The following is a 57671-nucleotide window of genomic DNA, read 5'->3' on the forward strand; positions in this document are numbered from 1 at the left end:
CTGAATCCGAGAGAGTTGTCAATTTGGAAAAATTGTCATCTAAGACTGAATACCATCCATTTTGATCTTCGAGTCCGATTTTATATTGGCCTTCCCAAACCCTATAAATAGTCAACTTCCGTTCTTTCAATTTCTCTTCGTTTCCTTCCAACTCTTTAAGCTGCTTTTGATAGTATTCGTTTTCTAAATCATCTGTGACGAGAATTAGAACTCTATTCTCCCAACGGTGATTAGATAGATTCTGCGCGTTAATAGAGCTGTATAAAGTCATTGAAAATGTAATGCAGAGTAGTAGGAATGCAGGATTCATTTTGGATAGTCAAGTTACTTTTTAACTAACTGAGTAATGATTTATATAGTTCTTTCTGTTTAGTTTTTTTTCGAACGAAGTGAGAAATCTATAAATAAGTAGGGTCTTTGCGAGGAGCCTAAAAACGGTGTGTTGCTCTAATAATAGAATCGACGAAGCACGAACTCCGCACGAGGCTTCGGCAGGCGGGCAATCTCTATGAATAAGGCGAGATTGCTTCAGGGCTAGCTATCGCCGAGTCCTTCGCAATGACGAAGCATTCGGGACAGAAATAACAAAAGAACAACCAATTAGAATCGTATCTATCAGATTAATAGTGCTACTTCTGCTCTAATTCCAAAGGCTTCCACCACTGTTCATTAGTGATGGTAGAATCAGCATTAATGGTTTCACCCAGTTTCGGGGTTACTAATACCACCTCTTTTTCTCTGGCATATTGCACCGCAAGATTAATAGGTTCGAACCAATCGTGATAGGAAAGTGAGAAAGTACCCCAGTGAATGGGGAACATTATTTTCGAATTGAGATCTCTGGCTGCCTCAACAGAGCGCTCGGTAGGCATATGTATATCTTGCCAGCCCAAATCTTCCCCGTAATCTCCAACTTTGATAAAGCTGATATCCATTGGCCCAAACTTCTCATGAACTTCTTTAAAGTGAGGTCCATACCCGGTATCGCCACTATGATAAATCTGATGCTCAGGGCTTTCAATAACCCAGGATGTCCATAAGGTCGAATTGTCCATCCATTTACGTCCCGAATAGTGTCGAGCTGGAATACAATGAATAATAAAATCGTCAATACTCACACTTTCCCACCAGTCCATTTCATATATCTGTTCTTCTGATATTCCCCAGGTCATGAGATGAGCTTTTATACCAATACCCACAAAAAATAAAGTTCCGTTATCTGCTAAATGTATAGCCGTATTCATATCGAGGTGATCAAAGTGATCATGAGAAATAGTTACTATATCAATAGCAGGTAATTCTTCCACGCTTATTGGGGGAGGGTTATAACGTTCAGGGGCAATCATCTTTACCAGAAAAGCCTTATTCGACAGCATTGGATCAGTCATAATCCGTTTGCCGTCCATTTCAACATAAACAGTGGCGTGGCCAAACCAAGTTGCGTTAATACCAGAGCTGACTGTATCACTAATTTGAGGAATTTCTATTGGGAATGGACTTGCCGGAATCCGTATCTGATCACCTCTCATTTCTCTTATGTTAGTCATTAGATCATTGGGAAGTGCTTCGGGATTATTTTCAAAATGATCATTATAGTACTGAGGAGAGGCTTCTGCTTTAGCTAAACTCGATTCATCCATATCTCCTCCAAATTCCGGGTTTTGCCAAACAACCAATAACGTGATAAAGAGCAAGGCTACCAGGCTGAGTAAAGCAATGGCCAGGATTTTTAGAATTTTGAGGGTTCTTTTCATTATTCAATTAGTTTATTATGCGCAAAATTCATCGAGCTTTTCCTGAGCTTCTTGAAAACCAAGTTCCAAAGCTTTTTTCCATGCTTCACATGCTGCATCTACCCTACCTTCAGCTTGATTAATCAACCCAGATACATGGTATGGGCGTCCATAATTTTGGTCAAGCTGTATTGCTTTTTCACTATCCGATTCTGCTTGCTTAAGTTTGCCTAATTGAAAATACGAGTAAGAACGATGCGCATATGGGTAAGGGTTTTTTGGATTTAGTTCAATAGCTTTATCTAAATCTTTAATGGCATCTTTATACATACCTAGTCCATTTTTTGAAAAACCTCTATTATTCCATGTATTACTGACCTTTGAGTCCAGCTCAATAGCTTTGTCAAAGTCTTCAATTGCTTCCTTAAATCTTTTTAGATCATTTTTACAGCCACCTCTATTACTCCATAAAATAGAGTTGCTCTGTTGTAGTCTTATTGCTTCATTTAAATCAATAATAGCTTCTTCAGATTTCCCAATCTTTTTTCTAGCAACCCCTCTATTGCTCCACGCATATGAGTTTTCGGGGTCCAGTTTAATAGCTTCATCTAAATCACTAATAGCCTGCTCAAGTTTGCCCCATTCCATTTTAGCGACCCCTCTATTGCTCCAGCCAATCGATTTTTTTGGATCTAACTTAATTGCTTTATTCAAATCTTCTATTGCTTCTTCATATTTCTCTAATTCAATTTTGGTGTAACCTCTATTGTTCCATGCTCTCCAGCTTGTTGGGTTCAGCTTAATAGCCTTAGAATAAGAGATAATTGCTTCATTGTACTCTTCTCTTTCATCTTCTGCTAGGCCTTTCCAAAACCAATCGTCTGCATTAAAGTCTTCTTCTCGTTTAGTTTCTTCAAGTGTTTCTTCAAAATCCAAAATCTTTAATTTGTCTTCAGGAGACGATTTACCAATCTTGTTATCAAGTCCACTTTTTTCAAGCACTGCTCTTCTAATTTCTAAAACTTCTTCTATTTCAGTTAATGCCTTACGTGAATCGGAAATTATTTCTCCGCTTCTCTTTTTGAAATCTTTTTCAAGCTTGGTTACTGCTTTATCGATTGGACGTTTAACTTTCTCTTCAACCTCACTTCGAATCCACTCTTCGGTAAGAATGGAATTTATTTTTTTAGATGTAATATTTTTTGCTTGCTTGTTGAAATATGTTTCGACTGAACTAACAAGTAGATTTTTGCCAAGAAAGGTCAAAAGAACAACTAAAAAAGAGCCTATTAGTGATATAGTTGTGATAAAATTTTCGATTTTATTTTCAATTATCATGAACTCCGACTCATGTTTTCGCGCTTTTCCTTCATATAGTTCTTTAAGAAAATTCTGATAATCTTCTATTTCTCTACTCAGATTTTCAACCTCTTTCTCAAGTAATACTATTCTTACTTCTTCTGCAGAAATTGTATTCTCTACTGATTGAGCATATAGAGAAGTACTAGAAAAAATAAGGGTGATTAGTAGTAGAGCTAACAGATGAAATGAAGGGAGGTGTTGAAGTTTCATAAAAATAGAATTAATAAAAACTTATTAAATCTAAATGGTTTAGCTCTAGAAAACAAAGAACCAAATTACTTTTGTATTGCTCTATCCAGGCGGTTTTTAAGTGCTGAGCTGACTGAATTGTCCGAATCTTCAATGGACTCAATCACAACCTTCCTAAACCCTTCCAAATCTGCTTGCCTAAACCGATCATATAACTCTCTGGCCATCTGTTCCAAATTGCCTCGGTAGTAGATAAGATTATCAGCCTTTAACTCACCTTCCTGAAGAAGGAAAAGGGTAGAGGGATCAGAAAGATCATCTTCTTCTGTCAACCAACGTACTTCGGCCTTTGGTTTATAGTGGGAGTATTTTTGACCAGGGCTTTTTGGGCGTTCCATATGGTGGAAAAAGGACTCTTCCACATCCATACCAAGCGCTTCTTCAATTTGTTTTCGACTGATGCTGCCGGGCCGCAGAATGGCCGGTCTTTCTCCTGTTAAGTCAATCACCGTTGATTCGAGGCCAATCTTAGTGGCTTCTCCATCAATAACAGGAAAGCCTTTTCCAAAATCCTGGCGAACATGTTCTGCTTTAGTAGGGCTTGGTTTTCCGGAAGTATTGGCGCTAGGGGCTACTAATGGCCCGGTTTGAGCGATTAATTCCAGAGCCATGGGATGGTCGGGCATTCTGATAGCTACAGTACCTAAACCAGCGGTGATTGCATCCAGCACCTTGGTTTTCTTTTTTAGAACCAACGAAAGAGGGCCAGGCCAAAAACTATCCATAAGGACTTTTGCGGTTTCAGTGATTTCCTCTACAAAATCATTTGCTTGTTCAACGCTGGAAACATGAACAATAAGGGGATTATCAGAAGGGCGGCCTTTTATCTCGAATACTCTAGCTATGGCTGAAGGATTCCATGCATCTGCACCTAGTCCGTATACCGTTTCTGTGGGGAAAGCAACGGGGTGTCCGGACTTAATAAGGGTTATGTATTTGGAGATATCAGCCATAAAGGGAGAATAACCTTTTTATAGGTCATCCTGAACTTGTTTCAGGATCTTTGTGAGGAAACTACATTATGAGCCATTTCATAAGATTTCGAAACAAAGGAAGATAATTTTGCGAGCATAGCGAAGCAATCTCACTGAGACCGCTTCGTTCCTCGCGGATGGTTTTATGTTAAGTCATTCTGAGCCCGCCTTCCGAAGTATGCGTACAGAGGACAGGCGTAAGTGAAGAATCAACACAGTGTTTAATTGTTCAGGGTTGTGTTGATTCTTCGGAAGTATCCTCAGAATGACTATAAACTATTATTCTGCCAGGCTCTTTAGAAAAGCAAGTGCTGCTTCATAATCGGGGATGTCCTGGATAGCAAAGCGAACGGTATCATTTTTCTGAATAACCTGGAATAGCTCTGGCTTAAGCTTCTCCATTTTCTCCAATGTCTTTTGAAAACGACCGCTTTGGAAATATTGGTCTCCTAATTCACTTCCGGTTTTAGGACAAACACACCACATTCTACCGGCTCTGATTGTCACTTTAATAAAGAAGTTTCTAGATGCAAAAAGCTTGATTTTGCTAGCTAAAATGAGTGTTTCTGCTTCTTTTGGGACAGGGCCAAAACGATCCTGAATTTCTTCCTTCCATTCTTCAATCTCTTTCTCTGACTTAGATTGAGAAAGCTTTCGATAAAGGTTCAGTCGTTCTACATTGTCGGCTACATATTCCTGTGGAAGGAGGGCCGATGCATCAAACTCAACCGTGGTTTCAGGTAAATCTACTTCTGCTTCAACTCCTTCAAATAAATCAGAGAACTCGGATTCCTTTAATTCGCGTACTGCATCATTCAGGATCTTGGTATATAAATCGAAACCTATATCATTGATAAATCCGCTTTGCTCTCCACCTAAAATATCTCCGGCTCCACGAATATCTAAATCACGCATTGCAATGTTGAATCCTGATCCTAAATCTGAAAATTCTTCCAGCGCAAGAAGGCGTTTCCTTGCTTCAGGGGTTAAGGTCTCAATAGGAGGGGTGATGAGATAGCAAAAAGCTTTACGGTTCGACCGTCCAACTCTACCTCTTAGCTGATGAAGTTCTGCTAGTCCAAAGTTGTTCGCATTGTTAATAATGATGGTATTAGCATTCGAAATATCTATTCCATTTTCTACGATGTTAGTCGATACCAATACATCAAACTTGTGCTGGTAAAAATCTCCAATGATCTTTTCCAGTTGAGGCCCACTCATCTGCCCATGCCCAAAGCGAACTCTTGTATCAGGAACCAGCCTTCGAATCATATCGGCTACTTCTTCAATATTTTTAACCCTGTTGTGAATGAAGAATACCTGACCGCCACGGCTCATTTCCTGTAGGATGGCATCACGAATTAGCTCTTCATTAAAGCTGTGAATCTCTGTATAAACCGGTTGGCGGTTTGGAGGAGGAGTATTGATTACACTTAGATCCCGTGCACCCATTAATGAAAACTGGAGAGTTCTTGGAATAGGGGTTGCGGTAAGGGTGAGTACGTCTACTGAAGCTCTGAATTCCTTCAATTTTTCTTTTGCAGATACCCCAAAACGTTGTTCTTCGTCAACAATGATAAGCCCAAGATCATGGAATTTCACATCCTTAGAAAGCAAGCGATGTGTACCAATCACAATATCCATATTGCCTTCTTTCAGCTCTTCAATCACTTTCGATTGTTCCGCTTTGGTTTTGAATCGGGAAAGAGCTTCAATCCTAACAGGGAATTCCTTCATCCTTTTTGTGAAGGTCTTGGCATGCTGCTCAGCGAGAATGGTGGTGGGAACTAATACTCCGACCTGTTTATTATCCATTACTGCTTTGAATGCAGCCCGGACGGCTACTTCAGTTTTTCCAAACCCAACATCGCCACATACTAAGCGATCCATAGGTTGAGAACTTTCCATATCTGTTTTTACCGCTTTAATGGCTTCATCCTGATCTGGTGTTTCTTCGTATTCAAATCGTGCTTCAAGCTCTGTTTGCCATCCCTGATCTCCTGAAAATGCATACGCTTTTTGCATTTTACGCTTTGCATAAAGCTGAATAAGCTCTCTGGCAATATCTTTTACTTTTTTCTTCGTTTGGGCTTTTTTCCGAGCCCATTCTCCAGATCCTAGTTTAGTTATCCTTGGAGCAGTGCCTTCTTTACCTGAATATTTTTGAAGCTTATGAAGACTGGAAACATTCACATAAAGGAGTGATTCTTCCTGATACCGAAGAACAACTACTTCCTGTTCTATCTCTTTTACTTTGATTTTTTTGAAGCCTGCAAACTTTCCTATCCCATAATCGACATGTACAACATAATCGCCTATGCTCAAATCTTTGAGTTCTTTGAAAGATATTCCCCCCGAGTATCTTCTCTTTCTAACCTTGGGTCGATGGTACCGGTTGAAAATCTGGTGATCCGTATAAAGAGCTAATTTTGATTCCGGATAGATAAAACCTTCGTGGAGTGACTCTACCACCAATTCGTAATTAAGGGTAGGGGTAGGTTCTCCAAGTAATTCTTCAAACCGTGTTTTCTGTCCATTGTTATCACACAGGATAATGGTTCGAACACCTTTTTCAGAATTCCCTTCAATGTTTTCCCTTAGCAGTTTGAAATTTCCATGAAAATCGGGTTGAGGCTTTAACTCAAATGAATGCGAAGGAATTTTTTCAGAAGAACTTGCCTGATTTCCTGTGATTACGGTATTAGAAAACTTTGTGAGTTCTTGTTCAAACTCTTCCTTAGAAACAAAAAGTTGATCCGGACTAGCTGCATCTTCTTTATTCAGATGTTCGAATCGTTCTTCCGCTTGCTGGAATTTTTCCTTAAGCGCAGCAAAAATTAGTGCAGGATTTTTAAGAATGACCAGTGTATCCTGACTAAAGTAGTGGAGCAAAGAAGTTTTCTCTGTATCTGGTAGATCAGAGAGGTTAGGGACAATCCTTGTCTGATTTAAAAAAGAAATCGAACGTTGAGAATCGGCATCAAACTCACGAATTGAGTCAATTTCATCTCCAAAAAATTCAAAACGTAGTGGATACTCACCCGAAAAAGGAAACACATCCAAAATTCCACCTCTAATTGCATACTCACCAGGCTGGTCTACGAATCGGACGGGTTGGTAGCCCTGATCCACAAGGTCAGTCCGCAATTTTTCAAGGTCAATTTCATCTCCTTTTGAAAGTAGTATGCTTACCGAATCCAATACAGAAGGAGGGGCCACTTTTTCAAATATACCTTCTGCTGAAGCAATAGAAATAGCTGCATTTCCTTCCTGTATTTCTTGCAACGCTTCCGACCGCTGCACTAATAATGAAGAATCTACAATTTGCTCATTATCGTATGGCTTTAGGTGTGTAGATGGAAAGTGAACAATCCCTTTTTCTATTAGAATGGAAAGATCTGATTTCAAGAAACGCTCGTCTTCGTCGGTATCAGTGATAAGGAGTAAGTTCTTATAACTTTTGCTTTGTTCTGCAATAAGAAAGGGCAAAAAAGAGCCTATACTGCCCTTAAGAGCCAATTTATTATTCTCTTTAATAGCAGTTGAGTAAGCTGCAACGGAAGGACTTTTTGAAATTAAGGAGCGTATGTTCTCCAGAGACATTGAATAGACTCTTAAAATTTAAAGGTGCAGAAGATACGGAAAGGAGATGTTATAGACAGAAGCTTTGTACTAATACTGGACTAGTGTTTTAAGCCATACCCGATCAATTAAAAAACCAATGAGAAGCAGCAGTATTGAAAGCTGCAGGTAGAGTGGATATTGGTCTTCGTAATCTGTGTAGATGATTTCTTCTACTTTAGATTTTTCAAGTTGATCGATTTCATCATAAATGTTAAAAAGCTGTTCAGTATCTGTAGCTCGATAGTATTTTCCTCCTGTAAGCTCCGCAACACTCGTGAGCATTTCTTCATCAATGTTCACTGGAATGTTCTGATAACGACGTCCAAAAATGGGATCCTGTACCGGGTATGGAGCAGTTCCCCTTGTGCCAGCTCCGATAGTGTAGATTTTAATTCCATAGGTCACCGCAAGGTCAGCTGCAGTTACCGGGTCGATTTCTCCGGCATTATTTTGACCATCGGTAAGTAGGATAATAATCTTGCTTTGGGTCTCACTGTCTTTGAGTCGGTTTATGGCAGTCGCAATACCCATTCCAATAGCTGTTCCATCTTCGATTACTCCCATTTCTACTTCTCCAATGAGTTGTTTTAGCAGACGGTAGTCAAGGGTAGGGGGGCAAACGGTAAAGCTCTTCATCGCAAAGGTAACCAGACCAATCCTATCCGAAATTCTTTTTTCTACAAATCCGGTAGCTACTTCCCTTGCTGCTTCGAATCGGTTTGGTTTTAAATCCTCTGCTCTCATCGAAGATGACATATCCAACACCATCACTATATCGATACCTTCCGCATTTCGCTCAACAGTAGTTAGCTTTAGCTGAGGGCGCGCCATAGCCAAAATGAGGAGGGTAACTCCACCCAGATAAAGAAGGAGGTTCAACCAATGGAGATGTGCTTTCCAGTTTCCGGTTATCCCATCAAAAATGGAGGTAGAAGAAAAGGTAAGAGAGGCTCTTTTCTTGGTAAAAAAACGATATAGATATACTCCCAGGAGTACAGGAAGTACCAATAATGCCCAAAACCATTCAGGATTAGCCCATTCCATTATTCAGCCTCCTGTGGTTGGTTTGCAAGATGTTGTTCAGATTCAAATAATGCTTTCTTTCTGGAGATCCTGGAAGCATCTACAGTTCGTGCTCTGTCCAAAAAGTCAACAGCATATTGATAACATGACCAGGCGTCGTCCAATGTTGGAGTAAATTTCGCAAACTTAACCATATCGGATCTGTTTAATACCTGTCGGGTACTTTTTATCATTTCATGATCAACACCAAAAGCATCCATGTATCGGAATAGCTCACGGGATGTGGACTCTAAAGCCGGAATGTTATATAGATCCTCAAAATATTGGCGGATGGAATCACTTAGCGTACTATAGAAATATTTATAATCTTTAGTAGCTGCTAAATCATACTCCTGTTTGAGTCTGGCTAATTCTTTTTCAAGTCCATCTAAAGGACTAAAGAATGGAACAAGTTCTATAACCTCAGGTTCTTCAATTTCTTCCTTCTTCTTAAAGAAGGTGTAATAAGCTGCAATTGCAGCAATTATCAACCCAAGTATGATGATTGCCCAGGCCCAGGGAAAACCAGAAAGGTCAAAAATAGGCTTCAATGGTTTTAGTTCCGCGTCTTCAGATGGCAGTACTGTTTTGAAGTAGAGTGAAATAGGGTTTGTATAAACTACACTTGTATCGGAAGCAGAAACCAGAATAACCGGAAACGGAGAAAGCGATATATCTCTGTCGGCAAAGAATTGAAGTTGATAAAGAACACTATCCGCAAAATCAGTGATTCTGTATTGTCTGCTGGAATTAAAATCAATGATCGGAGGGAAGCTGGTTGAATCAGGGAATATGATACGTTGATAGGATTGCTCGACCCTTAATGTAATTGATAGGTCAAAGAGTTCTCCGACGGTGAGTGAATCTTTTGATACCCTGGCTGTTGCTGATTGAGCTTGAACGAAATCAGGTATCAACCATCCGGAAATAAACACAATAAAGAAAACAAGAATCTTATGAGAATTCGCTCTAGCGGGCATCAAAATTGTTAAGGTTCGTCTTAAAAGTGTCAAAAATAGTAGATATTGGATAAAATGTGTGTACCAATTTGTGGCTTGAGATGTAAAAAATGGTTCCTATGAAAAGCTGGAGGAAATTCGTATCCTCATCCGCGTTAATCATCTATAGAAATATGCAGAAAAAAAGGGTTAGAAGATCATTGCAATGGGTTGGTATGCTTTGCATTCTTTCCAGTTGTACATTATTCGATGCCAAACCAGGATACGAAGAAGGTGTTCCTTCTGTAAGTCTAGATTCATTCGTTGAAATAAAGGAATCACCGATTTTGGATGAATACGGGTATCAGGTTAGTGGTGATGTAATACAGGAAAAAAGAGTCAGGAGAAATGAGAGTCTTTATCTAATCTTATCAGGACTTGATGTAACTGCTCAGGAAATAGATGAGGTGGTTCAAAAGTCAAAGGGTAAATTCAGAACCAACAGAATTCAACCCGGGCAACGATATATCACCTATGTAGATGATGAAAGTCAGGCATTGAACAGACTGATTCTTCACAATGATTTGTTGAATTACGTTGTATTTGATTTTGAAGGAGATATAGAGGTAAAAAAAGGGAAGAAAGAGATTACTACCAGAATTTCGGAAACATCGGGGGTAATCACTTCATCATTATATGAAGCTCTATTGGAAAATAATCAGGATCCACTATTGGGGAACAGGTTGAGTGAAATTTTTGGATGGCAAATCGATTTCTTCAGAGTATACAAAGACGATTCGTTCAAAGTGATATATGAACAACAACTTGTGGATGGCAGACCTTACGGAGTGGGTAAAATTTTAGCAGCAGAGTTTGTACATAAGAATGAATCATATGATGCTTTCTTCTATGAGAGCAATGATAGGGCTGGATATTTTAACAGCGAAGGTAAAGGCGTTCAGAAAGCTCTTTTAAAAGCCCCTTTTACCTACTCACAGAGAGTGAGTTCAAACTTCTCACATAGTCGTTTTCACCCGGTTTTAAAAAGAAGAATGCCTCACTATGGAGTCGATTATGCTGCACCTTTAGGTACCCCGGTTATAGCAGTAGGAGATGGTACTATTATAGAATCGAGGTACAGAGGTCCAAATGGAAATATTGTAAAGATTAAGCATAACAGTACGTACACAACAGCTTATTTACATTTAAACGGTTTTGGGCCTGGGATAAAATCAGGGGTAAAAGTAAAACAAGGTCAGGTAATAGGGTATGTGGGTAGAACCGGAAGAGTAACCGGAGTTCACCTTGATTACCGTGTTTATAAAAATGATCAGCCGGTAAATCCTTTGACTTTGGAACTGCCTCCATCTAAGGCGATTGAAGAGTCGGAAATGGGTAAATTTGATCTTACTATCGAGAAGTATAAGTTCCAATTAAATCAGATTGGAAAGCCTATGTTGGCTTCTAGCGATTTTACTTATTAAAAGCTTTTTTCTCTTAGTCATCCTGAGGCTACCGCCGAAGGATCTAATTGAGTTGTAAGTTCGCTTTATGATTTCTAAGAGTCTTTTACCCGTCTAGATTCTTCGCAGGTATGCTCAGAATGACCCTTTTCTAGTACATGGTGTAGTAAAGAGTTAATAACCCCTAGTACCTATTCATTCTTCGCTGGAAGAAATTCATTAATGGGCGAACGTAAGACTTATTTGTACTTACATTAACCGCATCTACCTTCATTTTGAGAAGAGCTTCATCTAGTTTCGCCTTGTGAGCTCTTTTCTTTTTTGCGTATTGAGTTCTTACCGATTTGTTGGAGGTGTCGATAAGGATTTCTCTGTCCGATTCCGCATCTCTAAAAGGTACTAATCCGATATTTGGTAGCTCATCCTCAAACGGATCGTTAATAATGATACTTACCAAATCATGTTTTTGATTAGTGATCCGTAACTGCTTTTCATAGTCCTCATCCTGAAAATCCGAAGCTAATACAACGATGGCTCGTCGGTCTAACAACCGATTTACATAGCCAAGTGCCTCAGCTATATCCGTACCCCGACCCTTTGGTCGCGTAGTATAAAGTTCTCTAATCAAACGAAGAACGTGGGTTCTTCCTTTTTTAGGGGGAACTACCTTTTCAATGCCATCACTGAACAAAACTAGTCCCACTTTATCGCCATTTTTAATCGCGCTAAACGCAAGAACCGCAGAGATTTCAATCGCTACATCCATCTTCCTCTGGCTATGACTTCCGAACACTCCACTTGCCGAAATATCTACACAAAGCATGAGTGTTTGCTCTCTTTCTTCCTCGAAAATTTTGATGTAAGGATCGCCTGTTCGGGCGGTTACATTCCAGTCAATTTGGCGAATATCATCACCGTAATTGTAAGCTCTAACCTCCGAAAACGCCATTCCCCGGCCTTTAAAGGCAGATTGGTATTCACCGCCAAACAGAGTATTCACAAGACCCTTAGTCTGGATTTCGAGCTTGCGAATTTTCTTTAATACTTCTTTTGAAATCATAGCCAATTTTTTATGAAGGTAAGAGGATTCGAAAGATCAAGGAAGCAAAAAGTTTTTAAAATTACTTAACACTGTTTTTTCTTATAAATATTTACATAATAAAAAGAGTAATAAATTTTTATAAAATTCATTGAAATTATTTCTGTAGTAATTTTTCTTCATTAAGCTATTTATTGCTTTTAAATAACCTAGGAGCTTACTTTTATTAAGCTTCTCTAATATTAATCGAGCTTTTTGTAGGGTCTTTATTAGTCCAATCTAACCCGCTCTGGAGGGGGCATGTGGTATTTTCTTTATGTACAGAAAATGAATGCAACTTCAATCAAAAAATAGGTACCATGAAAACTAAGTTAATTCTCTTGGCATTGCTATGTCTGGGTTCAACTGTACAAGTTTTAGCTCAGCAGCAAAACGGAGTCTCATCAATTCTCCAAGTTTACAATATCACCACTAACGAAGCTGGTGAAGAAATAGCAACCGAAACTACTGAAGTAAGACCGGGTGATCTCATCGAATACCGGCTTACCTACACAAACAATTTGGGCAATAGCATATCGCAGCTCATGCCTGTACTTCCAATTCCGATAGGGATGGAGTACTTGCTTGAGACCGCAAGCCCAAGCTTAGAGGGAGCCAGCCTCTCCAATACTGGCAACACTTTCCAACGACTACCCTTAACTCGTCAAGTGCGACAACCTGACGGAACCACAGTGACTGAAGAGGTTCCGGGGCGCGAATACCGCCGACTACGCTGGTTGGTTCCGTCACTCGATGCGGGGGAACAAGTCATTCTTGTCGCCAGAGTTAAGGTGATAGATAACTAGTCTTATGGAAAATCAAACAAACAATAAATCAATAATTCTAAACCTAAACAGGATAGAATCCATGTATACACATAAAACACGACGAACAAGCAGCTTGGCTTCACGCCTCGCGGGGTTGTTTCTGGTTTTCGGCGTTTTACTAGGCGTTACATCCCTTGATGTATTCGCCCAGGTGCCTCCGGCAGCAACAGCTATCGGTAACCAGGCAAGTGCAACCTATGTTGATAACACTGGAACTGGACAATCGGTTACTTCTAACACTGTAGAAACCATTGTACAGCAAATTGCAGGTGTGACCATTAACGCGGGTATTTCCAAAACCGTGAGTCCTGGTGGTCAGGTAACTTTCCCACATACCATTACCAACACTGGTAACGGGACCGATAAATTCGACCTTACCACCCTGGAGGGTAGTGGGGATTTCGATTTCGATAATATCAGGATCTATCCGGATACCGACTTTGACGGGACACCGGATAACTTTACTGAGATATTCGAAACCCCAAATATTTCCTTCCCGGGAAACATTGGTGGTAATCCGTTTACCTACGGTATCGTAATTGTGGCGGATGTACCGGTTACTGCGAACGATGGAGACATCGAAACATTCCAGATTAAAGCTACCTCTGACTTCGATGCTACCCAGGCGGACTCAACTACAAATACGACTCAAGTAGATGAGGATGCGGTAGTTAATGTTCAGAAGAACCGAAGTGTACAGAATGTGGCAGTTGGAGATACCGTAACGTACACTTTTTCCTATGCGGAAAGTGGTGGTAACTCAGATGCAACTAATCTTGTAATTAAAGATCCGCTTCCAGCAGGCGTAAGCTATGTTGCTGGTTCAGGGGTATGGTCTGGTGCAGCTGGTATTCCGTTAACGGATGCAGGAACTGGCGAAACCGCTTCGGGTATTACCTACGAGTTCGATGATACTGGAACAGCAGATTCGGTAATCATCGCTATTGCTAGTATCAACTCGGGTGCATCTGGTACGATAAGCTTCAAAGTTACCGTAGATGCAGGTACTGAAGGGAATACCATTCTCAACACAGGATCATATTCTCATGACGATGCTCTAACTCCTACCACTACCAACGCTGCCGATATTATCGTTGACGAAAACTATGATATTGAGTCAGTAGGAGCTGATACAGTTAGCATTGGAGAAGTAGATCAGGGTGAAATTGTTAACTTTGTTAACAAATTCGTGAACCAGGGAACTGCAACGGATACCTACGATATCACGTTGTCAAACAACTCCTTTCCACCGAGTGCAACGCTTACCTTCTTTAAGGCGGATGCTAATGACGAACCCACTTCGCCATTTACAGTAGGCTCTGGTGGTATTTTCAATACAGGGCCAGTAGCGGTTGGTGATACTATTGTTGTAATTCTCCAGGTAAACTTGCCTTCAGGTGTAAGTGGAGGACCTTATTCGGTAGTAAAAACACTTACTTCACAGAATGATCCAAGTGAGAGTGATTTCCACGTGGACAAGTTAGACGGTATTAGAGTACCTACGGTTGATATCACCAACAATGGTGCTATTGGAACAGGAACAGGTGTTGGGCAAGGTCCTGAAACCAATCCGGTTACCACCATTACAACCAATCCAAACAACACGGTAACTTTCAGTCTTTGGATTACCAATACCAGTAACCAACAGGATACCTACAAGCTTGATTATGGTATCGATACTACTGCAGCTGGTGACATTGCGGTTACAGATGCTCTTCCAACTAACTGGACGGCTAACTTCCGCGATCCAAATAACGGTAATTCCATCATTACGGATGTAGGACCAATCGCATCTGGAGACTCGGCTGAAGTAAACCTTACCGTAAATATTCCCGCTGGTTTTGCACCAGGAGATAATGAGATTTATGTACGTGCTCTATCACAGACATCCGGTGCTATCGATGTTAAACATGAACGAGTAACAGTAAACACCGTCCGCAGTATTTCGCTTACTGCTTCGCAAACCGGTGTGGTTTCTCCTGGTGGTTCGGTGGATTACATCCATACGTTTACGGTGAATAGTAACGTAACAGAGAATGATGGTACAGATACTGACTTCCATATTGAGTTAGCTAACTCGGTTCCATCGGGTTGGGGTGCCGTAGTTTATTGGGATACTGATGAAGATGGTGCTGTAACTAGTGCCGATTCCCTTTTAACAAATGCAGCCAGCTCAGGCTCTGTTGACTTTCCAGCTGCTATTGGATCATTAAGCTTCGGTGATCAGGTACGATTTATCGTTATCGTAAATGCCAGTACTGCTCTTAATGATGGTGCTACAGTAACCACAACCATCACTATTTCTGATCAGGGTACTGTTGGCTTAGCTGATGCAGTAAACAATGACCAGACAGAAGTACAGCTTGGTGTGGTTGCTATCGAGAAATTCCAGGCGCCTGATGCAAATGGTTCTCCTGGAACCTACACGAAAAACCAATTCAATGTATTCCCCGGTGATACGGTATGGTACAGAATTGAAGTAGTGAATGATGGTTCTCAGCCAATTACCACCCTGGTAGTTCAGGATGTGGTGCCTTCCTATACCACAATCGCTTCCATTGCGACAGTAACTGAAAATGTAGGTCCAATCACAGGACTAGCCCTTGATGGAGCTAATCCAGGCGTTGGTGCGACAGGAACGGTAAAAGTGACGGCAACTTCACTTCAACCTACCCACAAGTTCACGATTGAATTTGCTGTGGTGGTCGATAACTAATTCTTAACCCAGACATGGAAGTGGGGTTGGTAGCCCTGCTTCTCTTTAAAAACAATTAGTGAATAGATTTTTCCTACATATCAGCTTCTTGATGTTCGCCTTCTTCGGCGTTGTGGGAGAGATCTATGCACAAGAGACTCCGCCTCCTGGTCAGGAAATCGTTAATCAGGTTTCGGCTACCTACTTGGAAGGAGGGGAGGAACAGGACGCTTACTCAAACGAAGTAATGGTTATCGTTGATGGGATCCTGGAGTTCAACTTTTGGCCAAACAACTCTATCGCTGAGTTTAGAGGCAGAAGCGTAGAGTTTAGCCATTATGTTCGGAATGATGGTACCGTTCCACTCACGATAGATATCAAAGGATATAATGATTCAGGAGATGATTTTGATATGCAGGATATTGCATGGACTAACACTTCTCTTGTTGGGCAAAGCAAAGCACTTGCGAATACCGATACCATTACAACCTCAGTAGTTCTTGAACCGGGTCAGGAATTTGAGACGAGCTATATCGGATGGATTAGTGTAGATGAAGACAGAGCAATTCAGACTTCGATTATGGTATTTGAGGCAACTGCCAGAGAAGCTGGGCTTACTATTATTAATAGAGATTCTATCACCATTCAGATTGGAGCAATCATAGACCTGGAAAAGGAACAGATCGGAGTGGAGGACATAGAGAGAGGAGATAACTTCCAGTATAGATTGAGGGGAGAGAATGTCGGTGATTTAACGGCACTACCTCGGGAAATCATTGTTGATGGAAGTACCACAGAAAAAGTAATACTTACTGATTCAATTCCTGCAAATCTAACTTTTGTTTCATTCACTGATGTTCCAGGTGGAACACCATATTACAAAATAAATGAAGGCGAAGACTTTGAATACACTACTACTCTGCCTGAGGATTTAACACAGGTACATGTTATTGGTATCGGTTATGATTCCTTAGAAGTAGGAGAAACTTTCGAAGCTTCTTTTGAAGTGATGATCAACGAGACTGCTTCCGATTCTATCATCAATATTGCAGAAGTATCTTTTGTTGATCCTGAAGGTGACATTACCGTTGCTGCTGCTTCGAACGATGTAATTCTTGAGCTTCCGGGAGTAACAGCCAGCATCGACTACTTTACGGATAATGATTTTGATGAGGAAACAGGAACTTCAGGAATCGGAGAACCTCTTCATATCCAGGCAACAGCTTCTGCATGTAACGAGAGAAGGGATGAGATAGAGATTGTTGATATCGAACTTAGATCTCAAGGTACAGGTGATCAGGAATTTTATGTAGGTGTTGAAACAGGACCAAACACAGCTGTGTTTAGAATCCAGGAAGAAATTCCTACAAGAGACGGTTCAATTCATCCGGTAATAAGAGACAACAAAATTAAAGAAACGATTGAAGATGATGTAATTGAGGCTATTCTTGCTTGTGCTGGTATTGAAGGTGGAATTGGAGCATCTGTTACTGCAGAAGTAATGGTTGATCCATTTGGTATCGTTTTCGACAGCGAAACAAACGCAGTTGTAGAAGGGGCCGAAGTAGTAATTATCGATGTAAATGGTACCAACAACGGAGGTAATCCCGGACAACCTGCGCTAGTGAGAACGGCCAATGGTAAAGAAGAAGCTCCTAGTAATTCAACCAGTGATGTTAACGGAAAATACAGGTTCCCATTCCTGCAACCGGGTGTTTATCGTCTCGAAGTTACCCCACCAACAGGCTATACTTTCAGTTCAATTGTACCTATTGATTCCTTACCAGCCGATCGGGTGTTAGATGAAAACGCTTCGTTCGGAATTGATTTTGAAATTACCGGAGACCCTGTTGGAATGGACTTTGATATTCCTCTTGACCCGCAGGCTTTAGGAGTACTATTAGCTACGAAAGCAGTAGATAGGTCGGTCGCTGAGATAGGTGACTTTATTAATTACACTATTACACTTAAGAGTCAGGCGGTTAATACCATTGAGAATCTAAGTGTGTTTGATAAGCTGCCATTTGGATTTGAGTACCAGCCAGGTTCTGCGAAGCTTGATGGAATTGAACTTACTGACCCGGATGGAGGAGTAGGTCCTGATTTAGAATTCATGATTGGAAGTATTGATCCGGGGCAGACCTTAAAACTTACCTATAGAGTGTATCTGGGGCCAGGTTCAGAGAGAAGTGAGGGAATTAACGTGGCGGTAGTACGAAGTGATGAGCTCGTTGTGAAAACCAGTAATGAAGCTAAAGTTAAGGTAGAAGTACGTGGGGGTGTATTCTCAGATGAAGCCTTAATTATAGGTAAGGTTTTCATGGATTGTGATGAAGACAACATGCAGGACGGTTCTGAGCTTGGAATCCCAGGGGTAAGGTTATACCTGGAAAATGGTAATTATGTGATTACTGATAGCAATGGTACGTACACCTTCTATGCAATCAATCCTAATAAGCACGTATTGAAGCTGGATAATTATTCCCTTCCTGTTGGAGCCAAAATGAAAGTGCTTGACAACAGACATGCTTTTGATCCAAGTAGTCGATTTGTTGATGTTAAGAAAGGAGAACTTCACCGTGCTGATTTTGCAGTATGTGAGTGTAGTGCTGAGATAACAGAAGAAATCAATCAGCGAAAAGCATTACTGGAAGAGAAACAAGGGGATGGTCTTTCTAAATCGCTTAAGCAAAACTTCTCATTGAATGATAGGGCAAGAGGTGGAGGAAACTCAAGCAAGGCAAGTGGTACTATTGGAAATGAGAGAGCAGTTACTATTGAAAGAGGAGCTGCTACACCGGGAGAGGAAGTAAACGTTCTTAATCCGGTTGGAACAGATACTCTAAATGTTTTATCGAAGTCTATTGAAGAGCTTATTCTGGATGCCGATCAAGAACTGGATATTATAAATATTGCGGACGGTGATACTCTGAAAAGTGAAAAAGTAACCATTTGGGCAAAAGGAAAGATGGGTGCTTTATTTGATCTGTTTGTAAATTGGGAAGTAATTGGGTCTAATAGAATAGGTCAGCGTTCTACATTAGCAGATAAAGGGATTCAGGTTTGGGAATATGTGAGTTTAGATCTCAAGCCAGGTATTAATACCATAGAACTGGTTGAAGGTGATCCTTTTGGAAATATTCGAGCTTCAAAGAGTATACAGATTCTTACTCCGGGCGAGCTTGCTAAGGTTGTGGTAACTGTACCACGGAATAATGTACAGGCTGATGGTACTTCTTTTGCTCTTGTTAATGTTCGACTGGAAGATGAATCAGGATTGACTATTGGCTCAAGAATGCCATTAACTCTCGATAATGAATTTGGTATTTGGAGAGTACCAGATTTAGATCAAAGCGAACCAGGTACACAGGTATTTGTTGAAAATGGAGAAGCTCAATTTGAGCTACGTTCTACTATTGAACCGAAATCAGTGAAGGTAAGAGCTTCGGTAGGTATTATATATGGAGAAGCGAAAGTAGAATTCCTGCCAGACTTACGCCCAATGATCGCTGCGGGTATTATTGAAGGTACTCTTCGATTCAGAGAACCTTTGAATATTACTAGCGCAGCTGATAATGACGGATTCGAAAGAGAGTTAAAAGAGCTTTCATACAGCATGAATAACTTTACTGCTGATGGTCGTTTTGCGTTCTTCTTAAAAGGTAAAGTCTCAGGTAAAACACTTCTTACTGCCGGATACGATTCCGAAAAACAAGAAGAACAGCGTTTATTCCGCGATATCCGTCCTGAGGAATTCTATCCGGTATATGGAGAATCATCAATTAAAGGTTTCGATGCTCAATCTTCAGGAAGGTTATACCTAAGACTCGATCGTGGGAAAACATATGTACTGTATGGAGATTTCATTACCCAACAAAATAACCCTGATGTTCAACTTGGAGGATATACCCGATCTCAAAACGGAGTTAGGACTCACATTGAAGAAGGAAGAGTTTCGGTTGATGCTTTTGGGGTAAGTGCAGTATCCGCTCGAAGAGTCAGGGAGTTCAGAGCGCAGGGTATTTCAAGATATGAGCTCCCCGATAATGATCTTATCGACAATAGTGAAATCATTGAGATCATTACATATGACAGAGAACAAGTTGTTGGGCTGGATACTTTAGGTGTACCAAATGACCCAAGCTTAATATTAAACAGGGAGCGTTTAACCAGATTTACCGACTATGTAATTGATCCATTTACGGGGACTATTACTTTCAGAAACCCAATCTTCAGCGTAGATAGTGATTTCAATCCAGTTTACATCCGGGCAACCTATGAGGTAGAAGATGATTCAGAGCGCTATTTAATAGGTGGGGTAAGCGGAGGTCTTGAAGTAACAAAAGGTCTTAACATTGGCGCAGGTGTTGTTCAGGATAACAATCCGAACAACGAGTTTACCATGGCTAATAGTAATCTGAAATTTGAACTCGGAGATAATACAAAAGTTATAGCCGAAGCAGTAAGAACTATTTCGGATCAATTCGGAACAGGTAATGCCGCCAGAGTTGAAGTTCAGCATAAAGGATCAGGTTATGAGATTCGAGGACAAGTAGGTCGTTCAGATGAAAACTTTAATAATAAAGGAGCTTCATTAGGTCAGTCCAGAACGGAGGCACGTGCCAGAGGGCGGGTTGATATCTCAAAGAGCACAAAATTAAATGCAGAATTCCTTCTAACCAGAAATGATACTACCGGAGACCAAACACTTGGATCTTTAGTTGGTTTAAGACAATCAATTGGTGGTTCGGTTAATGCAGAGCTTGGTATTAGGTATACAGAGCAAACCAATAGTTCTTCAGGTGATGTGACCAATACCAACTTAAGAAGTAAAGTAACTTCGAAGATTCCATTCGTTACTGGAGCATCTGCCTTTGGTGAGTATGAGCAGGATCTAAATGCAGCTGATAGAAAAACTATTGGATTGGGAGCTAATTATAAGATTAGAGATATAGGAAAGGCATATCTCAAACATGAGTTTGCTTCAACTGCAGCTGGAAGATATACCCTTCAAAGCAACGCTCAGAGAAATAATACGGTGTTTGGTATTGATGCCAGCTACATGAAGAATGGTAGAGTATTCAGTGAATACAGAATGAATGATGCCAACGATGGAAGATCAGGACAGGCTTCGATCGGGTTGAGAAATAAGTTCGTACTTCGTGAAGGTTTAGGGTTGAATGCTGGATTTGAAAGAATTTTCACGGTAATGGGCCCGAACAGAAATGACGGAACGGCGATTTCAACATCAGTGGAGTATACAGGAAGTGAGAACTGGAAGGGATCGGCCAGAGCAGAAGCACGCTTTGGAGTAAATAGCGATACCTACTTAAATACGCTTGGTTATGGTTTGAAAATCAATAATGATTGGACCTTCCTGGGTAGAAACATCATTTCGATAAGTACTCAAACAGGAAATTCAGGAATCAACAAACTCCAGGAGCGTTTCCAGGTTGGCGCGGCCTACCGCGATTCTCACACCAATATGTTTGATGCTTTATTTCGATATGAATTCAAGTATCAAAAGGATGAAACAGTAGCTTCCGGATTCTTTAGAACTGCTCATGTACTAACGAGCCATGCAAACTACCACCCAACTTCTGATCTGGTTCTTTCAGGAAGGGTAGGAGCTAAATACTCATTAGAAAATGATGATCAGTTGAGATCTGAGTCTTTCCTAGAACTAGTTTCAGGTAGGGCATTATATGACTTAAATGAAAGATGGGATGCTGGTATTAATGCAAGTATTCTTGCGAATAGTGATTTCACCACGAAAGACTACGGTTTAGGAATTGAAGTAGGGTATCTGGTTGCTACAAACCTTCGTCTGGCTACAGGCTTTAATTTTTTTGGTTACGAAGACCAGGATCTCGCAGAGAACAACTATACTCAACCGGGGGCTTATTTAGGTTTTGCTTACAAGTTTGACGAGCGAGTATTTAGAAATCTTGCTCCACGAAGAGGTTCAAACATCATTGATGAAAGCTTGTATTTGACATGTATTCCATGCGACAAGACAATGGATCTCAAAACAATGCCAATCGACATTCCTGGGCATGAGTTGACTCCGGTAATTCTTACTGCGGCTGACTTCGAGTACGAACCACTCAAGACCTATGTATTATTGCCACGTCAGATTCACTTCGATAATGATAAGTCGTACATCAATCAGGCAACTGCTCAAATGCTTGATAAAGTGGCCAAGTTCCTTATGGAGCAGGATGATTACAAGATCAATCTTTCTGGTTTCACCGACACCAAAGCTTCAAACGATTACAACCTGGCACTATCAGATCGCCGTTCAAAAGCTGCACGTGCTTACTTAATTGCTGCGGGTGTACAGGATAGAAAGCTGATCATTGATAAGTTTGGTGAGACAGAATCTACAGGTGAAAACATTGTAGAAATGGCTTTAGAGCGTAAGGTAGAACTCGACCTGAATGAGCTCAACAGCAGAGTTACCTTCGTTGATCAAATCGAAGATGTTCAGGTACAGCAAAAAGCAGCAAGAATTGGCGGATGGGATTACATCTTTAAGATGGAGCATAATGCAGTACCAGCCAACCTGAATTTAAACTCTAATTCATCTCAGTTGAGCTTCCTTAACAAGTACATCATAGAGCGAATAGCTATAGCTCTTGAAAGATATCCGACTGTTAACGTGACTATCGGGTTACCAAATGATCTGAGATTTACCGCTCTTCAAAATGCAATTATGGATGAGTTAACAAGAAGTGGTGCTGATATTTCTCGATTCATGTTTATCCGTGGAGTTGCTGGAGATAATAATACGGTACGCTTCAACTACACAGGTGCTGATAACCTGACTTTCCATACTCAAAAGGATGACATCAAATTTGCAAACAACCCTGAGGTTCCTGCTTTGATCGAAAGCATGTTGAGAATCCTCAAGTCCAGAGAAGATTATGAATTGATCCAGGATCTGTCTCAGAGTTATGTAGTACCGGATCGAGTGAACTTCACTCCACGTTCTACGGCACTTGATAATGAGACGCAGGCCGTACTTTCAAGAATTGGTTCTTACTTGCGAAATAACCCATCCGTATATCTTGAATTAATTGGAGATGGTAGCAGAACGGATGCGCAGAGAATGATTGCAATGCGCGATTATCTGGTGGATTGGGGCGTTGACGGTAATAGAATTACCTCAAGTCCCGGAACCATTGATACTGAAGGTAAATCAATCAGAATAGAATATAGAAATGCAGATTCCATCAACCTTAGAAACATCGAGTTTCTAAACAGACCGCGGGGGCAACAGTGATGGAAAAGGGATTAAAAATACTGGGTAAAACAATGAAACGTACACGCATATCACTGATTGGGTGTTTGATGCTCTTGGGATTATTCTCGACATCAGGATTCGCTCAACTGGCAGGGTACAATTACTATAAACCGATCACCATCAACTCAGCTCAGGTAGTTGGCTCACATACCGACTTCCCTGTACTGGTAAGTATTACCGATAGTGATTTAGCAAGCAAAGCCCGTTCAGATGGCTTTGACATCGTATTCACCACAAGCCCAGGAAGTACAACTATCCTGGATCATGAACTTGAGAGTTATAATTCGGCAGTAGGTGAACTGTTAGTTTGGGTGAAAGTGCCAACGGTATCAACAGCAGGGGAGACCATATATATGTGGTATGGAAATTCCGGAGCTACAACCAATCAGTCATCGGCCAATACCTGGTCGAATCAATTTCGAAGCGTATATCATTTGGGAAGTACTTTTACGGATGCTTCTCCGAACGGAAATGACGGTACTAATAGTGGTACTATAAATGCCACGGGAAAGATTGGGGATGCTCAGAATTTTGATGGAGTGGATAACTACATAGCTCTTAATGATAGCTATGCTAGTACAACTGAAGCTGAAATTACTGTTTCAACCTGGTTAAGGACATCGGTTGCAGGAAACCAGGTTATTGGCTCATTTGATAGAAATGAATATTGGAGACTGGAAGTAAATGGTAATGGTGGAGGAGATGGTCAGATAGGTTGGGATTTACTAACCAGTGCGGGGCAAATTGATTTTGGCTCAACAACAAGAGTTGATGATGGCAACTGGAGATATGTAACCGGTGTTTATGATAACGGTGCTCTTCGCATATATATAGACGGGGTAGAAGATGTAAACACAGCCCAAGGGGTGACTTTTGGTACAGGTAATACTCGATTTGGATTTATTGGAGTAGGTTCAGAAGCAGCTGGCTTTGATGGAAACCAAGGTCCTTCTAATAACTTCAACGGTGATATGGATGAATTCAGGATTTCAAATGTGGCTCGTCCTGCAAACTGGATTGAAACGGAATACAACAACCAGAATAATCCGGCTACGTTCATCACAGTTGGAGCCGAGGCAGATATAATTCCTCCATCTACTCCCGGAAATGTGAATCTGGTAGCAAGCAGTGTCGATTTACAGGTTTCTTTTGATGATGTAGATGAAACAGGAAGCGGTGTTACATCTTACTCGATTAAACGATCTACTTCGCAAGGATCAGGCTATGTGCAAATAGGAACACTTCCTGACGACGAAAGTCCTTCTTACACCTACATCGACAATACGGTAGTTCTTGGTACTACTTATTACTATGTAGTTTCAGCAACCGATAATGATGGAAATGTAGGGCCTAACTCATTAGAAGTTTTCGGAGAATTAACCGGGCCAGTTGATACAACTCCTCCATCTCTGATATTAGCTTTAGTAGAAGACGATTTACTTATCCTGGACTATGACGAAGCACTAGATGAAAGCTCAGTGCCAATAGTATTCAACTATGTCCTCAGGGTAAATGGTATCATCGAAAATATCAGCTCCGCCTCAATTACAGGAGATAAAGTATTCCTGACTTTACAATCAGCAGTCTCTCCGGGAGATAATGTAACGCTTGATTATACCACAGCTATAAATCCAAGCCCGGTTCAGGATTTAGCTGGCAATGACGCTCCAGCGTTTTCCAATGTGCAGATTAGTAATCAACTGCCGTTTAACTCAGGATTCGGCCCTGATCCGTGTCCTATACTAAATGGGCAAGATGTAGCCTGGGCTTGTTTTGATGGAAGTTTTGGTGGTACTACTATGACTGCCGAAGTAGGTGGATTGGTAATTGGTACTATAAATGCTATAGGAGCAAATGCCACTTTCTCACCAAATGCTTTGCAACAATGGGATAGCGGTGTTTTTGCAGGCGATCAGCTTAATGGGCCACAGGTGAATCCGTCCGGAGCTTCAGGTGATGCAACTTCTTTCGATATAGTTATTCCTTCTACTGTTCCTTCTGACGCTATTGTATTCTCATTAAATCGTTTACGACCAGATAGTGGAGCTACTACCTATACTATGGAAGCATTTGATGGGGGTAATCAACGAATTGATTTGAGTGGATGGCTTACTGGCCAGGGTACAGATGGCGGTGTTTGTACTAATACTGTGAATTTAAACTATACCAATGGGAATGAAACCATTGAATTTGTACCAACTTTATCCGCAAATCCGTCATGTGCCTCTTCTTCAACTCCTATTTGGTTTAGAATAGATCAACCAGGTGTAGAGCGGATTGAAATAAGAAAGGTTGCTACAGATCCGGATAATATCTTCCTCGGAATGGGTATTGTAGCTGATTTCGGTGATGCCCCAAGTGCTTATAACACTACCTATAGTTCACGATCAGTACCACCAGCTTTTCATTTATTGAATAATACAAGTCCGAATACGGTGTTCTTTGGAGCTACTGTTGATGGAGACGGAAACGGAGCGATAAGTACCAGTTCAAATGGTGATGACACGGAGTCTACAGGTATTGGTAATGGGGATGATGAAGATGCGATCTCTGTATTGGCAAGTCTCAATACCGCTCAAACAGAATATAGCACTACGCTTGTATGTACTGATGGTGATTATGTAGGTGGATGGATTGATTTCGATCAATCTAACAGCTTTGATACTGAAGAATTTGATTCAGCTATATGTTCAAGTGGGAGCGTGGTTCTTAATTGGAGTGGTATTAGTGGAACAGTTACGGGAAGTACACATGCTCGATTTAGAATTGCCAGTAATGCCAACGATGTTGCAAGTCCTACGGGTTGGGCTACAGATGGAGAGGTAGAAGATTATCCAATCCAAATCATCGAACCTCCACAACCTGACCTGGAAATCAGTAAAACTGTGGATATATCCACTCCTGTTGAAGCTGATACGGTTGTTTTTACAGTGAAAGTGAAAAACCTGGGTCCTGACCCAGCTACTAATATCCAGGTTACGGATCAATTACCTGCAGGAGTTACCTATTTCAGTGCGATAGCTTCACAGGGAAGTTATGTTAATGGCACTGGAATCTGGACCGTTGGGAATATCGCTGCTGGAGATTCAGCTACGTTATCAATTGACGTTTCGGTAGATGGTGGTACGCTTGGTCAAACCATAACAAATACTGCGTCTATTACCTCTTTGGGTGAAACCGATCCAAATCTTTCAAATAATTCGGCTTCATCAGGTATTACCGTAGTACCTGAGTCAGCAGATATAGCATTGGGAATAACTGTAGATGATAATACAGCCCTGGAAGGCCAGCTATTAACATTTACTATTACTGCAACAAACAATGGCCCTAAACAGGCGACTGGGTTGACTATAATAGACCAGATTCCAACGGGGCTAACATTCCAGGCTTCCACTCCAACAGCAGGAACATATAATAATAGTACAGGTATCTGGGATATTGGCAACCTTGGCGTTGGAGTAACAGAAACACTTAGTCTTGTGGTATCAGTAAATGCAGGTACTGAGGGAAGCCAGATTACGAATTCAGCGGATGTAAATACGGTTCTTCAAACCGATCCAAATGCTGCAAATAATACGGTATCACAACTTATTGATGTGGTAACCCCTGGTTATCCTGCTAATTGTAACGAAATACCAATTCTTTCCTTTACAGGTTCAACAGTAATAAGTGGTAGTCCGGGGCAGGTTGGAGCTACTTATCGATTCAATTCAGTGGCTCCTGGTGTTTATGCTGAGTTTGAAATCATCACTATTAATAATGCAATCCTTGTGAATTTTGACCAGATTGCATCGGGTGGGGTAGATGGTTGGTTTCAGCCACAAATTGAAGCAGATGATAAGAGCCTAGATGAAGGGTATATAGATTTCGAAATTAGCTTCTTTGATTCTGTTACCGGTAATCCAAGATATTTAACCTTTGCAGCTTCTGCCGTTGATGTGGATGGAGATCCTAATGGTGCAAGGGAATTCGCTGGTTTCCAAAGGCTTACATCATTTACCGTAGAAACGAATACAGATCTTATTCAAAATACGGAAGGAATATTTACCACCTTCGAATCAGCTCAACCCGTAGTGGTTCCTGGTATTGATCCAAACGATACAAACAACCTCGCTTTTACAACTTACACTAATGAACCAAAGTTCAGGTTAAGGGCCGGAATCAAAGATCCTACACCGAATGGCTTCCTTCAACGTCTATTCGCTTTCAATTTTGAGCCATGTGTGATCAACAATTTCACTAATCCAACATCTTCTGATATCGTCGATGTTTCTGTGATCAAAACCGTTGATTTTGCTAGTCCGGCGGTAGGGGATACGGTCACTTATACCATTAAAGCCAAAAATGAGCAAGGTAACTCGGTAGGTAATGTTGAAATCACTGATCAGCTTCCCAATGGATTAACTTTCGTTTCTGCTACTGCTACCCAGGGAACTTACGATAGTAATACAGATATCTGGGACATTGGGACATTATCTGGTCAGCAGGTGGTAACACTCACTCTAAAGGCCGAGGTTGATGCAGGTCAGGAAGGTAATACGATAAGCAACACAGCAACCCTTACCAATAACACCGGAACAGATGGGAATGCCTCTAATAATTCGGGGTCAGTAAATATTATCGTATTCGATCCTGGATCCGGTTTGACCTGTAATGAGCCTCCGTTCTTCTCATTTACGAACCCAACTATCGAGTTAGGAGTTCCATTGCAAGTTAATGCGCTGTATCGTTTTAGTAATGTTACCTCAGGGGTGGATGCACTTGTTCAGGTAGTAGCCATTAACAATGCAACTCTAGACGCTATTGATAATGATGGGCTTGCTAATTCGCCAGCAAACTTTAGCCCGTTTTTCACGGCATTAGGTGGCGGTGGGTACGTTGATTTCAATATTACATTAGTTCAAACAGGTACGCTACTTCCAGTTAAGCAGAATTTTGCCCTTACTGGTCTCGATATAGATGGCTTTAATAACGGTTCAGGAGGTACGGTTAGAGATTACCTTGGTTTTGCACAAAACCAGTCCAATACGGTTGAATTTGCTACTAACCTTGCAGTTTCTAATGCTGGCCCGTTCCAGCTTTTTGAATCGAATGTTACTACTGATGGAAATGGCACATTTGATACCGATCATATGGCTTACATCGTGTATAACTACACCTCGACTTTCGATTTAAGGACTGGAGGCTTTACTTCAGCCAGTTATTCTGATGATCGTTTAGTTGATATAGACTTCACACAGTGTAGAAATCAGGATTTCAATAATCCTGTGGTAACTACCAGGGATGCAGATATTGCGGTAGTTAAGACGGTTGATGAGCCTAATCCACTAGAAAATGGGACAGTTAATTTCACGATTATAGCTATCAATAATGGCCCTGAGAGTGCAACAGAGCTCGATATTAATGAGACAATACCTGCAGGATTAACACTTGTTCAGGCTACTCCAAGTCAAGGTTCTTACAACCAGTTAACTAATCTTTGGCAAGTAGGGACTCTCCCTACTGGAAATTCAGCCACTCTTGTTCTTGAAACCACGGTTAACTCAGGGTTGTCCCAGGATTCATTGGTTAATAAGACATTCGTCAATGGCTTAAATCAAAGCGATCCGAATATTGCGAATGATACCTCCACGGTAGCTATCTATATCAGTATTCCTATTTCAGGTACAGTTTTCGAGGATATTACAGGCGATGGATACCAGGAAGACACCAATTTTGGAGATGCATCAGGAGACCAGCAGGGACTGGAAGATGTGGTAGTTCACTTATTCAAAGATGGAGGAGATGGATTAGCTACTGGTAGCGATGATGTTTATGTCACTTCTGATACAACGAGCAATACTGGAGGTTATTCATTCCAGATTGGTGAAGATGCAGATTTCTGGATTGTAGTGGATTCAAGAAGCGGGGAGCTTTCGAATGGTACTACTTGGGCAGAGCAAACCTATGCAGCTTCCGGCGCTTTATGTGAAGATGGAGCAGGGAATACTGCCGAAACTACCTCTCTGGGGCATTGCTTTGGAGGTCGAAGAGGAGATGTATCTGATAATATCCCTGCTAACCCTACTGGCTCTGACCTGGCTAATGCAGAACATGTGATAAAGAGAACAGTTTCAGGTACTGGAATCACTGGTATTGATTTTGGATTCAGTTTCAATGTGGTTACCAATACGGATGATGACGACGAAGATGGAACTGCTTCACGCCGTGCTCAGGGAACACTTCATCAGTTCATACTTAACGCTAATGAAATATCAGGTGCAAATTCGATGCGATTTGTTCCTGCGGTTCCAACCAACAGCTCTGGAAGTGGTGGGAATTGGTGGACAACAACCATTCAAGTAGCTTTGCCTACTGTTACAGATCAACTGACAACCATTGATGGTACTGCTTACCAGAACACTGCTCCAACTACAGTAAGAGACGATAATACAGGAACCGTAGGAACTGGAGGAACAGTTGGAGTAGATAACCTTGTTCTGGATCCCTTCCAAAGAAAAGAACTTGAAGTCAATTTAAATGACAGGGGAGGAACGGCCTTTGCAATAAATAGTACAGGAGCTGTAGTAGTTCGAAATACTGCATTTTATAACAGCCTCTATGGTGTAAATGTACTATCTGTATCAAATGGTTTAATAGAAGATAACTTCTTTGGATTGAGAGCAGATGGGGCGGCCGTTACTTTTGGTGAGCGATTCAATAGAGGTATTCTTTTCTCAGGAGGCTCAGCGACTAGTGCATTAATCCAGGAAAACTATATAACTGCTTCTACCATATCGGGTATCTATTCTGATAATGCTAATACTACAATTACTGTATTTAAGAATGAGATTACGGCAACTGCTCAAACAAATGCTCAGGGAGATGCAGTTGAAGGATTTGGTACCTGGACAGTAGAACGGAATCTGATTTACAATAACGGTAATTCTAGCAGCTCAGCTACTAATGGGGGTAGTGGTATTGAAATAGGAACGAATTCAGGTTCTTCAAGCGGGCACACTATTCGTAACAACACCATCAGTGGAAATACAATAGCAGGTATTACCATTTTAAATAATGTTACCGCATCCCTGGTTGAAAAGAACATTATCAATGGTAACGGTACCAACTTCACCTCAGCAACCACTAAAAGTGGGGCAGGGATTAAACTCCTTTCTCCAACCGGAGCTGCACAGGAAGGAATTAGAATTACCCAAAACAGTTTCTATGATAATGAGGGAATTTCCATTGATGTGGGCTATTCTTCTACAAGTATAGCTGATGGTGTTTCTCCAAATGATGGAGTATTGCAAGGTGCTGCAACAACTCCTAACAGAGGTCTTGATTACCCGGTATTCACCCTTGCTACTCTCGAAAATGGGGTACTTAGTGTAGAAGGATATGTAGGTACCACTACTACAAAATTAGCAGGTGTATACACTATAGAAGTATATAAAGCTGAGGATGATGGTGATAGCGACGCACTGGTTGAAGTTGGAGGATCGCTCACATTACCTCATGGTGAAGGGCGGGATTATATCGCTACTATTACAACAAATAGTGATGGTACCTTTAGTACCAACATCACCTTACCAGGTTCGCCTACATTGGCATTCAATGATCGAATTACTGCTATTTCGATAAGTGCTGCAAATAATACTTCTGAATTTGGTGCCAACCAGAGAGTGGTACCTACAGGGGTAAGTATCAGTGGTTTTGTATTTCATGATACCAACCACAACATGATCCAGGATGCTACTGAAGCAGGATTGGTAAATGTGACGATTGTACTTTATAACACTGCTCTAAATAATTGTAAGAGTGTTCTTACAGATTCAAATGGACGATACGAGTTCACAAATGTACTTAACGGCAATTATGATCTAATTGAATCCTTCGGTCAAAGTGTTCCAACACCTGACATCTGTACTCCTGCAGAAACTGATCCGGATGACTTTACTTCTACAACTCCAAACCTGCGTTCAGTCACAGTAAACAACCTTCCTGTATTCCAGGATTTTGGAGATTATGAAGGAATAAAAATAACAGGAACGGTATTTAATGATAACGGGGTAGCAAGCGGTACTGCCAATGATGCCTTACAAAACGGAGGAGAGTTAGGTTTTGGTAATCAAACGGTTACAGCATTTACCGGAGATGATAATTTAATTGAACAAGTGGTATCTGCTGCAGATGGCACCTATGAACTGTATGTCCCTAAATCGATTGTGGATGAAGGTGGTACAGTTAAAGTAGTAGAGACGAATGGAGCTGAAAAAATCTCAACAGGAGGCTCAGCCGGTACCACTGGTGGAAGCTACGATATTGCTAATGACCGAACTACATTCACTATTACACTTGGTACAATATACACTGGGGTAGATTTTGCCGATGTATCTGTAAGTAGGTTATTAACTAATGGTGAAAAAGTTGTACTTCCGGGAGCAGCAGTTTCCTACCAACATATTTTTGAAGCAAGAACAGCAGGAGATGTAGTATTTACTACTACCAATTTATTCAATCCTGATCCGCCAAATTGGCCGGTGATTTTATATGAGGATTTGAACTGTAATGGTACCACTGATTCTGGAGAACCGATTATTCTTTCGACAGATACCAGATCAGTTTCAGCAGATCAACAAATTTGCTTAGTGGTAACAGTTACTGCTCCAAATGGCTTAAATGATGGTGCTTCAGCTAATACAACCGTTTCGGCCACTTTTACATTGAGTAATACGAGTCCTGCTATTCAAGAAATATTAACCAGAACCGATCTTACAACGGTATCTACTACTCAGGCAGGTTTGGTAATCCTTAAATCAGTAGATAAGCCACAAGCATTACCTGGTGCTACTTTAGTATACTCTATCAATTACGAAAATCTGGGTGACGAACCGATAACCCAGGTCGAAATAACCGACGTAATCCCTAACTACACCACTTATTTATCAAGTAGCTGTGGTACGTTACCAACTGGGATCACAAATTGTACGATTACAGCTCCAAGTATCGGATCGATGGGTACGGTTCGCTGGACCTTTACAGGGACTTTAGACCCCGGCCAAACAGGCATAGTATCATTCACAGTAAAAATTGACGATTAAAAAAAGAGAGTAATGACGATCAATAATAAACCACTCGTATTCATAGTAGAAGATAATATTGCCTATCGTATGTTGATAAGTCGGGTGCTTCAAAACAAAGGCTTCATGGTCATGGTATTTGAAAACGGCCGCAAAGCAGCTGATATGCTGCAGCATATAAAACCTAAACTGATTGTATCTGATATTGAAATGCCTCGAATGGATGGATTTGAATTTAAAGATTATGTAAGAAGGAATTTTGAGGATACGATTCCATTCATTTATCTGTCATCAGTAACAAATGAGGAGGTAAAAGAAAGGGCTCAACTACTTGGAGCTACAAAAATGTTGAAAAAGCCGGTTTCTCCTGATGATTTAAAGCAGACTATTGATGAGGTATTAAATAAATGCTACTGAATTGCTACGCAATAGTTATTAGTTAATGGTTATTGGTGAATCATCTTTCCAATAACCATTAACTAATAACCAATAACACTATGGTATCTTAACTGAACAGAAAAGTGAACAATGTGAATAATTCAATGGCATTTATTTAAGTTTGGTTACTTTCCCAAAAATTTTTCGATCCCTTGCTCATATTCAATTAAAACATGATCACTCATACCCAGGTTATCGTTCTCCGCACTGTTGATTATCAGGAATCAAGCAAGATAATAACGGTATTGAGTAAAGAGCATGGCAAAATCGCTTTGATAGCCAGAGGAGCTAAGAAACCAAAGAATAAGCTAAGAGGAGCTCTCGAAATTGGTAACATCCTGGATGTGGTTTACTATCATAAACCATCCAGATCGGTACAAAACCTTACAGAAGCATCAATTCATTTTTCTAGCCAGGAGTTTAGGATTGACCTTGAAAAAGCATCCATTTTATATACCACGCTAGAGCTGGTTGCCCAGCTTATCCACGAAAATGAAATGAATGAAAGCTTCTACAAATTCCTGATTACCCTAATACCCTGGCTGGCCGGCAATGAAGCTATCAAAGCTTCGATCCTATGCTACATACAGGTAAGATGTGCAGAGTTATGTGGGTTTTTGTTAAACGATGAAAATACGAACCTGGAAATGCCTGTATACTTCAATATAGCTGAGGGTTCGATTTCAAATGCAATTGATTCGGAACTTTCGTATAAGTTAACCGTCTTACAAGCGCGTTTTTTAAAGCAATCAATACAAACAAAACAGAAAAATATTTTCAATATTGAATTGACCGGACAGGAACTAAAACAACTTATCCGGCATTTAGATGTTTACTTTATGTATCATATTGAAGGTTTTAAAGAACGTAAGTCAGATGTAGTTTTCGAACAGCTCTTGAAGGATTCCTAATGAAGAAAAGAGATTTTTATTTAACCGCGTTGCTCCTGGTATTGGTTGGTGTATCAATCGGAACCATATTCGCATTATATAGCATAAACCCAGAATTAGCTCCTCTTTCTGAGGTTAAAGTAACCGAGGTTAAGAAAAGTGATAAGCCCTTTATAAGCGAAGAAGAACTCGCAAAATATGATACCCGGTTTGTTTTCAAAGCAATTGCTGAAGAAGTAACTCCAACGGTAGTTTATATCGAGACTATAATACCCGTAGATGTACCAGATGATGAGAATCATAGTTTTTCTGAAAATCTTTGGGACAGGATTGTTCCAAGAAGAGCTCGTACGGTAGGCTCGGGAGTAGTAATTACAAACGATGGATATATCCTCACCAACTATCATGTAATTGAAGGAGCTGTTAGAAATGGACTCAAAGTAGTTCTAAATGACAAAAGAGAATTTGATGCTGTACTCGTAGGGCAGGATCCTAGTACCGATTTAGCTGTTATTAAAATTAATGCCAATGGACTTCAGGCCGTTACAGTAGGTAATAGCGACAGTGTTGATGTTGGAGAATGGGTGCTGGCAATTGGTAATCCTTTTAGACTTCGATCAACAGTAACGGCAGGTATTGTGAGCGCATTAAGTAGAGATGTACAGATTATTAATGATAGAATGCGCATCGAGAGTTTTATTCAAACTGATGCAGCCATAAACAAAGGAAATAGCGGTGGAGCATTAGTTAACACAAGTGGGCAACTTGTAGGAATTAATACTGCTATTGCTTCCCAAAGCGGGGCGTACCAGGGTTATGGATTTGCTGTTCCTAGTAATCTTGCAATCAAAGTTGCTACCGATATCATTCAGTTTGGAGAAGTAAAAAGGGCACTTCTAGGTGTTAGTATTGCATCAGTAGACTATGATAGAGCCTTAGATTTAGGGCTGGATGAAGTACGAGGCGTTGAGATTCTATCAGTGAGTAGAGACGGAGCTGCAGCGCTATCCGGTTTATTACCTGGTGATATTGTTTTCGAAGTAAATGATCAACCCGTTAATGAATCCAATGAGTTACAGGAAAAAGTAGCGGTTCTACGTCCTGGCGACCTTGTAGATCTATTGGTATGGAGAAAGGGAAGAGAGTTTAAAACAAGTGTATTGCTTAAGATGCTTGAGCCAGAACCGGAAGATGAATTAGTATTTGCAGATGAACCCGTCGAATCAAATGAAATTCCCGAAGGAGATAACTCAGGGGTAGAAGTAGAAGAGTTTGATTTGGGCTTTAGAGTAATGGCATTGGTTAAACCCGAAAATGAAAAGCAATACGATTTGATAATCAGCCATGTATATAAATATTCGGAGGCATGGAACAGGGGTTTAAGGGAAAATCAAAAAATTTTAGCAGTTGATGAAGAAACAGTTGAAGATATCCAATCTTTAAAAGACCTTATTTCCCGAAAGTTAATTGATCAACGCTCGGTAATCCTTGAAGTAGTAAATGAAGAAAACGCAAAGGGTTATATAGAGCTAGAAAGGAATTAAATGAACAAATTTACTTACGGGGTACTCTCTATAATTACTCTTTTTATAGTGTCATGCTCATCTTCAGCTCCAACAGTTGGCACTACAAATAGTACTTCTAATTCTATTTTCCCTGGGTGGTATAACCAATCAGGCTTTTTTGCTGATGGTGTTGCTTATCATGGGTTTGCAACGGCGGTTTCCGCTGATTCTGTTACAGCTATTGAACGTGCAGAGCTTAAAGCAAGAACTACCCTTGGAAAAAATATCGGGGAAATAACAGAAAATATCCGTGTTGAATTGGATCAAGGAGGTTCTTCAAATGTAGGGAATACGGATTTTATCATTATCCTGCGAACTGCTCATACTGGGGTTGAGCTTGAATCAACTCTAACCGAGTCACTAGCTACTAAAGTTGATGGGTATTACAGAGGCTTTGCTAAAGTTGAAATCTCTCGGGCACAAGCAGCTTCAGTTCTTGAAACAGGCTTTACCGGGCATCCAAGATATTGGGGTGAGTTTTCTTCTTCAGAAGGGTATAAGAGTAGTTTTTAATCGCATTTTTATTTTAATCTCAATTCGAGATAAGAACCTAATCTTGAATGATAGACAAGTCATTCCGCAGCGAAAGCCGGAATCTAGATTGTTGTTAAAGGCAACATACGAGTTTAAAAGCTAAATTTAGATTCCTGCCTTCGCCCGCCTTCTACAATATAAGTACGGCGGACAGGCAGGAATGACTCAAAAGCTTTTCTGGTGCTTCTACCTGAAATACTCTCATCTCAAACTCAGGTTTTTACAAAACACGGCTTTCTAAAGAATAAATTAAGCTGTTTATTCTCTTCATCGTTTAATTGTAAATAACAGCTTATATGAAATCCTTACGTTCATTATTAGCTGTGCTGGTGGTCATCTTTGGTCTTGGAATGAGTATTATTGCTCAGGAAGCCCCGGCATATGCTATATCTGATGTAACCATCCACCATTCTGATGGAACAATAACCGAATCCGGTACCATAGTCTGGCGAAATGGAATTATCGAAGCAATTGGTTCCGGGGTAAACATTCCATTCGATGCATTCAAAGTAGATCTTGGAGATTCACTTCATATTTATCCCGGATTTATTGACGGTTTCACTACATGGGGTAGCCCAAGACCTCCAACCGACTTGGAAAGACTTCCCAGACCTGGAGAGCCTCCGTACGACCGGGCTGGTGTTCAACCTGAGAGAGTCCCATCTGAAATGATGATTGATGACAAGGACTTTGAAGCAGCCATAAAAGCTGGTTTTACAACAGCAGCACTCGGTTTTGATGGAAATATGTTATCAGGTAAAGTAGAAATATTTACCCTTTCTCCTAAAGATGTAAAAGCCAATTTATTTGGAGAAGAAATAGCATTACATGGAAGTTTCTCAAGCGCACCGGGTGGCTGGAGTACAGGAGCTTATCCATCTACACAAATGGGAGTGATGGCTAAATTCCGACAGGTGATGTACGATGCTGAGGCGCTAAAAACTCACATGGAATATCATTCCTCTAATCCTGAAATGCCTGCCCCTGAACGAAGTGATGTTTTGGAAGCTATGTTTCCTTTAATAGATAAATCAAAGCCACTATTCTTTAGTGTAGATACAAAAGAAAATATCGAACGAATGTTTTCCTACCAGGATGAATTCGGCTTTGATATCGTGATTGTATCAGGTAAAGAAGCGTATGCCAGAGCCGATGAGCTTAAAGAAAGAAATATACCAGTATTAGCAAGTGTAGATATAACTGAAGCACCTGAATGGCACAAAGCAGAACCTGATACCAGTAAAGAGGCAGAAGAACTCTCTGAAGAGGAACAACACTTCAGAGATAAAAGAATGGCTGCCTGGAAAGATGAAGTGATGAATATCAAAATGTTAATGGATGCCGGTGTTCAGGTTGGTTATTCATCCTTTGATATGGCATTAAAAGATTTGCCAAAAAAAGTAACCCTACTAGTTGAAGAGGGTGGACTAACCGAAGAAGATCTGGTAAAACTCATGACTACAAATACGGCACAAATTCTGGGTATTGATGATAGTTTTGGGGAATTGAAGGTGGGAATGAATGCAAGTTTTACTGTATTCGATAAGCCCATGATGGAAACGAAAGCGAAATCTGTTTCTAGTGTGAGTAATGGCAACATCGTAGAATTTTAATAGGAGGGAAAGATTATGAAGAAAAGTCTATTGACATTGTTAGCATTGTTCACTGTTATAAGCCTTCAGGCTCAGGAAACAGGTTCAGTGCTTATTAAGAATGCAACTGTAGTAACCATTACAAATGGTGAGCTAGAAAATACGGATGTACTTATTCGTGATGGTAAAATTACCAGAATCGGAGAAAACCTTTCAGCACCAAGAGGAGTGGAAACTATTGATGCTACCGGTAAATATCTAAGTCCTGGCATTATTGATGCCCATTCTCATTTAAATACAGTTAGTACAAATGAATCACGGAATCCGGTTACTGCTGAGGTTACGATGGAAGAATCGGTTAACCCAAATGATATAGCCATTTACCGGGCTATAGCAGGTGGAACTACTAGTATTCATCTTATGCATGGTTCTGCTAATGTTATTGGAGGACAGGGCGAAACTTTGAAGCTTCGCTATGGAGCCTCACAAGATGGAATGAGAATGGCAAATGCTCCAAGAACTATAAAGTTTGCATTAGGTGAAAACCCAACCCGGGTTCATGGCCAGGGAAGTGGAATCCACCCTCGCACCAGAATGTCTGTAGAACAAGTAATCCGTGAGCATTTTGATATGGCTATCGATTACAAAAGAAATCGAGAAGAATACCTTACTGCAAAAACCACTTACGATCGAAGAAAACGAGGGGTGCCACCAGTGCCAGTAGCCCAAAACCTTAGATTGGAAGTACTAAGTGATATCATAGATGGTGAGATTCTTGTTCACTGCCATTCGTATCGTGCTGATGAGATTCTTATGCTTATGAGAGTATTCAACGATTATGGGGTTAAAAACTACACCTTTCAGCATGCTAACGAAGCATTCAAAGTAGCACCAGAGTTAGCAAAGAACGGCGCTCACACTTCCATTTTTGCAGACTGGTGGGCCTATAAATTTGAGGTGTATTACTCAACAGCATATAACGCTACTATTCTTAATGAGAATGGAGTTATCAATAGTATTAATAGTGATAGTGATGAGTTGATTAGGCATTTAAATCATGAAACCGGAAAGACTATCAGATATGGACAAACTTCAGTAGAAGACGCGCTCAAAATGATTACGATCAATCCTGCTATTCAACTTGGAATTGAAGATAGGGTAGGAAGTATTGAAGAAGGTAAAGATGGTGACGTTGTTATTTGGAGTGGACATCCGATTAGTATCTACAGCAAGGTGGAACAAACCTATATCGACGGTAAAAAATACTTCGACCTGAATGAAGACCCTGCTGATATGAGGATTTCAGTAAATCCTGGACAGGATTATGAAACAGCATCATTCTCCAGTGAAATCCTGGCAGGACGTCATGTAGACGCTTGCATGGAAGATACATTTATTCTGTTCGAAGGAACCAATCACAGTCATGAGTAGGGGGCGAATTATGAAATCAATAATTAAATACATACTTGTCGTTTTATTAGTCGCCGGATTTGGGCAAGCTAATGCTCAAATAACCGAAAAACCCGGCTTTGGTAAATACGCAATCACTGGAGCTACCATACATACGGTAACGAACGGGACTATTGAAAATGGGGTAGTGCTAATAGAAGGGAAATACATTACCCTGGTGGGTAATAATGCCAGAGTGCCCGCCGACTTCACAAAAATTGAAGCGGATGGTAAACATGTTTATCCGGGCTTTATGGACTCAGGAAGCCAGCTTGGATTGGTTGAAATCAATGCAGTTCCAGTAACAGTAGATAGTCGCGAAGTGGGTAACTTTAATCCAAATGTAGTGGCATTTACTGCCTTTAACCCTCACAGTGTGGCCATTCCGGTAACCAGGGTAAGTGGAGTTACTCATGTAATGACTGCACCTTCATCAGGGCGAATATCGGGACAAGGTTCGATAATGAACCTTTGGGGATATTCTCCTGATTCTATGGCGATTGATGCGAGAGCTGGTATGGTTGTATCATGGCCTTCTTCTATGAAGAGAGGTTCTTTTGATCGTCGTAGCGACAAGGAAATAAAAGAAGAATTTGAAGAACAGGTGAAAGAGCTGGATGACATGCTTGATAAAGCCCGGTTTTATAATTCTATGATGGAAGCTTACGAGGATGATCCGAATGGCAAAGAACAGCCAGATAAAAATATTTATCTCGAATCAATGCGAGAAACAGTTCGCGGTGAAACACCTGTTGTAATTAGTGTTACTCGTGACAAGGATATTCTTGAAGCAATAAAGTGGGCTACTGATGAGAAGAATGAGGACCTAAATGTTATTTTTTATAATGTACAAGAAGGTTGGCGTGTAGCTGATGAAATAGCTGAAGCAGGTATTCCGTGTTTAGTTAAAGCGCTCTATTTACCATTACGACCTTATGATCACATCCATCGTCCGTATGAAAATGCAGGAGCACTTCATAAAGCCGGAGTGAAAGTAGCGATTATTTCAGGTGAGATAGAAAACGTACGAAATCTTTCTTTCGAAGCCGGATATGCAGCTGCTTACGGATTAGGAGTAGAAGAAGCACTTAAGGCCGTTACTATAAATCCAGCTCAAATTTTTGGAATCGATGATATGGTAGGTTCTATAGAAGAAGGAAAAATGGCAAATCTGTTCATTTCAGATGGAGATCCATTTGAACCGGTAACTCAAATTGAACAAGTGTTTATTTCGGGTTATATGATACCTATGGTAAGCAGGCATACCCAACTGTATGAAGAATTCCTTGACAGAGATTCTGTAGAGTAAAGGAAAGTATGCTTGAGATAAGGAATTAAGAATTATCAATTAGGAATAGTGGATGTGGATCATAGTTATTAGTTAATGGTTATTCGTTGTTGGAAAGGTGATTAACCAATAACCGTTAACTAATAACTATAGAAATAGTATCTATATAAGCCTAATCCATCATTCCTAATTTTTTAATTTCCAATTCTTAATTCTATTAAAATAATCCCGATATTCGAATCATAATTTATTGAAAGAGAATTAATACGTGAAGGAATTTATCAGAATTGCATCAGGGCAAGGTTTTTGGGGTGATCTCCCTAACGCCCCTGTTAAACAAGTTAAAAACGGCCCAATTGATTATTTAGTGATGGATTATTTGGCGGAAGTCACCATGTCCATCATGCAGAAGCAAAAGATGAAAAACTCTGATTGGGGCTATGCCAGAGATTTTGTTCAGGTAATCAGTCAAATCCTTCCTGAAATCAGTACACAAGGAGTTAAGGTGATAAGTAATGCTGGAGGGGTAAATCCTTTAGCATGTAAGGATGAGATCCTTAAGGTCGCCAAAGAAGCTGGTTTCACAAATATAAAGGTAGCAGTGCTAGGTGGAGATAACATCTTGCCAGATATTGATACGCTGCTTCAGGAAGGGCATACCCTAAACAACATGGATACCGAAGAACCCATCTCAACGGTAAAGGATAGTTTACTAAGTGCGAATGTTTACTTCGGCTGCCGAGGTATTGTTGACGCTCTGGAATTAGGTGCGGATATAATTGTTACCGGCCGGGTTACCGATACCGGATTGACACTGGCACCTATGATTCATGAATTTGGATGGGATTTTGAGGACTTTGATAAAGTTTCAGTTGGTACGATTGCGGGTCACATCCTTGAGTGTGGAGCCCAGGCATCAGGAGGTAATTTCACCGATTGGGAAAAAGTGGAAGATTTTTCGAACATAGGATTTCCAATTGTAGAAGCATATCCAAATGGTGAGTTTTATGTAACTAAGCATGAGGGAACGGGTGGGTTAGTTAGTTCACAAACAGTAAAAGAACAGCTCCTCTATGAGATCGGGAATCCTAAGGATTATATCACTCCCGATGTAGTAGCTGATTTTACATCTATCCAAGTAAAAGATGTGGGTCCAGACAGGGTAAAAGTATTCGGAATAACGGGATTGCCATATACCGATTCTTATAAAGTATCAGCTAGTTATAACAGCGGGTACAAACTTTCATCTACATTAGTATACAGTTGGCCTGATGCACTCAAAAAAGCGGAGAAAGGTGCAGAGATTTTAGAAAAAAGGGCCAAAGACCTGGGTTTACAAATTGATGAATTCAATAAAGAGTTTGTAGGTTACAACGGAACAAATGAAAAGCCTATTGATCAATATGAGGGAGTGGATGACTTCGATGAAATTCAGATGAGGATTTCAGTGATGGGTCCCGAAAAGAAAGACATTGATCGATTTGGAATGGAAATAGCGCCGCTAATTCTAACTGGGCCAAGTGGAGTTACAGGATTTGCAGGAGGTAGACCTAAAGCAAGTGAAGTTGTTGCTTACTGGCCGGCGCTGTTAGATAAAGAAGCTGTGGATTATAATGTAACTGTATTCAATATAGAGTGATAACAATATCTGCTCTTACGAAGAGTTCAACTAAGGAAGTAAATACGATTAATGGGTGCCCTTAAAGATTTAAATAGCTACTTAAAGAAATACAAGATGACGGTATTTCTTGGTGCCCTATTCCTTACAGCAGCAAACTTCTTTCTGGTTTGGATTCCTGTTCTTATTCGTCGCACTATCGATCAGGTTGAAACACTGTCTAATGACAACTTTGTTGTTCCAGAATCTCTCATTGAAACTTTGTTTACAAGCGAAGTTGGCAAAGTACTGGGATATAATTCATTGTACTTGATCGGTACAGTTGCACTATATGGTTTTTTCCTTTTTCTAACTCGTCAGACCCTGATCGTTACTTCCAGGAAAGTGGAATTCGATATGAGGAATCAGATTTTAGAAAAGCTCATGTCATTGCCACAAAAGTTCTATGAGAAATACTCACAAGGTGAAGTTTATGTTCGTGCATCAGAGGATGTAAACAAAGTGCGTGAGTATTATGGGCCTGTGATCATGTATAGTATCAATACAATTACCAGGGCTGCTTTTGTAATTACAATGATGTACCTGGTTAATAAGGAACTCATGTTATGGGCATTAATTCCACTTCCTCTGCTTTCAATATTTGCATACTGGATTACAGGCTTTATTCATAAGCATTCGATTATCATCCAGGAGCAATACTCTTTGCTGGCTGGTCAAGGGAAGGAAACCTTTTCAAGCATTAGGTTAATCAAAGCCTACAACCGAGAAGAGAATGAGCAGATTAAATTTGAAGAGCTAAGTGAAGACTACAGGAAGAAGAAATTACGCCTCGACCTAATTGAATCACTTTTTCACCCGGGTCTTAATTTTTTGATCGGTATTTCTCTCATTATTGTAATATGGCAGGGTGGCAATATGATTATAGAAGGAAGTCTTACCGTAGGTAATATTGCTGAATTTTTGATTTATGTCGCTTACCTGATTTGGCCCGTTGCAGCGCTTGGCTATACTATGAATCGCTTTCAAAAGTCTTTGGCTTCCTGGTATAGAATTAAAGAAGTACTTGACTACCCATCAGAAAGCAATGAAAAGAAGGGTGAAGAACCAAAAGAAATTAAAGGAGATCTTGAATTCAGGAATGTATCCTTTCGTTATCCCGATGCTCAGGAATTTGCTATAAAAGAGCTAAATCTTACAATTAATGCTGGTCAAAATGTAGCTATTGTTGGTAGAACGGGCTCAGGTAAAACCAGTCTTATTCAATTAATCCCAAGATTATTTGATCCAACTGAGGGTAAAATTTTATTAGATGGTAAAGACATAAAAGAGTATTCGCTCTCTAACCTAAGAAGAGCTGTTGGGTTTGTTCCTCAGGAGACTTTTCTATTTTCGGATACTATTGGTGAGAATATTGCATTTGGAGTTGAGGAAGCGGATCAGAAGTTAATAGAATCGGCTGCAGAAAAAGCTCAAGTAAAGGATAATATTTTGGATTTTGAGAAAAAATTCTCGACTATGCTTGGCGAAAGGGGGATAACCTTATCAGGAGGACAGAAACAAAGGACAGCGATTGCAAGAGCTCTGATAAAAAATCCCCAGATTTTGATCTTTGACGATTCATTAAGTGCTATTGATACAAAAACAGAAGACGCGATTTTAAAACAGTTGGATAAAGAGATGGGAGGAAGAACCACCATCATGATAAGTCATAGAATATCAACAATTAAAGGTGCCGATATAATTTATTACATTGAAGACGGCAGTATTGTGGAGCATGGAACCCATGAAGAACTTTTGGAAAAAGATGGTCATTACAAGACCATGTACACTAAACAATTACTAGAACAAGAATTAGCAGAAATATAATAACCTGGACAGATTGCTTGACAGGCAATACTACAGGATAATGGGAGAATAAAAAAATGATTGTAGTACCATTAGGAATAGCATCAGCAACGCCAACCTCAACCCGCCATTTACCTTCAGTTGCTCTTTGGAGAGAAGGAAGTGTCTATTTATTTGATTGTGGAGAAAATGCTCAAATGGGCATGCTGCAAGCAGGGTTAAAACGATCTAAAATTGATTGCATATTTATATCGCATTTCGATGTAGATCACTATTCAGGATTGATGGGGCTTCTGTCTACGTTGCAACTACAGCGACGAGACCGTGAACTTATCATTGCTGGCCCAAAAGGGATCAAAGAATTCGTTGAGTGGAATTTAAATTTCTCTGGCGTTGAACTCGGTTTCGAAGTGACCTATAACGAGGTTGATGAAGGAGAAGAGGTAACCAGAGTAGTAGATGCAGACGATTTCTATGTAGAAGCTCGACCACTTAAACACAGACGTTTTTGCCTTGGCTACAGATTCCAGGAAAAAGACAAACCTGGTAAAGTAGACGCTGCTAAAGCGGCGCAGTTTGGAATTACTGATGACGAGCAGTTCAAAGAATTAAAGGCAGGAAACAATCTTACACTTGATGACGGCAAAGTGATCGAAGCTTATGAGATTGTAGGACACCCAAGACCGGGAGATAGTTTTGCTTATGTGACTGATACGGAATACTGTCCAAATGCAGTGAAGCTAGCTATGAATACCAATATCCTTTATCATGAGGCAACTTTTGGTAATCAATTAGCCGATAAAGCTAAAGAAACCGGACATTCTACCGCAGCAGATGCTGCCAGAGTAGCTACTGAAGCCCAAACTAAATTATTAGTCATTGGTCATTTCTCAGCACGCTATACTAACCTGCACGTACTATTAAAAGAAGCCAGAGAAGGTTTTTACCCGACCTGGTTGGCAAATGAACTAAGACCTATCTTTACTGATCCTACTCATGAAAGAGGTATTATCACTCCAAAAGTAGAATTGAAGGATCTTACTAAAAATCCTCCAAGACAAAGTGGTGGAGGAGGCTCAAGACATTCAGGAAGACGGGATAGTCGTGATAGTAGAGATCATAGAGGTCAAAGCCGCGGAGGGAAAAACTTCCGATCTAGAAGAGGAGGCGGTGGAAATTACAACCGTGATAATCGAGACAGTCGTGGCGGCGGCGGTTATCGAAGTGGTGGTGGAAATCGATACGGTGGTGGCTCCAATGATCGATACCGAAACGATAGATATGATCGTGGAGGAGATAGCAACAGATCATATGGAAGCAGCTCGTATAATCGTGATCGAAATGATCAGGATAATACACAGCCAAATAAAACGATTACTCCGAGAACTTCATACGACGATTTCGATAGATTCTAAGTACATAAAGTGTGAGTAAGAACAACAAGAAAAAAGCCGTTGACAGAGCACTGATTCGACGGCTTTACTTTTTCGTAAGGCCCTACCGATGGTATGTGTTACTTGCGGTAGTACTTACACTTTCTGCTTCCTTTCTTGGAACTATCCGCCCCAAACTTACCCAGGTAGCCATAGATGATTACATCGCTCTTAACGATTTTGAAGGGCTTTTAAATATCATCCTCTTACTGTTTGGGGCCTTGATTGGAGAGTTCATCCTTCTCATGGCAAATACCTACCTAACCCGGTGGTTTGGACAAGGGACTCTTTATTCACTAAGGAATACCATCTTTAAAAAGATCAAGTCCCTCCATGTCCAATTTTTTGATAAGAACCCAATAGGAAGGCTTATTACTCGAACAACGAGTGATGTCGAAGCGCTTAGTGAACTTCTTTCAGATGGGGTAGTAGCAATTATTGGAGACTTATTCAGAATTATCTTCATTCTTTACTTCATGTTCTCAATGAACTGGGAGTTAAGTATAGTTACTATTGCCGTGCTTCCCGTTTTATTCTATGCAACATTCTGGTTTAAGGAAAAGGTAAGAGTAGCTTTCCTAAAAGTTCGTGATCAGATCGCCAATCTGAACTCTTTTGTCCAGGAACATATAAATGGGATGGATGTAGTTCAGCTATTTAACAGAGAAAAGAAGCAACTCAAAAAGTTCAAGGCTATAAATAACGATCATAAAGAAGCTCATGTCGAAACTATTTTCTATTTCTCCATTTTCTGGCCGATTGTAGAAGTTTTTTCAAGTTTTGCTATGGCTTTAATCGTTTGGTATGGTGGCGGTAGAGCACTGATGGGAGGAGTTAGTTTTGGAGTTTTATTAGCTTTTATACAGTACTCAAGGCAATTCTTTATGCCAATCAGAGGGTTATCTGAGAAATTCAATACACTACAATCAGCTCTAGCTTCATCTGAGCGAATTTTTAATGTACTGGATACTGATACCGAGGTAGTTGAAGCCGACGATCCTCGTAAGATTGAAAACCCCAGAGGGGAGATAGTTTTTGAAAATGTATGGTTCAAGTATAATGAGGGAGAAGATTACGTACTTAAGAATGTCTCTTTCAAAGCAAGTCCCGGAGAAAGCATTGCCATTGTTGGAGCTACAGGGGCAGGGAAAACAACGATTATCAACCTCTTGTTACGGTTCTATGAAATCGAACGTGGTTCTATAAAGCTTGATGGTGTAGATATTCGAGATATATCCTTGAAAGAACTGAGGCAATACTTTTCCTTAGTTCTACAGGATAATGCATTATTTACAGGCTCTATTATAGATAATATTACTCTGGGAGAAGAGTCTATAACTCGGGATCATGTTATTAAAGCTGCACACCAGGTCGAAGCGCATAGGTTTATTGAAAAGTTGCCGGGTACATACGATTTTGAATTAAAAAAACAGGGAACATCACTCTCAATGGGGCAGCGTCAACTCATTTGTTTTGTTAGAGCGATGGTTTTTGATCCTAAAATTTTAATTCTTGATGAAGCCACATCAAGTATAGATTCAGAAACAGAAGCACTTGTTAATGAGGCTAGCATCAGAATGATGGAAGGAAGGACTTCCATTGTTATTGCCCACAGACTTTCTACCATTCAACATGCCGACAAAATTTTGGTGATGCATAAGGGAGAGATTAGGGAAGAGGGAAGTCATGCAGAGCTTATTCTCAGGGAAGGCGGAATTTACAAGAAGCTGTATGAACTCCAGTACAAAGAACAGTTAGTTGAGGGGTAAAACCTCCTTTATGACACTGTATATTTTCTTATAGATACCCGGATATTTACTTTCTTTCGGTCCGCTTACATTAAGAATATCACCATCTAAAGAATTGAGCCATTTTTTGATTTGCTTCAAAGTATTCGATTGATAAGGATCCACTACGAGGAAATTCTTATTCATTTTCTTGGAAGCGTGGATAGAAAGATGAGTTCCTATATCGAACCTCTTGTCAGGAAGAAAGATTATTGTGGCATCTGCGTCACGTACATTCCATATTGTTCGTTGGGAGCACGGAATTTTTGGTGCAGAGCTATCCTTATCTTCAGGGGTTTCTGTAAGGTTAAAGTGCTCAGGTATTTTTCCTTCTTCTGATATTCTTCCGGGAGGGCACCACCCTCCATGTTCAATACCGATATCAATTGCTGCTTGTAGTGCAGCCTGATCTGTACCCGTTTGTCCGCCTGATAATACCCGCTTAATTTTCATTTACTCCTACCTAAAAAAGAACTATATCTATACAAGCCGAAATAAGCTGTTTTAGTAATTATTAGTTCCTCGAAAAAGTGATCCTTTAACTTAAGGAAAAGTAAGTGATCAAAGTAGACATGATTTTTTTTCATCCAATTGGAAAAAAAAGAGAAAGGAGTAGAATCAAAATCCACAACCAACAGATGGCCGCCTTTTTTAAGATGCAGTTGAATAAAATTTAGTTTTTCATCGATGTTACTCATCATGGAAAGCGAATAAGAAGCAAGAATTAGATCAAACTGCTGCTCCTCGAAACTAGTATTCTGGTATTCCTGATTCTTGATGTCTACTTTTTCTTTGGCTTCTTTTTTTATAAGTGAAAGCATTTCCTTCGATTGATCCAGTGCATAGATTTTTGCACCCGGATATTTTTTCAGAAGATGAGGAATATGTTTCCCTGTTCCACATCCAAGGTCAAGAATTACGGGCTTCTCCGGCAGGGTAGGTAAAAGTTCTTTGAGCCTGTTTCTTCCAAATAAAAATGCCCATCTGGTAATATCATAAATAGGAGCGTGAAGCTTGTAATATTCACGTAATGTTTTAGGGATCATTTTAAAGTACCTACATAGGTTCCTGAATATGTTCCGACCCGGTCATTCTTTTGAACCCAATCCTGTTCCACCTGTTCGATATTAATCTGTTCATGGATAAAATCAGGAAGAAAATCAGCATTACGGTGTGCAGTTCTAAAGAGAACCTGACCGTTATTTCTGATCTTCTTTAGAAGAAGCTTCCAGGTATTTGATAACTCGGATTGTTTATCGGTGGTAAGCCAGTCCATGTAATCAAGAAGCACAATGTTATCGAATTGCTGATCAGTAGCAGATAAGAAGTGTTTAATTCCACCTGTTGAGATATGTAGATTTTCAAGTTGCTCTCTGAGTAATTGAAAGTTCTCTTCCTTTAAGTAATCAGGACAGCATGATTTAGTGTAAGCCCCTTCAATGTATACTCTCCAGAAGTAGTTATTAATGGGGTTTTGCTCAACAAAAACATATCGAAGTGAATCCCTCATAAATACATTTAAATCGCCAATAGCTTCAATTTGAGATTTTGGAACTCCTACAAAGCTCAGTATAGCTGGCATTTTCCATAATTTCTTTTCAAGACCATTCCAAAGTTTTCGGTCAATATTCTTAAATAATTCCTCTCTTCTGTCTTTTGAAGGTTCATGAAGTAATTGAATGGAAACGTCTCTTAGCTGCTTTTTTTTGAGAATGTAATTAAGGAATTGAGCAAACATGCCAGCCCCTCCAGAGTAGAAGAACCCTTTACCCTTAGGTGAAAAAGAATGGATATTGGTGTCCCAGAATTTCCTTGATGCAGGAGAGAGCATGTGTTTGATACTCCGGAATGAAGCGTCATACCCGTCCGATTTTCCTTCGCCAAAAAAATTCCAAAATAATTCGTAATCCCCTTTTTTAATTAGGGCAGCTTTTAGTTCAAGAAGCGCAGTTTGCTTTGGGTTAATATCTACACAATGGATAGATGAAGGCTGGTCTAGCAAGTAGTTGAGTACATTACATCCAGCACTGGTAATTGAAAGCAGGTGTGTACTTTTATTAATGCATAGTAGCTTCCGGTCTATATCAGAATCTTCCCAGCAAGTATTATAAAGCAGGAAATTTGAGTGGATATACTTAAACCAAATACTTGAAATAGATAGTGTCATTTACAAAAATCAAAGCTGTACTGATTCTAAAATCTTTTAAATTAAGCCGAATCCGTTTACCAATTAGAATCATTAAACCGAATCGTTATGAGTTCCACAAAAATAGAAGAAGTTCAGAAGAAAATCGGGAAAACAGTTACCGAAGCTACAGATGTAGTTCAAGGAAGGGTTGAACAAACTTTTGATGAAGTAATCGACAGGCTAAAAGACGAAAAGGATCGACTTGAAGTAGAACTGAGACATGAGTACAGAAATGCCAGAAGATATGTTCGTGCTAATCCTGAACGGGGTCTGGGAATTGCGTTGGCTGCGGGGATAGTAATTGGTATTTTATTGGGCAGATCTACTAAATAATTATCATCACCAGAATAACTTATGGCTATTAATAAAGATCATCTAAATGATGATTACGAGCGATTGGACGCGCTCAGGAGGTATCTTTGACTACGATAAGCGTAAAGTCAGGATCATTGAATTAACAGAGCAGACGCAAAACCCTGAATTCTGGAGTGATCCTTCAAAAGCCCAGGCAATAATGAAGGAGCTGGACAACGAGAAAAGTCTTGTTGGTGGATGGGGCGAACTGAACGATTTGAGAGAGAGTATTAATGTGTTTCTCGAATTTCTTGAAATGGGGGAGAGTGTGGAAGACGAGCTGGAAGAAGAGTATTCCAAACTCAAAAAAGGTCTTGAAAACCTTGAGCTAAGGAACATGCTCAAAGGAAGTGACGATCACCGTGATGCAGTTGTAAATTTTAACCCAGGAGCAGGTGGAACAGAAAGTCAGGATTGGGCCGAAATGCTTTACAGGATGTATACCCGTTGGGCCGAGAAAAGTGGTTTTAAGGTTTCAGTAATTGACTATCAGGACGGAGATGTTGCTGGACTAAAAAGTGCCACTGTGGAAGTACAAGGAACTAATGCTTATGGTTTTCTCAAGGCCGAAAGCGGTGTACATCGGTTAGTAAGGGTATCGCCTTTTGATAGCAATGCTCGAAGACATACTTCCTTTTGCTCCGTATTTGTTTCACCACTTATCGATGATACTATAGATGTGAACATCAATGAAAGTGAGATCGAGCTTCAACGATTCCATTCCAGTGGTGCGGGTGGGCAAAACGTGAACAAGGTTGAAACAGGAGTTCGTTTAATTTGGACAGGAAAACTCTCTGATGGAAGCGAACAGCGGGTTGTAGCCGAATGTCAACAGGAACGATCTCAGCTTCAGAACAGAGAAAAGGCTATGATTCTCCTTAAGTCAAGGATTTATGAGCTTGAGAAGGAAATACAGGAAGCTGAAAAAGCTCGTCTTGAAGGATCTAAAGGAAAAAATGAATGGGGTTCTCAGATTAGGAGTTATGTGTTTGACGATCAACGGGTAAAAGATCACCGCACTAATCATGAGACTTCCAATGTGAGTGCTGTCATGGATGGAGACCTCGACGAGTTTATAAAGGCATTTTTGCTTCTGATCTCTACTGAAAAACAAGATTAGATACCAATATGATTAGAGTAGGAGTTACTGGAGGAATTGGTTCTGGTAAAACTACATTATGCAAAATGTGGGAGGATAAAGGAGTTTATGTACTTTACATGGATGATTTTGCTAAACATATAATGGTATCGGATCCTGAGCTAGTATCGTCGATAAAAAATGTATTTGGGTCACAGGCTTATTTTGAGGATGGTAAACTAAACAGAGAATACCTGGCTCATGAAGCATTCCACAAAGGGAGAGTAGAAGAATTAAACGCAATTGTTCATCCTGCGTTATGGAAGGCTTCAGATAAGGTGGCAGATCAAAAAGAGGAAGAAGGAGCGAAGGTTTTCGTAAAAGAAGCAGCAATTCTTCTGAAACACGGAAGACCAAAGAACCTTGATTATGTAGTTCTGGTTTTGTCGGATAAAGAGAGAAGAATAGAAAGAACATTAAAAAGAGATCAAACAACAGAAGAGAAGGTTCAGGATAGGCTCAACAAACAGCCAGATTTTGAGAATTACCAAGATCTGGCAGACTTCATTGTGATGAATAATGGATCTGTTTCAGAGTTAGAGTCAGAAGCAGAAAGGGTACTAGATTTACTTAAATAAACTCGTGAAAAAAAATTTCACGAAAAACTTATTTCTGTCAAAAACATTCTTATATTTATCGAAAAAGCGCTTCCAAAAAAGTTTTTCTTTCTATGAGTTTAAATGAAAATCAACGCTTAGTTACTCTCGAAGAATTCATTATCCAATCTCAAAATCGCTTTCCGGGTGCTACCGGCGAACTCTCACAATTACTCAGGGATATAGCGCTTGCTTCAAAAATAATTTCCAGGGAAGTAAATAAAGCCGGCATCACAAATATTCTTGGGAACGACGGTTCTACTAATGTGCATGGGGAAGACGTGAAGAAGCTGGATACTTTTGCAGATCAGCAGTTGATTTCATCTTTGGAACGCTCAGCCATTACCTGTATGGTTATCTCAGAAGAGAATGATGGTATAGTTAGATTAAGGAGCCAAGGAGGCAAATACATCGTATATCTAGACCCGCTAGATGGTTCCTCAAACATTGATGTAAATGTTTCCATTGGCTCCATTTTTTCCATTTATATGAGAGAGGCTCGTTACGATCCATCAGTAGTAGAAGCAGATGCCCTTCAGCCTGGAACGCGCCAGGTTGCGGCTGGTTATGTACTCTATGGTTCCAGTACAACGTTGGCCTATACTACAGGTCTGGGTGTTTCGTTGTTTACATTGGACCCAAGTATCGGTGAATTTATTTTATCTGATCGTAACATTCGTATTCCCGAGCATGGTACTATTTATAGCATAAATGAAGGAAGCTACAATTCATGGGATCCAGGCTTAAAGAGATATATAAAATATTGCCAGGAAGAACACTCAGAAACTGGACGTCCCTATTCAGCTCGGTATATAGGCTCAATGGTTGCAGACATACATAGAACACTTATCAAAGGAGGTATCTTTATCTATCCACACAGTAAAAGATATCCTGATGGGAAGCTACGCCTTATGTATGAATGCAATCCATTGAGTTTTATCATTGAACAGGCCGGTGGTATGGCTACTAATGGAAAGCATAGAATCCTAGAGATTGAGCCCAGCGCCATACATCAACGAACGCCAATTTTTGTAGGTTCAAAAGAAAATGTATCAAGAGCGATGGATTTTCTTTTTGAATATTCGGAAGAAGAGGCAGTTTAGACACCTTAGTTATTCCAACCATAGATACAATGTCATTCTGAGGCTACTGCCGAAGAATCTAATCGGGTAATGGCTCAGTAAGATCCTTCGCAAGTATGCTCAGGATGACTACTTAGTTTAAAACTACTTCACCAGTACCATTTTCTGAGTACTGATAAGCACATCATCAACTCTTAGTGAATACAGGTATACCCCTGAAGATAGATTCGAAGCGTCAAAACGAAGCGAGTGTGTTTCAGCAGCCATTGCTCGGTTAACCAATGTTTGGACTTCTCTTCCAGTAAGATCGCTAACCGTAAGCTCGACAAAGCCCGGAACTTTTAAATCAAAGCTAAGTGTGGTTGTTGGGTTAAATGGATTTGGATAGTTTTGATGTAGCGTAAAATTGGAGGGCGATTCCAGCTCAGTTTCAGTATTTGTAGTATTAACAGGGAAGGTGAGCTCCCAAATCCTGGTATTGGCACCTACATTAAGCCAGGAGTCATTTCTGTATTCTGCGACATAGACTTTATTTCCAATAATCTCCGCATCAATCGGACTTATGAAATCACTTGCTATTCTGGTTGAAGTCATTTCATAAGTACCATCTACTTCAGTTAGTTCTATATGAAGCAGATCTTCGCCCGGATCATCCATCCAACGAATAAAGAAGTTGTCATCAGAAAAAGCCAAAGTAAAACCATCGTTAGTAAATTCGGCGCCTAAGGCTGATTCCGTATCAAATACTAATCCTAACATGGAGCGATGGGCAGTAAAAGAACTAATGGCGGTATCCTGCTCAAACGCATTCAGAATTGTATCAGTATCGGGATTTCGATACATAACTCCATCAGGTCCGTAATTTAATAAAGGCTCGGTAAAAGTAACTCCTTCTGGCGGTTCTGGGTAATCCGGGTCGTTATAGAAAAACCCAAACTGGTATCCATTTGTTTCTGGTTGAAGCATTATATCAGCATCGGGGTCATAGCCATCAAATTGCATTGGAGTATCATTACCACCCACTCTCCATGGGAAGCCATAATGGTTGCCCTCCTGAATCCAGTTAAACTCACCAGGATCATCTCGTTCTCCGGCATTGTCAGGTCCAAATAGATTCCCATCTTTATCGAAGGCAAGACTGAAGGTATTTCTAATCCCTTCAGCAAAAATATATCCATTTGCATTTAGGCTATCGATATTATCGGGAAGAAAGAGGTCAGTGGCATCAGCAGGAATTCTCAGGATCTTTGCTGTAAGTGAAGTTTCACGCAGTTCAGGATATCTTCCATCCACAGAATGAACCTCGCCGTGATCGGTCCTTGAGCCACTGTTTATGTATAAAGTGGAGTTATCAGCACTGACTACAATACCATTCATAATGTGATCAAAAAAGGTGTTGCTAAGAGGGTAGGGCTCAGTTTCAGCTACTTTTTCCCAGGTAATGGTTGTCCCATCTAAGATCCCTCTCATTATTGTGGCAGTATTAGTGAAATCAATTCCGTCTTTGATATTACCAACTATGTAGAATTTCCCATCATTTGAAATATCAAAACCCTGGACTTCTTGAAGATTATGTGGCTCAGTAAATGAAAGCTGTGATTGCGACCCCGTCTCAATATTAACGCTATAAATATCCCCCCCAATGGTAGAGAAATAAAGAGTTTCGTTGGAAGCATTGTATTTAATTCGAACAGTATTAGCAGGTAAATTTGTTACCGAACGAAGTGTGATTCTATCATCATGAATAGTAGGCTGAGCGAAACTTTGTGATACGAATAGAATAACCGCGACTAAGATAAAAAAGAAGTGTTTCATAAATCTTCTGAGTGAATGGTCGCAGAAAGAAACTCAAATCCATTCACAACTAAAAGAGATAAAATTTCTTACACAACTTTTTAAAATCTGATTTTCATGCCTTCTGTGATTCCATAGGTAAGTGCGTAGCCTCCATTCGTTTCTACCACATAAATAGCAGGAGCTTCAGAGGGAAGGGAAGTTTCTGAAAAAGGGGTAGTATTTTGGTAGATACGAACGATTACGCTGTCGCTGTTTACATACATAATATCCAGAGGAAGGGGGGTATTGGCCATCCAAAAGCTTTGCGGGGTTTCAGAATCAAAAATGAATAACATTCCGGTGTTTTCTGGCATTGAGCGAACATCCATAAGCCCCTGGTTTCGTTCCAGAGGTTCATCTGCTATAGCTATATTCAAGCTTACAATTGCTTCTCCACTTTCATTAATAAAAGTGAGTTCGCTTTCTGGGACGACTACCCGACCCTTGCTAGCTGATTGTTGATTTTCTTTACTCCCAGAATCACAGGAAGTGAATAAGAATACAAAAAGTGATAGTGTGAATATGCTACCTAATTTCAAATGGAACCTCATGGGTATTTCTTCCGGTTTTAAATTCTAATGTGTATTTCCCTTTCTCTAAAAAGGTAAATCCATCTTCGGTTTCTGCTTTAACAAGATTCCAGTTGTATGTATTGAATCCGTAGTTACCAGAAGTCTCTATTGAAGAAACTTCATCTCCGTTCTCATCTCTTACAACAATGCTAACATCCTGATCACTTCTTTTATTACCCAGGAAGTAAATCAGTTCTACATTTGGCATGGATCGTTCTCTCCATTGTGCCGTTTGCATTCCCCAAAATCTGGATTGTCGTATAGATTCAGGTTTGATTGCAGTAATAGATTCATCTAGTCTCTCAGCTACGACATGTAGTGGTTTTACATCCATTACCCAGATACTACGGCCGTGTGTAGCAACTACCAGCTCTAAATCTCTGGGATGAACAATCATATCATAGGAGGCAACATTTGGCATATTTGTGAGATAGTGCCATTCTTTTCCATCATCGAAGCTTACATAGCTTCCAAAATCAAGACCGGCATATAAAATGGAAGGATTAACCGGATCCTGGATAATCACATTGGCTACTTCATTAGGTAAGTTTCCTTTCACTGAAGTCCAGCTCTGCCCGTAATCTGTTGTCTTGTAAAGATAGGTGTCAAATTCATCCCATCGATACCCATTTAAAGAAACATAAGCTGTAGCTTCATCATATCCGGAAGCATGTACTTCACTTATCCATCGCCGTTGAGGAAGATCATCTGAAACCCGATTCCAGCTTGCCCCACCATCCGTAGTTACATGAATCATACCGTCATCGCTACCAGCCCAGATTACATCAAACGAAAGGGGAGATTCAGCAATCGTAGTTAGTGTTGAATAAGGGACATTCCCATTGGGTAAATCATGAGTTAAATCAGGGCTAATAGTCTGCCAGTCTTTTCCTTCATTAAATGAACGATTCAATCGCTGAGAACCGAAATAGATAATGTCTGGATTATGCCAGCTCATATTAACCGGGGTATTCCAGTTATACCGGTATCGTGGTTCTCCTAGTTTATGAATAGGGGTGATTCTCATATTCTCATTATTCTCTAGATCGCGACGGGTATAATTTCCATACTGGAAACCAACATACACTATATCAGGGTTTTCCGGATTTGGAGCCACGTGCATACCATCACCACCACCGATTCTAGTCCAGGGACGTGCCCTGTTTCCTGTAGAGGTAGAAGGGCCTTTAAAAGTTCCATTATCCTGAAGGCCTCCATAAATATTATAAGGCTCTTCCATATCTACATTCACTGTGTAGAATTGACCAACAGCAATTGTGTTATGATGAATGAAATTCTCTCCACCATCATGGCTCTCATACAACCCGCCATCGTTTCCAAGAAGAATATGTTCAGAATCATCTGGATTAATCCATAGCGCATGGTGATCTACGTGAACAGATTGATTTCTTGCTTTCTGCTCCCAGGTTTTTCCTCCATCTGTCGATTTAAGAAAAGGAACACCAAAGGTATAAATTGTTTCCGGGTCGTTAGGATCGACTCTTACTTCTCCAAAATAATAGCCATAAGTAAATACTACTCCATTTAGAGGGTAGCTATTGGCAAGTTCCCAGCTATTACCCCCATCTTCTGATCGGTATATTTCGAGGCCTTTAATGCTGGTATTAAAAAGTGCAGCATTAGCATCTCCAAGGTAATCAGCCAAAGCTCTTGGCTGGTATTTATCCATTTCAATATCTGCTTTTACTGATGCTGCGGTGTATTCAGAAGGAAAGCGATTAGAGCGTAAGTATTGATTGAGGTCTTTATCGTCCAATCGTAAGAAATTTCTTTTGCTCATGTCCAGGAAATCGGTCTGGTTTAACCCTTGGGAAGCATCGCGTTCTGTTTTAGTTTCGAATTGATTATCGAGAAACGCATACAGTATATCAGGGTTAGATTGACTTATATCGATACCCATTCTACCAACATGCTCGCCTGCTGGTAAACCTTCCGTAATCTGATTCCAGCTTTCTCCACCGTCAGTAGATTTATATAAACCTGATGCAATACCACCTTCTTTAAAATTCCAGGCTTTTCTATCTCTTTCCCATGAAGTAGCCCAAAGAATGTCCGGGTTTGTAGGATGTATGATTAGATCAATTACACCTGTACTATCGTTAATAAACAAGGTTCGATTCCATGTTTCTCCTCCATCGGTACTTTTAAATACTCCGCGATCAGGGTTTGAACTATACAATGCTCCCATACTTGCTACCCAAACTGTATTCTCATCAGTAGGGTGACTTATGATCTTTCCAATATGTTGAGAGCCTCTTAATCCTGAAAACTCCCACGTCTCGCCACCGTCTGAGCTTTTATATATTCCTGTTCCCGCATAGGTAGAGCGGCTACTGTTATTTTCTCCGGTTCCAATCCAAAGGATATCTGGATTAGCTGATGAGATATCCATATCGCCTACGCCTAATGCACCATCCTGATGATCAAAAATTGGGGTAAAAGTGTTTCCACTATTAGTAGTTTTAAAAACCCCACCTGATCCGAAGCCTATATAGAATACTCGTGAGTTTTCAGGATGTACTGCTATATCGGTTACTCGTCCACTCATTACTACCGGGCCTACACTTCTCATGGGGTAATCATTGAATATCGAATTAGCCCGGAGTTCGGCACGCTGTTGAACGGAGTTTTCAATTTGCTCTACAGAAGAAGGGGGGACGACTTGTGCAAAGGATAAGGAAACAGCAAGCATAGATAGAATAAGAGCAAAGACGGGAAATTTGATCAAGCGCATAGTTAGTTAGTCATATTCAAAAGTTGAGGGATGATATAAAATGACAACCAAAAGTGTTGAAAAAGATTTTTTGATGCCTTTGTGGGGCATCCCGCACTTCCCTCTATCGTCATCCCATACTTGAGCGGGGTCTGTAAGGAAACCAATCGTTGATCTATGAATGTCTATATAAACGAACCATACTTTACGGATCCTGGGTCTGAGCCCGGGATGACATAACATATATGATCATATATGCTTTTATGTAGATTTAGAAAATACCATCTTAAGAAAGATAAAAAGTCGGTGACTGATCAAAAGATACTTTGCCATGATAGATTTTTATTCAAGAAAGTTTA

General features: G+C 40.3%; 35 protein-coding genes (2 of these 35 only partly in view). 21 read left to right on the forward strand and 14 right to left on the reverse strand.

The genetic code is table 11. The features are described 5' to 3' along the window. The 7 genes from ED557_13220 to ED557_13250 all read right to left on the reverse strand — a co-directional run. Positions 1-310: the 5' portion of a DUF4174 domain-containing protein gene (locus ED557_13220; GenBank protein ID RNC80082.1), read on the reverse strand. Its footprint begins 134 nt before the window's first position; only the first 310 of its 444 coding nucleotides appear in the window; the start codon lies at positions 308-310; the stop codon falls past the left edge of the window. 319 nt (positions 311-629) lie between these two features. Beyond that, positions 630-1754 carry a hypothetical protein gene (locus tag ED557_13225; GenBank protein ID RNC80083.1) on the reverse strand — a complete coding sequence of 375 codons (1125 nt, stop codon included), beginning with the start codon at positions 1752-1754 and terminating at the stop codon, positions 630-632. Positions 1755-1769: 15 nt separating this feature from the next. Beyond that, the gene (locus ED557_13230; protein ID RNC80084.1) at positions 1770-3305 is read right to left on the reverse strand and encodes a tetratricopeptide repeat protein; all 1536 of its coding nucleotides are present in this window, start codon (positions 3303-3305) and stop codon (positions 1770-1772) included. Positions 3306-3370: 65 nt separating this feature from the next. After that, positions 3371-4297, reverse strand: coding sequence for a threonylcarbamoyl-AMP synthase (locus ED557_13235; GenBank protein RNC80085.1), 927 nt, complete (start codon positions 4295-4297; stop codon positions 3371-3373). Between the two features lie 300 nt (positions 4298-4597). Then, positions 4598-7921 (reverse strand): transcription-repair coupling factor, encoded by a 3324-nt coding sequence (gene mfd, locus ED557_13240; GenBank protein ID RNC80086.1) that lies wholly within the window; start codon positions 7919-7921, stop codon positions 4598-4600. 69 nt (positions 7922-7990) lie between these two features. Further along, positions 7991-8986, reverse strand: coding sequence for a VWA domain-containing protein (locus tag ED557_13245; protein RNC80087.1), 996 nt, complete (start codon positions 8984-8986; stop codon positions 7991-7993). Then, positions 8986-9984 (reverse strand): hypothetical protein, encoded by a 999-nt coding sequence (locus tag ED557_13250; protein ID RNC80088.1) that lies wholly within the window; start codon positions 9982-9984, stop codon positions 8986-8988. Before ED557_13250 ends, ED557_13245 begins: the two co-directional genes overlap by 1 nt. A 152-nt stretch (positions 9985-10136) precedes the next feature. On the opposite strand from ED557_13250, the gene ED557_13255 reads away from it, so the two are divergent. Then, complete coding sequence (locus tag ED557_13255; protein RNC80142.1) at positions 10137-11426, forward strand: hypothetical protein; 1290 nt, start codon at positions 10137-10139, stop codon at positions 11424-11426. Positions 11427-11589: 163 nt separating this feature from the next. Here the strand turns inward: ED557_13255 and ED557_13260 are convergent, their stop codons facing one another. Continuing rightward, positions 11590-12465: a DUF58 domain-containing protein gene (locus ED557_13260; protein ID RNC80089.1), complete on the reverse strand. Its 876-nt coding sequence runs from the start codon at positions 12463-12465 to the stop codon at positions 11590-11592. Between the two features lie 338 nt (positions 12466-12803). Between ED557_13260 and ED557_13265 the strand changes: the two genes are divergently transcribed. From ED557_13265 to ED557_13335, 15 genes are all read left to right on the forward strand, one after another. Then, entirely contained in the window at positions 12804-13289 is a 486-nt protein-coding gene (locus ED557_13265) for a DUF11 domain-containing protein (GenBank protein ID RNC80090.1), read from the forward strand. A gap of 4 nt (positions 13290-13293) precedes the next feature. Then, the gene (locus tag ED557_13270; GenBank protein RNC80091.1) at positions 13294-16026 is read left to right on the forward strand and encodes a DUF11 domain-containing protein; all 2733 of its coding nucleotides are present in this window, start codon (positions 13294-13296) and stop codon (positions 16024-16026) included. 91 nt (positions 16027-16117) lie between these two features. After that, positions 16118-23290: a DUF11 domain-containing protein gene (locus tag ED557_13275; protein RNC80092.1), complete on the forward strand. Its 7173-nt coding sequence runs from the start codon at positions 16118-16120 to the stop codon at positions 23288-23290. After that, a complete protein-coding gene (locus ED557_13280) occupies positions 23290-32394 on the forward strand; it encodes a DUF2341 domain-containing protein (protein RNC80093.1) in 9105 nt (3034 codons plus the stop codon). Before ED557_13275 ends, ED557_13280 begins: the two co-directional genes overlap by 1 nt. A 12-nt stretch (positions 32395-32406) precedes the next feature. Beyond that, a complete protein-coding gene (locus ED557_13285; GenBank protein ID RNC80094.1) occupies positions 32407-32790 on the forward strand; it encodes a response regulator in 384 nt (127 codons plus the stop codon). Between the two features lie 194 nt (positions 32791-32984). Continuing rightward, complete coding sequence (gene recO, locus ED557_13290; protein RNC80095.1) at positions 32985-33722, forward strand: DNA repair protein RecO; 738 nt, start codon at positions 32985-32987, stop codon at positions 33720-33722. Beyond that, positions 33722-35245: a PDZ domain-containing protein gene (locus tag ED557_13295; protein RNC80096.1), complete on the forward strand. Its 1524-nt coding sequence runs from the start codon at positions 33722-33724 to the stop codon at positions 35243-35245. The genes recO and ED557_13295 overlap by 1 nt, the downstream gene beginning before the upstream one ends. Beyond that, complete coding sequence (locus tag ED557_13300) at positions 35246-35779, forward strand: hypothetical protein (protein ID RNC80097.1); 534 nt, start codon at positions 35246-35248, stop codon at positions 35777-35779. It abuts the gene before it with no gap. Between the two features lie 317 nt (positions 35780-36096). Beyond that, positions 36097-37413, forward strand: coding sequence for a hypothetical protein (locus ED557_13305; protein ID RNC80098.1), 1317 nt, complete (start codon positions 36097-36099; stop codon positions 37411-37413). Between the two features lie 15 nt (positions 37414-37428). Further along, the gene (locus tag ED557_13310) at positions 37429-38823 is read left to right on the forward strand and encodes an amidohydrolase (protein ID RNC80099.1); all 1395 of its coding nucleotides are present in this window, start codon (positions 37429-37431) and stop codon (positions 38821-38823) included. Further along, entirely contained in the window at positions 38816-40150 is a 1335-nt protein-coding gene (locus ED557_13315) for an amidohydrolase (protein RNC80100.1), read from the forward strand. Before ED557_13310 ends, ED557_13315 begins: the two co-directional genes overlap by 8 nt. 247 nt (positions 40151-40397) lie before the next feature. Then, entirely contained in the window at positions 40398-41768 is a 1371-nt protein-coding gene (locus ED557_13320) for a DUF1446 domain-containing protein (protein ID RNC80101.1), read from the forward strand. A gap of 51 nt (positions 41769-41819) precedes the next feature. Beyond that, positions 41820-43613 carry an ABC transporter ATP-binding protein gene (locus ED557_13325; GenBank protein RNC80102.1) on the forward strand — a complete coding sequence of 598 codons (1794 nt, stop codon included), beginning with the start codon at positions 41820-41822 and terminating at the stop codon, positions 43611-43613. Between the two features lie 56 nt (positions 43614-43669). Beyond that, positions 43670-45007, forward strand: coding sequence for a ribonuclease Z (gene rnz, locus ED557_13330; GenBank protein RNC80103.1), 1338 nt, complete (start codon positions 43670-43672; stop codon positions 45005-45007). A gap of 50 nt (positions 45008-45057) precedes the next feature. Beyond that, the gene (locus ED557_13335) at positions 45058-46794 is read left to right on the forward strand and encodes an ABC transporter ATP-binding protein (GenBank protein ID RNC80143.1); all 1737 of its coding nucleotides are present in this window, start codon (positions 45058-45060) and stop codon (positions 46792-46794) included. Here ED557_13335 and ED557_13340 read toward each other — a convergent pair. From ED557_13340 to ED557_13350, 3 genes are read right to left on the reverse strand one after another with little or no spacing between them, the layout of a single operon-like run. Then, positions 46780-47265, reverse strand: coding sequence for a molybdenum cofactor carrier (locus ED557_13340; GenBank protein ID RNC80104.1), 486 nt, complete (start codon positions 47263-47265; stop codon positions 46780-46782). The two genes, ED557_13335 and ED557_13340, sit on opposite strands and share 15 nt — an antisense overlap. Then, on the reverse strand, positions 47262-47858 hold the full coding sequence (locus tag ED557_13345) for a class I SAM-dependent methyltransferase (GenBank protein ID RNC80105.1): 597 nt from the start codon (positions 47856-47858) through the stop codon (positions 47262-47264). Before ED557_13345 ends, ED557_13340 begins: the two co-directional genes overlap by 4 nt. Continuing rightward, positions 47855-48979 carry a DUF3419 family protein gene (locus ED557_13350; protein ID RNC80106.1) on the reverse strand — a complete coding sequence of 375 codons (1125 nt, stop codon included), beginning with the start codon at positions 48977-48979 and terminating at the stop codon, positions 47855-47857. Before ED557_13350 ends, ED557_13345 begins: the two co-directional genes overlap by 4 nt. Before the next feature lie 87 nt (positions 48980-49066). Here ED557_13350 and ED557_13355 point away from each other — a divergent pair, with 87 nt between their 5' ends. From ED557_13355 to ED557_13370, 4 genes are all read left to right on the forward strand, one after another. After that, positions 49067-49333 carry a DUF883 family protein gene (locus ED557_13355; GenBank protein RNC80107.1) on the forward strand — a complete coding sequence of 89 codons (267 nt, stop codon included), beginning with the start codon at positions 49067-49069 and terminating at the stop codon, positions 49331-49333. A 21-nt stretch (positions 49334-49354) separates the two neighbouring features. Continuing rightward, a protein-coding gene (locus tag ED557_13360; protein ID RNC80108.1) for a peptide chain release factor 2 occupies positions 49355-50474 on the forward strand; the annotation gives its coding sequence in 2 pieces (ribosomal slippage) (positions 49355-49420 and positions 49422-50474; 1119 coding nt in all). 8 nt (positions 50475-50482) lie between these two features. Further along, entirely contained in the window at positions 50483-51070 is a 588-nt protein-coding gene (locus tag ED557_13365) for a dephospho-CoA kinase (protein ID RNC80109.1), read from the forward strand. Between the two features lie 92 nt (positions 51071-51162). Continuing rightward, positions 51163-52191 carry a class 1 fructose-bisphosphatase gene (locus tag ED557_13370; protein ID RNC80110.1) on the forward strand — a complete coding sequence of 343 codons (1029 nt, stop codon included), beginning with the start codon at positions 51163-51165 and terminating at the stop codon, positions 52189-52191. A 123-nt stretch (positions 52192-52314) separates the two neighbouring features. Here ED557_13370 and ED557_13375 read toward each other — a convergent pair whose 3' ends face one another. The 3 genes from ED557_13375 to ED557_13385 form a co-directional block, all read right to left on the reverse strand. Continuing rightward, complete coding sequence (locus ED557_13375; protein RNC80111.1) at positions 52315-53985, reverse strand: T9SS C-terminal target domain-containing protein; 1671 nt, start codon at positions 53983-53985, stop codon at positions 52315-52317. Positions 53986-54065: 80 nt separating this feature from the next. After that, positions 54066-54557, reverse strand: coding sequence for a DUF192 domain-containing protein (locus ED557_13380; protein ID RNC80112.1), 492 nt, complete (start codon positions 54555-54557; stop codon positions 54066-54068). Continuing rightward, the gene (locus ED557_13385; GenBank protein ID RNC80113.1) at positions 54532-57333 is read right to left on the reverse strand and encodes a glycosyl hydrolase; all 2802 of its coding nucleotides are present in this window, start codon (positions 57331-57333) and stop codon (positions 54532-54534) included. Before ED557_13385 ends, ED557_13380 begins: the two co-directional genes overlap by 26 nt. 310 nt (positions 57334-57643) lie before the next feature. Here ED557_13385 and ED557_13390 point away from each other — a divergent pair, with 310 nt between their 5' ends. Beyond that, a protein-coding gene (locus tag ED557_13390; GenBank protein RNC80114.1) for a hypothetical protein crosses the window boundary here: on the forward strand, positions 57644-57671 show its start. The gene runs 362 nt beyond the window's last position; 28 of the gene's 390 nt are visible here — the first part of the coding sequence; the start codon lies at positions 57644-57646; the stop codon falls past the right edge of the window.

Origin of the sequence: Balneola sp. (assembly GCA_003712055.1) — a bacterium.
Lineage (GTDB): Bacteria > Bacteroidota > Rhodothermia > Balneolales > Balneolaceae > RHLJ01.

What these genes read in the sequence shown, in the direction of transcription:
- ED557_13345 (RNC80105.1), bottom strand. Translation starts at nt 47,858, where the DNA reads ATGATCCCTAAAACATTACGTGAATATTACAAGCTTCACGCTCCTATT.
- ED557_13245 (RNC80087.1), bottom strand. Translation starts at nt 8,986, where the DNA reads ATGGAATGGGCTAATCCTGAATGGTTTTGGGCATTATTGGTACTTCCT.
- ED557_13225 (RNC80083.1), bottom strand. Translation starts at nt 1,754, where the DNA reads ATGAAAAGAACCCTCAAAATTCTAAAAATCCTGGCCATTGCTTTACTC.
- ED557_13265 (RNC80090.1), top strand. Translation starts at nt 12,804, where the DNA reads ATGAAAACTAAGTTAATTCTCTTGGCATTGCTATGTCTGGGTTCAACT.
- ED557_13230 (RNC80084.1), bottom strand. Translation starts at nt 3,305, where the DNA reads ATGAAACTTCAACACCTCCCTTCATTTCATCTGTTAGCTCTACTACTA.
- ED557_13380 (RNC80112.1), bottom strand. Translation starts at nt 54,557, where the DNA reads ATGAGGTTCCATTTGAAATTAGGTAGCATATTCACACTATCACTTTTT.
- ED557_13260 (RNC80089.1), bottom strand. Translation starts at nt 12,465, where the DNA reads ATGATTTCAAAAGAAGTATTAAAGAAAATTCGCAAGCTCGAAATCCAG.
- ED557_13365 (RNC80109.1), top strand. Translation starts at nt 50,483, where the DNA reads ATGATTAGAGTAGGAGTTACTGGAGGAATTGGTTCTGGTAAAACTACA.
- ED557_13355 (RNC80107.1), top strand. Translation starts at nt 49,067, where the DNA reads ATGAGTTCCACAAAAATAGAAGAAGTTCAGAAGAAAATCGGGAAAACA.
- ED557_13300 (RNC80097.1), top strand. Translation starts at nt 35,246, where the DNA reads ATGAACAAATTTACTTACGGGGTACTCTCTATAATTACTCTTTTTATA.
- ED557_13305 (RNC80098.1), top strand. Translation starts at nt 36,097, where the DNA reads ATGAAATCCTTACGTTCATTATTAGCTGTGCTGGTGGTCATCTTTGGT.
- rnz (RNC80103.1), top strand. Translation starts at nt 43,670, where the DNA reads ATGATTGTAGTACCATTAGGAATAGCATCAGCAACGCCAACCTCAACC.
- ED557_13285 (RNC80094.1), top strand. Translation starts at nt 32,407, where the DNA reads ATGACGATCAATAATAAACCACTCGTATTCATAGTAGAAGATAATATT.
- ED557_13235 (RNC80085.1), bottom strand. Translation starts at nt 4,297, where the DNA reads ATGGCTGATATCTCCAAATACATAACCCTTATTAAGTCCGGACACCCC.
- ED557_13385 (RNC80113.1), bottom strand. Translation starts at nt 57,333, where the DNA reads ATGCGCTTGATCAAATTTCCCGTCTTTGCTCTTATTCTATCTATGCTT.
- ED557_13280 (RNC80093.1), top strand. Translation starts at nt 23,290, where the DNA reads ATGGAAAAGGGATTAAAAATACTGGGTAAAACAATGAAACGTACACGC.
- ED557_13315 (RNC80100.1), top strand. Translation starts at nt 38,816, where the DNA reads ATGAGTAGGGGGCGAATTATGAAATCAATAATTAAATACATACTTGTC.
- ED557_13255 (RNC80142.1), top strand. Translation starts at nt 10,137, where the DNA reads ATGCAGAAAAAAAGGGTTAGAAGATCATTGCAATGGGTTGGTATGCTT.
- ED557_13275 (RNC80092.1), top strand. Translation starts at nt 16,118, where the DNA reads ATGTTCGCCTTCTTCGGCGTTGTGGGAGAGATCTATGCACAAGAGACT.
- ED557_13370 (RNC80110.1), top strand. Translation starts at nt 51,163, where the DNA reads ATGAGTTTAAATGAAAATCAACGCTTAGTTACTCTCGAAGAATTCATT.
- mfd (RNC80086.1), bottom strand. Translation starts at nt 7,921, where the DNA reads ATGTCTCTGGAGAACATACGCTCCTTAATTTCAAAAAGTCCTTCCGTT.
- recO (RNC80095.1), top strand. Translation starts at nt 32,985, where the DNA reads ATGATCACTCATACCCAGGTTATCGTTCTCCGCACTGTTGATTATCAG.
- ED557_13250 (RNC80088.1), bottom strand. Translation starts at nt 9,984, where the DNA reads ATGCCCGCTAGAGCGAATTCTCATAAGATTCTTGTTTTCTTTATTGTG.
- ED557_13295 (RNC80096.1), top strand. Translation starts at nt 33,722, where the DNA reads ATGAAGAAAAGAGATTTTTATTTAACCGCGTTGCTCCTGGTATTGGTT.
- ED557_13340 (RNC80104.1), bottom strand. Translation starts at nt 47,265, where the DNA reads ATGAAAATTAAGCGGGTATTATCAGGCGGACAAACGGGTACAGATCAG.
- ED557_13350 (RNC80106.1), bottom strand. Translation starts at nt 48,979, where the DNA reads ATGACACTATCTATTTCAAGTATTTGGTTTAAGTATATCCACTCAAAT.
- ED557_13270 (RNC80091.1), top strand. Translation starts at nt 13,294, where the DNA reads ATGGAAAATCAAACAAACAATAAATCAATAATTCTAAACCTAAACAGG.
- ED557_13375 (RNC80111.1), bottom strand. Translation starts at nt 53,985, where the DNA reads ATGAAACACTTCTTTTTTATCTTAGTCGCGGTTATTCTATTCGTATCA.
- ED557_13310 (RNC80099.1), top strand. Translation starts at nt 37,429, where the DNA reads ATGAAGAAAAGTCTATTGACATTGTTAGCATTGTTCACTGTTATAAGC.
- ED557_13325 (RNC80102.1), top strand. Translation starts at nt 41,820, where the DNA reads ATGGGTGCCCTTAAAGATTTAAATAGCTACTTAAAGAAATACAAGATG.